Origin of the sequence: Pantoea sp. AS-PWVM4, from assembly GCF_000468095.1 — a bacterium.
Lineage (GTDB): Bacteria > Pseudomonadota > Gammaproteobacteria > Enterobacterales > Enterobacteriaceae > Pantoea > Pantoea phytobeneficialis.
The window spans coordinates 115,344-173,014 of sequence record NZ_ASZC01000014.1 but is presented as its reverse complement, the minus strand read 5'-3'; the positions used below and the strand labels follow the sequence as shown (position 1 = coordinate 173,014).

Here is a 57,671-nt window from a genome sequence, read left to right as displayed (position 1 = left end):
CAGGCGAGCCGGAAGTCGGTGCCATCATGCTGTTCAGCGGCATGGGCGGCAGCGAAATGCCGGGGGTGATCCGTGAAGTCTCCGGTGATTCCATCACCGTAGACTTCAATCACCCGCTGGCGGGTCAGCGTATTCAGTTTGAGATTGAAGTGCTGGAGATTGATCCGGTCCTGGAGGCAAGCGATGCAAATCCTGTTAGCTAACCCGCGTGGTTTCTGTGCGGGCGTGGATCGCGCCATTAGCATCGTTGAGCGCGCGCTGGAGATGTACGGCGCGCCAATCTATGTACGTCATGAAGTGGTGCATAACCGCTATGTGGTAAGCAGCCTGCGCGAACGCGGTGCCATCTTTATCGAAGAGATCAGCGAAGTGCCGGATGACGCTATCCTGATCTTCTCCGCGCATGGGGTATCTCAGGCGGTACGTGCTGAGGCGAAGGCGCGTAATCTGACCATGCTGTTTGATGCCACCTGTCCGTTGGTGACCAAAGTGCATATGGAAGTGGCGCGCGCCAGCCGTAAAGGCGTCGAAGCCATTCTGATTGGACATGCAGGCCATCCGGAAGTGGAAGGCACGATGGGGCAATACAGCAACCCCAACGGCGGCATGTATCTGGTGGAATCGCCGGAAGACGTGTTCAAATTGCAGGTCAAAGATGAAAGCAACCTGTGCTTTATGACCCAGACGACGTTGTCCGTTGATGATACGTCGGACGTGATTGACGCGCTGCGTCAGCGCTTCCCGGCGATCATCGGGCCACGCAAAGATGATATCTGCTATGCCACCACCAACCGCCAGGAAGCGGTGCGTGTGCTGGCGCGTGATGCTGAAGTGGTGCTGGTGGTCGGTTCGAAAAACTCCTCCAACTCCAATCGTCTGGCGGAACTGGCACAACGCGCCGGTAAGCTGGCGAAGCTGATCGACTCTGCCGATGATATTCAGGAAGAGTGGGTAAAGGGCGTGACCACCATAGGTGTGACCGCAGGGGCTTCCGCGCCGGATGTTCTGGTGCAGCAGGTGATTCAGCGCCTGCGCGATCTGGGGGGTGAAGCAGCGATTGAGCTGATTGGCCGCGAAGAAAACATCGTGTTTGAAGTACCGAAAGAATTGCGTGTAGAAGTGCGCAACGTGCAGTAACCCCTTCCCCGTAGCGGCGCGATTTATCGCGCTTTTTTCGATCAGGCAAAAAGACGCGCGATAAATCGCGCCGCTACACCAACCCGCGCAAGCCGATTTCCACCTGGTGAGATTGCTTTTACTGATAATCTGACGCGGCTGGCATAAAATTCTTATTATCCCTTTTTTATTGTGGCGTGACTGTTATCTGACCGTTAACCTGTTTGCGCTTTGCATGCATAGATTTGTATCAGGAATGAATAAATATGAGTGAAATCCGCATTGCTATTGTTGGTGCGCCGGGTCGCATGGGACGCAATTTGATTCAGGCCGCGCAGCAGGCGGAAGGCGTCGTGCTAGGTGCTGCGCTGGCGCGTGCCGGTTCGTCATTGATCGGCAGTGACGCCGGTGAGTTGGCAGGTATTGGCAAGACCGGGGTGATCATCACTGCGGATTTGCAGCAGGTGGTCAACGACTTCGACGTGTTGATCGACTTCACTCGCCCGGAAGGTACGCTGGAATACCTGGCTTTTTGCCGCCAGCACCAAAAAGCGATGGTGATTGGTACCACCGGTTTTGATGAGGCAGGTAAAGCGGCGATTCGTGCTGCGGCAGAAGAGATTGGCATCGTGTTTGCGGCCAACTTCAGCGTTGGTGTGAACCTGGTGCTGGAACTGCTGAAACAAGCCGCAAAAGTGATGGGCGATTATGCCGATATTGAAATCGTAGAAGCGCATCACCGTCATAAAGTTGATGCACCATCAGGCACAGCGCTGGCGATGGGTGAAGCCATTGCTGAAGCAATGGACTGGAAACTGGACGAGCACGCCGTCTACGCGCGTGAAGGCCATACCGGTGAGCGCAAAGCGCAAACCATCGGTTTTGCTACCGTTCGCGCCGGTGATATCGTCGGTGAACATACCGCGATGTTTGCAGATATCGGGGAACGCGTTGAGATTACCCACAAGGCTTCCAGCCGCATGACCTTTGCAAATGGAGCCGTAAAAGCCGCTTATTGGCTTAAAGACAAGAAATCTGGCCTTTATGACATGCGTGATGTGCTGGATTTATCGATGTTGTGAGTGTTGTGAACCATCGTGATGTGGTTATTTCAATCGGTAAGACATTGATTGAATAGGGCAATAATATTATTGCCCTTTATTTTGTCTGTAAAAAATGGTCTTCGTTATTTTTTAATGCTCAGACCCATGTTTTTCGTTGTTTGCGATCGTTTTTTATCCTTAAAAACGTCATTTTTGACCATTTGGTCAAAATTATCATCCCGGTAGCACGACTTTCAGATTATTTCCGCCTCGCAACCGTTTATTTTTCCAGGTTGTCTCGCTCTTTTGTCGGTTTCTGTTGCTTTTAACATTCAGTTGCCCGAAAAAAACAAAAAAATAACGTCTCAGGGTAGACAAGGTGCGGGGCGATCATTAGAATGCGCGCAATTTGCCAAAAATCGACCGGTCAGGCGGTTTTTGCATTGATTCAGGACAGTATTTTGAATTAATATGCAAATATTGTGACTGTTTATTCCCTGGAGGATGTTTTGATTAAGTCAGCGCTCTTGGTTCTGGAAGACGGAACCCAATTCCACGGTCGGGCCATCGGGGCAACGGGATCGGCAGTGGGGGAGGTCGTTTTCAATACGTCAATGACCGGTTATCAAGAAATCCTCACTGATCCCTCCTATTCCCGCCAGATCGTCACCCTCACTTATCCCCATATCGGCAATGTTGGCGCTAATGCCGCCGACGCAGAGTCCAGTCAAATTCATGCTCAAGGCCTTGTTATCCGCGACCTGCCGCTGATTACCAGCAACTTCCGTAGTGAAGAGAGCTTGTCAGCCTATTTGCAGCGCAACAACATCGTCGCCATTGCCGATATCGATACCCGTAAGCTGACGCGTCTGCTGCGTGAAAAAGGGGCACAAAACGGCTGCATCATCGCCGGTGACAATCCGGACGCCGCTCTGGCGTTGCAGAAGGCACAAGCCTTTCCGGGCCTGAAAGGCATGGACCTGGCAAAAGAAGTGACGACGGCGGAAACCTATCCGTGGCAGCAAGGTAGCTGGACGCTGAAAGACGATCTGCCGGAGCAGAAGTCAGCGGCAGAGCTGCCATTCCATGTGGTTGCCTACGATTTTGGTGCCAAGCGCAATATCCTGCGCATGCTGGTAGACCGTGGCTGTCGCCTGACGGTGGTGCCGGCGCAGACGTCTGCTGAAGACGTTCTGAAGCTGAACCCGGATGGTATTTTCCTCTCCAACGGCCCTGGCGACCCGGAGCCGTGCGATTACGCCATCAGCGCGATTCAGTCTTTCCTTAATACCGATATCCCGGTATTCGGTATCTGCCTGGGTCATCAGTTGCTGGCGCTGGCAAGCGGTGCGAAAACCATCAAAATGAAGCTGGGCCATCATGGCGGCAACCATCCGGTAAAAGATCTCGACAACAACACCGTGATGATCACCGCACAGAACCACGGTTTCGCCGTTGATGACAGCAACTTACCGGCAAATTTACGCGTGACCCATGTGTCGCTGTTCGACCAGACCGTGCAGGGCATTCACCGTACCGATAAACCGGCTTTCAGCTTCCAGGGACATCCGGAAGCCAGCCCAGGCCCGCACGATGCGGCGCCGCTGTTCGATCACTTTATCGAACTGATTGAAGCCTACCGTTCTAACGCGAAGTAATCAGGAGCTAACGATGCCAAAACGTACAGACATAAAATCCATCCTGATCCTTGGCGCAGGTCCGATCGTTATCGGCCAGGCATGTGAATTTGACTACTCGGGTGCGCAGGCGTGTAAAGCGCTGCGTGAAGAGGGCTACCGCGTCATTCTGGTGAACTCCAACCCGGCCACCATCATGACTGACCCGGAGATGGCTGATGCAACCTACATCGAGCCGATCCACTGGGAAGTGGTGCGTAAAATCATCGAAAAAGAGCGCCCGGATGCCGTGCTGCCTACGATGGGCGGCCAGACGGCGCTGAACTGCGCACTGGAGCTGGAGCGTCAGGGCGTGCTGGAAGAATTCGGCGTGACCATGATTGGTGCGACTGCCGACGCGATCGATAAAGCTGAAGACCGTCGCCGTTTTGACGTGGCGATGAAAAGCATCGGTCTGGACACCGCACGTTCCGGTATCGCGCATACCATGGAAGAGGCGCTGGCGGTGGCTGAAGATGTTGGCTTCCCGTGCATCATCCGTCCTTCCTTTACCATGGGCGGCACCGGTGGCGGCATCGCCTATAACCGCGAAGAGTTTGAAGAGATTTGTGAACGCGGTCTGGACCTGTCGCCGACCAATGAGCTGCTGATTGACGAGTCGCTGATTGGCTGGAAAGAGTACGAGATGGAAGTGGTGCGTGATAAAAACGACAACTGCATCATCGTCTGCTCGATCGAAAACTTCGATGCGATGGGTATCCACACCGGTGACTCCATCACCGTGGCCCCGGCGCAAACCCTGACCGATAAAGAGTATCAAATCATGCGTAACGCCTCACTGGCGGTACTGCGTGAAATCGGGGTTGAGACGGGCGGTTCCAACGTGCAGTTCTCAGTGAACCCGAAAGATGGTCGTCTGATCGTTATCGAGATGAACCCGCGTGTATCACGTTCTTCGGCGCTGGCCTCTAAAGCCACCGGTTTCCCGATTGCTAAAGTGGCGGCGAAACTGGCGGTGGGCTTCACCCTCGACGAACTGATGAACGATATCACGGGTGGTCGTACCCCGGCATCGTTCGAGCCGTCCATCGACTACGTTGTGACCAAGATTCCACGTTTCAACTTCGAGAAATTTGCCGGTGCTAACGATCGCCTGACCACGCAGATGAAATCTGTCGGTGAAGTGATGGCGATTGGCCGTACTTTCCAGGAATCGATGCAGAAAGCACTGCGCGGCCTGGAAGTGGGTGCCAATGGTTTTGACCCGAAAGTGAATCTGGACGACGCCGAAGCGCTGACCCGCATTCGCCGCGAACTGAAAGATGCTGGCTCTGACCGTATCTGGTACATCGCCGATGCTTTCCGTGCTGGCATGTCAGTTGATGGCGTGTTCAATCTGACCAACATCGACCGCTGGTTCCTGGTACAGATTGAAGAACTGGTGCGCCTGGAAGAACAAGTGGCGCGTGAAGGCGTGAAGGCGCTGGACTTTGCCTTCCTGCGTAACCTGAAGCGTAAAGGTTTTGCTGATGCGCGTCTGGCAACGCTGGCTGGCGTGGCTGAAGGTGAAATCCGCAAACTGCGTCAGCAGTTCAACCTGCATCCGGTCTACAAACGCGTTGATACCTGTGCGGCAGAGTTCGCGACCGACACCGCGTATATGTACTCAACCTATGAAGAAGAGTGCGAAGCTAATCCCAACCAGGACCGCGATAAGATCATGGTACTGGGCGGCGGTCCAAACCGTATCGGACAGGGTATCGAGTTTGACTACTGCTGCGTTCACGCCGCATTGGCGCTGCGCGAAGATGGTTTCGAGACCATCATGGTTAACTGTAACCCGGAAACCGTCTCTACCGACTACGACACCTCCGACCGTCTTTACTTCGAGCCGGTTACGCTGGAAGACGTGCTGGAAATCGTGCGTATTGAACAGCCAAAAGGCGTCATCGTGCAGTACGGCGGCCAGACTCCGCTGAAACTGGCGCGCGCGTTGGAAGCCGCCGGTGTACCGGTTATCGGTACCAGCCCGGATGCGATTGACCGTGCCGAAGACCGTGAGCGTTTCCAGCAGGCGGTTGAACGTCTGAACCTGAAACAACCGGCTAACGCCACCGTGACCACGCTGGAGCAGGCGGTGGAGAAAGCGGTAGGTATCGGTTATCCGCTGGTGGTGCGCCCGTCTTACGTATTGGGTGGTCGTGCGATGGAAATCGTTTACGACGAAATCGACCTGAAGCGCTACTTCCAGACGGCGGTATCCGTTTCCAACGATGCGCCTGTGCTGCTGGACCGTTTCCTGGATGACGCGGTTGAAGTGGACGTGGATGCGATTTGCGACGGCGAGCGCGTGCTGATTGGCGGCATCATGGAACATATCGAGCAGGCGGGCGTTCACTCCGGCGACTCCGCGTGTTCTCTGCCAGCCTACACTCTGAATGCAGAGATTCAGGATGTGATGCGTCAGCAGGTAGAAAAACTGGCATTCGAACTGAATGTCCGTGGTCTGATGAACGTGCAGTTTGCGGTGAAAGACAATGAAGTCTACCTGATTGAAGTGAACCCGCGTGCGGCACGTACCGTGCCATTCGTTTCCAAGGCGACCGGTGTACCGTTGGCGAAAGTGGCGGCGCGCGTGATGGCAGGCAAAACGCTGGCTGAGCAAGGCGTCACCAAAGAGGTGATTCCGCCGTACTACTCGGTGAAAGAAGTGGTGCTGCCGTTCAACAAGTTCCAGGGTGTTGACCCGATTCTCGGACCAGAAATGCGCTCTACCGGTGAGGTGATGGGCGTGGGTCGTACCTTCGCGGAAGCCTTCGCGAAAGCGATGTTGGGTGCGCAGAGCAACATGAAGAAATCAGGTCGTGCGTTGTTGTCAGTACGTGAAGGCGATAAGAAACGTATCGTTGACCTGGCGGCGAAGTTGCAGAAGTTTGGCTTTGAGCTGGATGCTACCCACGGCACCGCCGTGGTGTTGGGTGAAGCCGGTATCAATCCGCGTCTGGTGAACAAAGTGCATGAAGGTCGCCCGCACATTCAGGACCGCCTGAAGAACGGCGAATACACCTACATCGTCAACACCACCGCAGGACGTCAGGCGATTGAGGACTCCAAGCTGATTCGCCGCAGTGCGCTGCAATATAAAGTGCATTACGACACCACGCTGAACGGTGGTTTCGCTACGGCGATGGCACTGAATGCGGACCCAACCGAAAAAGTGATTTCTGTGCAGGAAATGCATCAGCAAATTACCGGTTAAATCTTCTGCTTAAATAATAAACAACGGCTCCTCATGGGGCCGTTTTTTTATTTATCTGTCTGGTTAATAAGTTAACTTATATGAAACATATTGATTTGACTTAGTTTTTAGCGCTTAGTGCGGATTTAATTTTTCACATCATTATTAGCACAATTTTATAAATATAAAGCGATGCTGCTCCCCTTAGTATGTTAATCGCTCATTTTTTCGAGCATAACTGGGATATTTATAAAAAATGAAAATGCGTGCTTTCACTCTCACCGCCATTGCTGCGTTGGTCGCAGCGGCACCCCTTGCCAGCCAGGCTGAAGTTACTCTTCTTAAAGCAGACCCACAGGCTAACGATCCGCTGAGCCGTCTCGACTTTAAAGTTGGCGGTAGTATCCGCCCGCAGTTCATGCATCAGAACGGCGTGAACGACAAGTCTTATAAGCGTAATGGCTATGACGGCGGTTCACGTTTCCGCTTCACCGCCAATTATTACCTGTTTGATGACGTAAGCTGGGTAGGTTACTACGAGCTGGGCGTTAACTTCCCGGCGTGGTGGGGTTGGGATAACCACTATGCCGATGGCGCGAACAACACCACGCGTCGTCAACTGTACACCGGCTTCAAAAGTGCGACCCTCGGTGAACTCTACTTCGGTCAGCAAAACAGCGTTTACTATGATGTGGTCGGTGCGAAGACCGATATCTGGGACTACGACATGCTGGCCCAGGCACCGGGTAACGGTATCAACGGCGACTACGATGGTTCCTACCGTTCACGTAAGCAGTTGAAATACAAAAACACCTTCGGTGACGTTGATGTCTATGCATCTTACCTGTTTGAAGATAACGACTATCTGCCAGGTAAAGGGATGCGTTACAAACGTAAAGGCGGCGGCTCTCTGGGTGTGAACTATCACATCACCAAAGATCTGGCGTGGGGTACCGCGTGGAACTACACCCGTGCTGATATCCACCAGCCGTCAACTGGCGATAGCAAAACCTATGACCAGAATATCTACGGTACAGCGCTGAGCTGGACGCCGGGTCACTGGACGCTCTCTGCCGGTGGTGGTTACTACCAGAATTTCCTGTCTACCAAAACATCTCAGGTACACAACTACTTTGCTGATGATGCCTGGGGCCTGGAATACTTTGCTGGCTACAAATTCCCGATTGGTCAATATGCGGTTAAATCCATCCAACCGTACTTTATGGGTGACCGTCTGGAATACCTGAATGGTCGTAACTACAAACGTATCGACAACGGCCTGGGTGTGAGCTTCCAGCTCGACTACGGTTTCCGTGTTGATTACGAATACGTGATTACTTCCAGCACCGACAAATCACTGGGTAACGTTAACCTGGTGCGTCTGCGCTACGATTTCTAATCGCTATCCACGGCTCCTGCGGGAGCCGTTTTCATTTGTGTCAGTCAGTGCGCATTTCTTTACACGGCTGTACAGGCGACATCCCCTTTTCACGCTGCCTTGTGCCGTTTCCACGCGAAAATATGGCGCCTCTCTCGGATATTGCTGAGAAAGGCGGTGTAAAACTCTGTCCAATAACAAAAATGCGGTGGCAAAGGAGCTTTACGTAAATAGCGAGTCCCTCCTATCGACGAAAGTTTCGCCTTTACGTATGATGGCGCCAATTTTTTTCCTGTAGGTCATTAAACATGATTAGTCTGATCGCAGCTCTGGCAGCGGATCGCATCATCGGTATGGAAAACGCCATGCCCTGGAACCTGCCTGCCGACCTGGCATGGTTCAAACGTAATACCCTGAACAAGCCCGTGATTATGGGGCGTCTGACCTTTGAATCGATTGGCCGTCCGTTACCGGGCCGTCTGAATATTGTGGTCAGCAGCAAACCGGGTGACCATGATGGCGTGACCTGGGTGACATCGCTGGAAGATGCGGTGAATGCAGCGGGTGATGCGGAAGAAGTGATGGTGATTGGTGGTGGTCGTATTTACGAACAGATGCTGCCGCGTGCCGATCGTCTCTATCTGACCCATATCGATGCGGAAGTTGAGGGTGACACCCAATTCCCGGACTACGAGCCGGATGAGTGGCAATCCACCTTCAGTGAGTTCCACGACGCCGATGCGCAGAATTCGCACAGCTACTGTTTCGAAATCCTCGAACGCCGCCGTTAATTGAGTTGTCCCGTAGCGGCGCGATTTATCGCGCGCTTTTAAAACCTGCGCGATAAATCGCGCCGCTACGCGAACTACATCATTCCTGATGGCTGAGCGGTGGATGTGGGTGGGGTGCACTCTGCGCCATCGCCTGCTCACGGTTGGAGTGCTGGACATAATATTGTTGTGTTTCCCAATGCAGCATCGTCAGTGTGCCACCCCAGCAGCAACCCGTATCCAGCCCGATGATGCCCTCCGGTGTTCCTTTCCCTTCCAGTGATGCCCAATGCCCGAAGATTAACGTGTAATCATGCGCTACCGGACTCGGGATCATAAACCAGGGTTTCAGCGGTGGTGGAGCGGATTCCGGGGTTTCTTTACAGATCATATCCAACTGACCATTCGGGAAACAGAACCGCATCCGCGTTAGCGCGTTAGTACTGAAGCGCAAACGCGCCAGACCGCTGAGTTCCGGCGTCCAGTTATTCGGCATATCGCCATACATCGCGTCGAGAAAGAGCGGATAGCTGTCACTGGACAGCACGGCTTCGACTTCACGCGCACAAAGTTTTGCCGTGTCGAGATCCCATTGCGGTGTGATGCCAGCATGAGCCATGACCAGTTTTTTTTCTTCATCCACCTGTAATAACGGCTGACGACGCAGCCAGTTAATCAGCTCATCCGCATCGGCAGCTTCCAGTAGCGGCGTCAGGCGATCTTTGGGTTTGTTGCGGCTGATACCGGCATATACCGCCAGCAAATGAAGATCGTGATTGCCCAACACCAATCGTACGCAGTCTCCCAGTGACTTCACGTAGCGCAACACGTCAAGCGAGCCGGGACCACGGGCCACCAGGTCGCCGGTCAGCCACAGGACATCCTGCTGCGGATCGAAGTTAACCTGTGCCAGGAGGGCACGCAGTTCATCATAACAGCCGTGAACATCGCCAATCAGATATGTACTCATTACATCAGTCCGGTTAAAACGCATCGCCCGGACAGGCCGGGCGAGGAAGGATTAGTGGATGTGGGTTTGCACCGCGAGTCGGAACACGGGAATGTCGACAAAAAACTCTTCTCCCTCTTCGTCGATCATCACGTAGTGGCCCTGCATGGTGCCCATCGGCGTTTCGAGGATCGCGCCGCTGGTGTATTGGAATTCGCTGCCGGGTGCGATATGGGGTTGTTCACCGACCACACCTTCGCCCTGAACTTCGGTTTCGCGACCGTTACCGTTGGTGATCAACCAGTAACGGCCGCGCAGCTGGACGCTGCTGCGCCCCAAATTGCGGATGGTGATGGTGTAGGCAAACACGTAGCGCTCCTCGTCGGGCGACGATTGCGACTCCACATACAGGCTTTGTACCTGGATACAGACGCGGGCCATTTCACTCATGCACTCAGTTCTCCGGATTCTCTGCCTGATGGTTGCCAAGCCAGTTGGCCAGCTGACAATACTGAGCTACCGTGACGTTCTCTGCACGCAGGGTGGCATCAATATTCAGTTCATCCAGCGCGCCGGCAGCAAACAGATGACCGAGGCTATTGCGCAGCGTTTTACGGCGCTGGCCGAATGCCTCGGTTGTGATGCGGCTTAACAGACGCACATCGCTGACCGGATGTTGCGGCTGGGCATAAGGCACCAGGCGTACCACCGCGGAGTCCACTTTAGGCGGTGGCGTGAATGATTGTGGCGGCACTTCCAGCACCGGAATCACCTGACAATAATATTGCGCCATCACGCTGAGTCGACCGTAGGCTTTACTGCCCGGTCCGGCCACCAAACGGTTGACCACCTCTTTTTGCAGCATGAAGTGCATGTCTTTAATCGAACCAGTATAGCTGAAAAGGTGGAACATCAGCGGGGTGGAGATATTGTACGGCAAGTTACCAAACACACGCAGCGGCTGGCCTTTCTCACGCGCCAACGCGGAGAAATCAAAGGTCATCGCATCCTGCTGGAAGATGGTCAGCTTGGGGCCAAGAAACGGGTGAGTTTGTAAACGCGCGGCAAGGTCGCGGTCCAGTTCTACCACGGTCAGCGCATCCAGACGCTCGCCCACTGGCTCCGTCAATGCGCCGAGGCCGGGACCGATCTCCACCACGGCTTCACCCTTCTGCGGATGAATAGCGGAGACGATGCTGTCGATAATATACTGATCGTTCAGGAAGTTCTGCCCGAAACGTTTACGGGCGTAATGCCCCTGATGGACGCGATTATTCATTACTGCTCTTGATCATAGTGATGGCGAGGTTAAGCGCCGTAATAAAGCTGCCCGGCTCCGCCTGACCCAGACCGGCCAGTTCCAGCGCGGTGCCGTGGTCAACCGAGGTACGGATAAAGGGCAGGCCCAGCGTGATATTCACCGCCCGGCCAAACCCCTGAAATTTTAGTACAGGTAAGCCCTGGTCGTGATACATCGCTAGCACCGCATCTGCATGTTGCAGGTATTTGGGCTGGAACAGGGTATCAGCGGGCAGGGGACCGGTCAGTTGAATGCCCTGCTGACGCAATTCGTCCAGGGCCGGAATGATAGTATCGATCTCTTCACGGCCCATATGGCCGCTTTCGCCAGCGTGCGGATTCAGGCCGCAGACGAAAATATGGGGGTTCGGCAGGCCGAACTTTTTCTGCATATCACGATGCAAAATGGTGATCACTTCATGCAGGCTGTCACGGGTGATTGCCGCCGACACATCTTTAAGTGGCAGATGGGTCGTAGCCAATGCTACCCGTAGCTCTTCGGTAGCCAGCATCATGACCACGCGGTCGCCGCCAGCGCGATCGGCGAAAAACTCAGTATGCCCGGTAAAGGGGATACCGGCATCGTTGATCACGCCTTTGTGAACCGGACCGGTAATCAGTGCGGCAAATTCACCGTTAAGGCAGCCATCACAGGCGCGTGCCAGCGTTTCCAGCACGTAGTGGCTGTTAGCCACCGCCAGTTCACCCGGTATGACCGCTTGCGCGGTATCAACCTGGAGCAGCGTCAGCGAGCCAGCCTGTTGCGGTTGCGCCGCGACGCCGGGCTGGTAATTACGCAGCGTCAGCGGTAAACCAAGCTGAGCTGCGCGATGACGCAGCAGCTCACCATCAGCGCACACCACCAGCTCAACCGGCCAGTCACGCTGAGCCAGTTGAACGGTTAAGTCAGGACCAATCCCGGCGGGTTCGCCGGGAGTGATAACTACACGATAATTACTGACCATTGTTGTCCAGAATTTTCACGTAAGCACTGGCGCGTTGTTCCTGCATCCAGGTCTGTGCTTCTTCCGCGAATTTACGGTTAAACAGCAAGCGATAGGCGCGTTCTTTCTGCGCCGCATCCGTCTTATCAACCTGACGGGTATCCAGCAACTGAATCAGATGCCAGCCGAAAGAGGAGTGAACCGGCTGGCTGGTCTGGCCTTTCTGCAAGCGCATCAGCGCATCACGGAAGGCAGGATCGAACACCTCCGGCGAGGTCCAACCCAGATCGCCGCCCTGGTTCGCAGACCCCGGATCGTCTGAATACTGTTTAGCGGCGGCGGCAAAGGTAATCTTCCCGCTGCGAATATCCGCAGCAATCTCTTCCAGCTTAGCGCGTGCCTGATCGTCAGTGAGGATCGGCGACGGTTTCAGCAGGATATGACGTGCGTGCACTTCGGTGACGGAGATATTTTTGCTCTCACCACGCAGATCGTTCACTTTCAGGATATGGAAGCCCACGCCTGAACGGATCGGACCGACGACATCGCCTTTCTGTGCGGTGGCCAGCGCCTGGGAGAACAGGGTCGGCAGCTCTTCAATTTTGCTCCAACCCATGTTGCCGCCTTTCAGCGCCTGCGGATCAGCAGAATAGGTCACAGCCAGCTTGCCAAAATCGGCCCCTTTTTTCAGTTCACCCACTAACTGACGGGCCAGCGCTTCCTGATCGTCAACTTGCTGCTGGGTCGGGTTTTCCGGCAGTGGCAGCAGGATCTGACTGACGTTCAGCTCAGTACCCTGGGTGTTCTGTGAACCAATCTGCTTCGCCAGGGTATCCACTTCCTGCGGCAGAATAGTCACGCGGCGGCGCACTTCATTGTTACGCACTTCAGAGATCATCATCTCTTTGCGGATCTGCGCACGGTATTCGTTGTAGTTAATACCGTCGTAGGCAATGCGGCTGCGCAGTTGATCAAGGGTCATATGGTTCTGACCGGCGATATTCTGGATAGCTTCATCCAGCTGTTGATCGCTTATCTGCAAACCTGCTTTTTCACCCATCTGTAAAACAATGCTATCCATGATCTGGCGCTCAAGGATCTGATGACGCAGGGTATTGTCATCAGGCAGTTGCTGATGGGCCTGCTGTGCCTGTGCTTTCACCGTGCGCAGCATGCTATCAACGTCACTTTCCAGCACCACGCCGTTATTCACGACGGCGGCAACTTTATCTACCATTTGCGGGGCTGCGAACGCAGTGTTAGCGGCAATCGCCACACCAAGAATCAGCATTCTCCAGTTCTTCATACTTTATCCATTGTTGTTTCCGCACTGCGGGATAGCCTGTCAAACATCACAACATCAGAAAGCCTGCTGGTAAGGGATGATGCCCTGACGCAGCATGTCATGGGTGCCTAAGCCATAGTTGGAGCTCAGGCCACGCAGCTCAATGTTGAATGAGATTTGGTTGTCATACTTACTATTGTTGTTTTCCCAACCGTTGATTTTGCGCTCGTAACCGACACGGATTGCATAGCAGCAGGAGCTGTATTGCAGACCCACCAACTGGTCAGCCGGTTTGCTGTTACGGGTGTCGTAGTAATACGCACCGACCAGCGACCAGGCGTCAGCAATCGGCCAACTGGCGGTTGCTCCGACCTGAGAGATCCCGTTTTTGTAGATCGGGTTAGTCAGCAGGCTGGAGTTATTCAGTGCTTGCGCGACGTATTCCGGGCTGCTGTAGCGATAACTCAGCTGCACCATACGATCGGCATCCTGACGATACTCGAGTACCGCATTGCCCTGAGCGATGTTATCGAGACGGGTATCATATTGCAGCCCGCCACGCATGGCCCAGCGATCGCTCACTTTCCAGTAAGTGTCACCGGCCCAGATCAGGCTACCGGTGTCATCTTCATCGTCGATCTGCTCAACGCCAGTCCGCGATGGGGTAAACGAGTAGATTTGACCAACAGAAACGTTAAAACGTTCAACCAGATCGTTATCATAAATTCGCGTGGTAACACCGGTTGCGACCTGATTGGCTGAGGCGATGCGATCGAGGCCGCTGTAGGTGCGGTCACGGAACAAGCCGGTATAGTCAGTTTGCAGCAATGTTGAATCGTACGGATAAATAGCGCTCTGGTCACGGTACGGGATGTAGAGATACTGGACACGCGGTTCCAGCGTCTGGGTATAGCCCTCAGCCCAATCCATATCGCGGTCAAATACCAGACGACCATCGACCTTAAATTGCGGCAGCGTACGGTTAACGGAGTCTTTCAGCAGGCCGCTGGAGGTACGGGTGTAGCTTGAGCTGTTGTAATAATCGAGGCTATCCTGCTGATAATGGGTAGCAAGGAACTTGGCTTCGGTATCCAGGCTGGCCCAGCCGTTTGACAGTGGCAGATCCAGCGTCGGTTCAATATGCAGACGCGTTGCTTCCGGCATCCGGCTATTTACGTTGGTAAACTTCACCGCCTGCGCGAAAACACGACCATCAAACGGCCCGATATCGTTCTGATAATAATTCAGATCGAGCTGCGGCATCGCGCGATAGACGTTGCTGTTGCTGGTGGTGCCAAACACCTGGAAATCTTTGGTTGAGAGTGTGGCATCCCAGTTGGTATCTGCATAGCCAACGCTGAATTTCTGCGTGGCGTAACCATCAGTCGAACTGTAATACTTTGACGTTAAGTCGTTGAAGTAATAAGGATCGCTGACTTTGGTGTAATCGGCATTGAACCGCCAGTGCTGATCGTACACCCCAGCGTGACGCCAGTAGAACAACCAGCGATCGGAGCTGGCATCCTGAGCAATACCACGCACCGCTTTGTCTTTATCGTACTGATTATCGGATGGCAGATAATCCAGCTCCATCAAACCCGCACCAAACTGGGTCAGGTAACGGAATTCATTCTGCAATTGCAGGCCACGATTGCTCATATAGTGCGGCGTAATGGTGGCATCGGCCTGCGGTGCGATGTTCCAGTAGTACGGCAGCATGAACTCGAAACCATTCGTGCTGCTGTATTTTGCATTCGGGATCAGGAAGCCAGAGCGGCGACGATCGCCAATCGGCAGTTGCAGGTAGGGGCTATAGAAAACCGGCACATTGCCAAGTTTAAAGCGCGCATTCCAGATCTCCGCCACTTCTTCCTGGCGGTCCTGAATGATTTCTGTGCCCACCACACTCCAGCTGTTGCTCCCGGGCAAACAGGAGGTAAAGCTGCCGTTTTCGAGGATGGTATAACGATTGTTGCCACGCAGTTTCATCTGATCGGCATCACCACGTCCCTGACGGCCTACCATCAGATAGTTACCGTTCCAGACGTTGGTATCTTTGGTATTCAGATTCGACCAGGCTTTCGGACCTTTCAGGATGACCTGATTGTCGTCATAGTGCACATTACCCAGCGCATCGACGGTACGAACCGGCGCGGTTTGCCCTTCCTGCTGACGCTGATGCAACTGCACTTCATCGGCAGTCAGGCGGCTGTTTCCCTGTTGCACATCGACGTTACCGGTGAATACCGCGTCGTTGGGATAGGTGCCTTTGGACGAGTCAGAATGAATCGTCACGGGCAGCGAATTCGTGTCGCCATTAACCAGCGGACGGTTAAAGCTCGGCACGCCCAGCATACACTGCGACATTAAGTCGTCGGCGAGGGAATGCTGACTGTATATCGCTGCACCAATCATGGTAGCCAGCAGGGTAGGTATACGTTTTTTCATACGCGGTTTCGATAATTCCATGAAAACTGGCATCATGCCGACAATCCGGTCAGAGACTAACTTACTGCCCGGCGATGCGCCAGTGTTAATCCTTTTCTGTCCGCGTTGCCGTTAGGCGCTGAGATAAATGACAGGTATGATAATGCAATTTTCAGCCGCAAGCATGGCGAATTGAGGAGTTTATGCGCTACTGGGGAAAAGTAATTGGTCTGGCTCTGGGCTTACTTTCCGGACTGGGCTTTTGGGGCATTGTACTGGGTCTGATCATTGGTCACATGTTTGATAAGGTGCGCAGCGTTCAGGGACAAGGCTATTTCGCTAACAACCAAACCCGCCAGACACTGTTTTTTAGTACCACTTTTCAGGTAATGGGCCATTTGACCAAGTCAAAAGGGCGCGTGACCGAGGCGGATATCCAGATTGCATCTTTACTGATGGATCGTATGCAGCTGCATGGCGATGCGCGCACTGCGGCACAGCGAGCCTTCCGTGAAGGTAAGCAGGGCGACTATCCGTTACGCAATAAACTGCGTGAGCTGCGCAGCGCCTGCTTTGGTCGCTTTGATCTGATTCGGATGTTTCTGGAAATTCAGATCCAGGCCGCCTTCGCTGATGGTTCGCTGCATCCCAACGAACGTCAGGTGTTGTATGTGATCGCCGAGGAGCTGGGCATCTCAAAAATGCAGTTTGACCAGTTCCTGCGCATGATGGAAGGCGGCCAGCAATTTGGTGGTGGCGGTTCATCGTATAGTGGCGGCGCGTATCAGCAGGCTAAACGTGGCCCGACGCTGGAAGATGCCTGTAGCGTGCTGGGGGTGAAAAGCAGCGATGACAGCACCACGATCAAGCGCGCCTACCGTAAGCTGATGGCGGAACATCATCCTGACAAACTGGTGGCGAAAGGGCTACCGCCGCAAATGATGGAGATGGCGAAGCAGAAAGCGCAGGAAATTCAGGCGGCTTACGATCTGATTCGTAAGGAAAAAGGATTTAAATAAATCCTTGCTCCGTAGCGGCGCGATTTATCGCGCGGCCGTTTCCCAATGGCGGCACAAACCCACGCGATAAATCGCGCCGCTACGGTTGTCAGAAATCTGCTGGCTGGCGAAACGTCATACTGTTGCCAAACGCCGGGTGGGTTATGGTCAGCGATTCCGCATGTAACAACAGGCGCGATGCCATCGCCAGCGCTTCTGGCGAAGCGTAAAAGCGGTCACCAAGAATCGGATGCCCCAGCGCCAACAAATGCACACGTAACTGATGCGAACGTCCGGTAATTGGCTTCAGCTGCACCCTGGCGCTGTTGTCGTCATCATATGCCAGCACCTGATACTCGGTTTGCGCCGGTTTGCCGGTTTCAAAACACACCTTCTGCTTTGGCCGGTTCGGCCAGTCGCAAATCAGCGGCAAATCAATTAAGCCTTTTTCTTCAGCCGGATGGCCCCAGACGCGCGCCACGTATTGTTTGGCTGGCTCACGTTCACGAAATTGCCGCTTCAGCTCACGCTCGGCCGCTTTATTCAGCGCCACCACAATAACGCCGCTGGTGGCCATATCCAGACGATGCACTGATTCAGCCTGCGGGTAATCACGCTGGATCCGTGTCATCACACTGTCTTTGTGCTCATCAAGGCGACCCGGCACCGACAGCAAACCGCTCGGCTTATTGACCACCATGATGTGATCGTCCTGATAAAGGATATGCAGCCAGGGTTCAAGCGGCGGGTTATAAGGTTCCATCAGCCATTCCGTAAGGGGGCCTTGCGGCCCCGGTCAATTATTGATGCGTCACCACGATCAGGCGCAGCGCATCCAGACGCCAGCCCGCGTCACCGAGGTTTGCCAGCACCTGGCTACGGTTGCTTTCCAGCGCCTCAACCTCGTCATCACGGATGTTGGGGTTGACGGCGCGCAGTGCCTCAAGACGGGATAGCTCAGCACTCAGCTTCTCATCGGCTTCGGCTTTTGCCGCCGCGATAATTGCTTGCGCTTCCGGCACCACTGCGCTCTCCGCCAGCGTCAGAATCTGATGCACATCCTGTTGAACGGCATTTACCAGCTTGCTGCCGGTATGGCGATTCACGGCGTTTAACTGACGGTTAAAGCTCTCAAATTCCACTTTTCCGGCCAGATTGTTGCCGGTGCGATCCATCAGCAAACGAACCGGTGTCGGCGGCAGGAAGCGGGTCAGTTGCAGATGCTTCGGTGCCTGGGCTTCCACCACATAGATCATCTCTACCAGCAGCGTGCCAACCGGTAACGCTTTGTTTTTCAACAGCGACAGCGCACAGCTGCCGGTATCGCCGGAGAGGATCAGGTCCAGACCGTTGCGGATCAGCGGGTGTTCCCAGGTAATGAACTGGGTATCTTCGCGTGACAGTGCCTGGTTGCGGTTAAAGGTCACGGTGCAGCCATCTTCCGGCAGACCGGGGAAATCCGGCACCAGCATATGATCGGACGGCGTCAGCACGATCAGGCTATCGCTACGATCTTCCTGGTTGATACCCACGATATCAAACAGGTTGAGGGCGAAATTCACCAGGCCGGTGTCGTTATCCTGCTCGGCAATCGCTTCTGCCAACGCCTGGGCTGCTTCACCGCCATTTGAGTTCTGCTCCAGCAGACGGTCGCGGCCCTGTTCCAGTTGGGCTTTCAACTGGTCATGCTGCTTGCGGCACTCAACGATGAATTCATCCAGCCCCTGCGGATTTTCCGGCGCGGCAAGGTATTCAATCAACTGGCTGTAGACGCTGTCGTAAATGGTGCGTCCGGTTGGGCAGGTGTGCTCAAACGCGTCCAGACCTTCGTTATACCAACGTAACAGCACTGCCTGCGCGGTTTTTTCCAGCCACGGCACCAGGATCTGAATATCGTGCATCTGGCCGATACGATCGAGACGACCAATTCGTTGCTCCAGCAAGTCCGGGTTGAACGGCAAATCAAACATCACCAGACGGCTGGCGAATTGGAAGTTGCGGCCTTCAGAACCGATTTCCGAACACAGCAGCACCTGCGCGCCATCTTCTTCGGAGGCGAACCAGGCGGCAGCGCGGTCACGTTCGATGATTGACAGACCTTCGTGGAACACGGCGGCGCGGATACCTTCGCGCTCACGCAGCACCTGTTCCAGTTGCAGGGCGGTGGCGGCTTTGGCGCAAATCACCAGCACTTTTTCTTTACGGTTGCTGGTGAGATAACCCATCAGCCACTCAACGCGCGGATCGAAGTTCCACCAGGTGCCGCTGTCACCTTCAAACTCCTGATAAATCTGCTCCGGGTACAGCATGTCACGGGCGCGTTCTTCCGCGCTTTTACGTGCGCCCATAATGCCGGAGACTTTAATTGCCGTCTGGTACTGCGCCGGGAGCGGCAGACGGATCTGATGCAGTTCGCGTTTCGGGAAACCTTTCACGCCGTTACGGGTGTTGCGGAACAGCACGCGGCTGGTGCCGTGGCGGTCCATCAACATAGAAATCAGTTCTTTGCGTGCATCTTCTTTGCCTTCGCGATCGCTGTTTGCCACCTGCAACAGCGGTTCGATGTCCTGCTCACCGACCAGATCGTTGATCAGGTTCATTTCATCTTTGGAGATCGCTTTGTCGGCCAGCAGGGTGCTTACCGCATCGGCTACCGGGCGATAGTGCTGCTGTTCAGCGACAAACTGGCTGAAATCGTGGAAGCGATTAGGATCGAGCAGGCGCAGACGGGCGAAATGGCTCTCCAAACCGAGCTGCTCCGGTGTCGCGGTCAGCAGCAGTACGCCAGGCGTCTGTTCCGCCAACTGCTCAATGACCTGATATTCACGGCTCGGTGCGTCTTCGCTCCATGCCAGATGGTGTGCTTCATCAACCACCAGCAGATCCCACGCAGCATCGGCCAGCAGTTCCAGACGCTGCTTATTACGACGGACAAAATCGAGCGAGCAGATGATCAGCTGCTCGGTATCAAATGGGTTATCGCTGTCGTGCTGCGCTTCGGTGTAGCGGTCATCATCAAACAGCGCAAAGCGCAGATTGAAGCGGCGCAGCATCTCCACCAGCCACTGATGTTGCAGGGTTTCCGGTACCACAATCAGCACGCGCTCCGCACGTCCAGCCAGCAACTGTTGCTGGATGATCATCCCGGCTTCGATGGTTTTACCCAGACCCACTTCGTCAGCCAGCAACACTCGCGGAGCATGGCGACGGCCAACATCGTGCGCAATGTGCAGCTGATGTGGGATCAGGTTGGTGCGCATACCACGTAAACCGCTGGTCGGCAGGTTGTACTGCTCGCTCTGATATTTACGGGCGCGGAAGCGCAACGCAAACCGGTCCATGCGATCCAACTGTCCGGCGAACAGGCGATCCTGCGGTTTGCTGAACACCAGTTTGCTGTCGAGCATCACTTCGCGCATCAGCACGTTGGATTCTTCGGTGTCGAGACGTGTGCCGATGTAGGTAATTAACTCGTTTTCGTTACGGACGTCATCGACGCGCATCTGCCAGCCTTCATGGCTGGTGACGGTATCACCCGGATTGAAGATCACGCGGGTAACAGGAGAATCATTACGGGCATAGAGGCGGTTTTCGCCGGTTGCCGGGAACATCAGTGTGACCATGCGCGTATCCAGCGCAACTACCGTGCCCAGTCCCAGTTCACTTTCCGTATCACTAATCCAGCGTTGACCCAGTGTAAAAACCATATAATTCCTGTTCGATTCTCTGTCATGTCATGAAGATGTGCACCTGCTCTCAGGCAAAACCGTACCGCCAAACGAAAGGGTTTGGGCAGCGTGTGGATGCGGTGAGATTCAGGAAGGGCGCTATGGTACTGGATGGCAGGGCATTCGTCACCTGTCAAAAAAGCCCCAACTGCCCGGTAATCAGTGTAGCAAAATCATCGCCGACGAAGGGTAAAATGCCTTCCGCCACGGGCTGCAACTGCTTCGTCACATAGTGATCATAGTCGAGCGGCGTATGGCGCGCTTCCAGAGGCTCCGGGCCTGCGGTGGCGATGACATAGCGAATGGTGCCGCCGTTCTGATACTGCAACGGCCGCCCCAGTTTGCGGTTGACCTCATCCGCCAGGCGCGCGGCGCGAACATGCGGCGGCACGTTGCGTTCATAATCTTTGAGCGGGCGGCGCAGGCGCTTTTTATAGACCAGCTGATCATCAAGTTCGCCTGCCAGCAATTGCGCCACGGTATCCCGGATATAATCCTGCCAGGGTTCACCGCGAAAGATGCGGCCATACAAGGTTTGCTGGAACTGTTGCGCCAGGGGTGTCCAGTCGGTGCGTACCGATTCCAGCCCTTTGAACACCAGCCGTTCGCTGCCGTCGGTGCGAATCAGACCAGCATAGCGCTTTTTACTGCCCTGTTCCGCACCGCGAATGGTAGGCATTAAGAAACGACTGAAATGGTTTTCGTACTCCAGCTCCAGCGCACTGCTCAGGCCATAGGTTTGCTGCAAATGTGCCTGCCACCAGCCATTGACGTGTTCGGCCAACTGACGACCAATTACCGCCGCCTGTTCTTCGCTGTGCGCCCCCTTCAACCAGACAAACGTTGAATCGGTGTCGCCGTAAATCACGTCATAGCCTTGGGCTTCAATCAGTTCACGCGTTTGCTGCATGATAGCGTGCCCGCGTAGGGTGATGGAGGACGCAAGGCGGGGATCGAAAAAGCGACAGGCGCTGGTGCCCAGCACGCCGTAAAAAGCGTTCATGATAATTTTCAGCGCCTGCGACAGCGGTTTGTTGTGGTCGAGTTTTGCCCGCTCACGTCCCTGCCAGATCTGCTCAACGATCGCGGGCAGGCAGTGGGTGGCACGGGAAAAACGTGCGCCGCGAAAACCGGGTACCGAGTCGGCATCAGCAGGATGCGCCAGCCCTTCCACCAGTCCCACCGGATCAATCAGGAAAGTACGGATAATTGATGGATAGAGGCTTTTGTAATCCAGCACCAGCACCGAATCGTACAGGCCAGGACGCGAATCCATCACGTAACCACCGGGGCTGGCTTCCGGCGTTACTTCGCCGAGATTAGGCGCAACAAACCCGGCGCGATGCATACGTGGAATGTAGAGATGGCCAAATGCCGCCACTGAACCGCCGTGGCGATCGACCGCCAGCCCATTCACCGTAGCGCGTTCCAGCAGGAACGGCATGATGGCGGTATGATGGAAAATGCGCGTCACCAGTTCACAATCTTTCAGGTTATAGCGCGCCAGCGCCGGTTTATCGTTGGTGAAGCGCCAGTTGATCTCTTCCATGCGTTGCCACGGATTATCGATGGCTTTGCCTTCACCCAGTAACGCCTGCGAAACAGCCTCCAGACTGAAGGAGGGGAAATCCCAGAAGGCGGATTTTAACGCCTCGATGCCGTCAATAATCAGGCGGCCGGTGGCCTGCGCAAAAAAGACGCCGGGTTTAAAACCATGCTCGCGCCACTCCAGCGGCTGTTGTTGGCGTCCCAAACGTAGCGGAATGCCATAACGATCGGCGTGTTTTTGCAACACGCGCAGGTCGAATTGCACCAGGTTCCAGCCGATAATGACATCAGGTTCATGGCGGGCGAACCAGGCATTAAGTTGCTCCAGCAGTTGCGGGCGGCTATCAACGTAAATCAGTTCGAAATCAAGCGGGCTGGCATCGCCGTTGGGCGGGCCGAGCATATACACCTGACGCTGGCCACAACCTTCCAGCCCGATGCAGTAGAGCTCGCCATGTTCGGTGGTTTCGATGTCCAGCGACACCCATTTAAGTTCTGGGCGATAGTCGGGATGGGGTTTAAGGCGCGCATTAACTACGCTGTCACCGCGCGTGTCGCCACTGAACCACACCGGCGCGGTGATAAAGCGTTCCATCAGATAGCGCTCCGGCGGGCGGATATCCGCTTCATACACCGGGATGCCATTGTCCCGCAGGCGTTTTTCCAGATTTTGCAGTTGGCGATAGCTGCGACAATAGAGACCGAACACCGGACGGCGACGGAAATCTCTTAATTTCAGGGACTGAATGCGCGTGTGGCGCTCGTCGCGGATTAGCGTTTCGACCTGCGATTGAAATTCGGTGGGAATAAACGCCACCGACTCCTGAGCGGGCAACACTAAGCGCTGCGCGCCGCTGTCGGTAGCCAGCCACAGCACCACTTCGCTGCCAGTGGGGGTGTCTCGCCAGTGTCGGGTAAGCAGAAAACCTGCGCGTGGATCGGTCACGGGAACTCCGGGTGTGATAACCCGTTTAGTGTATCATGGATGTTTATACAGTGTCTTTGGTTTGCTTAAATTGTCAGCGCTTTGTCAACATTGGTGTACAAATCTTGCCTTGACGCTGCGCGGTTGGCTCTGGACAATCCAGCCTTCATATTCCGCAGAGGATATTTATGGAAGCCTGGGTACAACATCTTTTTACGCAATCTCTGGAATGGGCATTGTTTGCTGTCGCGCTGGTGACGTTTCTTGAGTCGCTGGCCTTCGTAGGATTGCTGCTGCCGGGCACGGTGTTGATGGCAAGTCTGGGCGCGCTGGTCGGCAGCGGCCAGATTGGTCTCTATCCGGCCTGGGCTGCCGGGCTGGTCGGTTGCCTGATTGGCGACTGGGTTTCCTATGGCATTGGCTGGAGATTCCAGGGGCCGCTGCATCGCTGGAAATATTTACAGAAGTATCGTGGTTTGCTGGATAAGACCGAGCATGCGCTGCATCAGCACAGCATGTTTACCATTCTGGTTGGGCGCTTTGTCGGCCCGACGCGTCCATTGATTCCGCTGGCGGCTGGGATGCTGGAGTTACCGGTGCGCAAATTCCTGCCACCGAACATTATTGGCTGCATCCTCTGGCCACCGCTGTATCTGATGCCCGGTATCCTCGCCGGGGTGGCGATTGATGTGCCGCAGGCCGCACAAGGCAGCCACTTTACCTGGCTGCTGGCGCTGGTGGCGTTGCTGGTATGGCTGGGGTTCTGGCTGTGCTGGCGTTGGTGGCGCAGTGGCAAAAATATCGACTGGGCAACGGCGTATCTACCGGCGGCGCGTTTACGCTGGCTGGCACCGTTGGCCGCAGTGGTCGGCGTGGCAGCGTTTATTGCTATCCAGTTCCACCCAATGATGCCGGTGTTCCGTCATCTGCTGTGGAAGGTGTTCTTCGCTTAACGTTGTGCCACGCCGAGGATGGCGGCGGCGGGGGTTCTGCCATTGAGCAGGTCTTCCGTGCTGCCATCCCAGTAAATCCGCCCATCAACCACCACCAGACTGCGCGACGCGATTTGCCGCGCATCTTCCAGACTATGCGACACCATCAGCAGCGTGATGTTACGCGCGACGCAGACGCTATGCACCAGTTGCAGCATCTCCTGACGCAACGCCGGATCGAGTGCAGAAAAAGGTTCATCCAACAATAGAATCGGCTGATTGCGTAGCAGACAGCGCGCCAGCGCCACGCGTTGGCGTTGCCCGCCGGAGAGCTGTCCCGGCAGGCGCTGTAGCATCTCCTGAAGCCCGGTCTGCCCGGCGATCTCAAGCACCTGCTGTTTCTGGTCAGCGGTAAGTTTTAAGCCCGGATGCAGCCCCAGTCCCAGATTCTGCTGCACCGTCAGGTGCGGAAACAGGTTGTTCTCCTGGAATAACATCGACACCGGGCGCGCGGCGGGGACGCTGGCGGTATGATCTTCGCTGTTCAACCATAAACTGCCGCTGCTGACCGGCAAAAAGCCGCCAATCAGGCTAAGCAGGGTACTTTTCCCGGCTCCGCTCGGACCCATGATCGCCAGCCGTTCGCCGGCTTGTGCACTAAACTGGAAGCGCATCGGCAGATGCTGGTACATCCAGGTGAGGTTATTCAGTGTCAGCATGACGACCTGGCAATTTTTCCATCAGGGTAAACAGGAGCAGGCACATCAGCAGCAACAGCAACGCGGTGACCGCGCCGTCCTCGCCGCGATAGGCGCCAATTTGCTGGAACAGATAGAATGGCAACGTGCGGAAATCCGCGCTGCCAAACAACGCCACCACGCCAAAATCGCCAATCGACAACACGCAGGCAAAGGCCAGCGCCTGGGCAATCGGACGTTTCAGTGCGCGCAGTTCAAGCAGGCGCAGGCGGTTCAACCCCTGCATACCCAGCGAGGCGCATAACAGATTGTAACGCGCGCTGAGATCGCGCATCGGGTTCTCCAGCACTTTCATGGCATAGGGGATGGCGATCAGTGCGTTCGTGAAGATCACCAGCCCGTCGGGGGATTGCGGCAGGCCAACGGTGGCGTTGAACAGCAGGAAAAAACCGCTCGCCAATACGATGCCTGGCATTGCCAGAATCAACATGCCGCTCAGTTCCATTGCTTGCGCCGGGATAGCGTGATGACGCAGGCGCAGTTCACGGCTGCTCCATAACAGCATCAGGGTAAGAATGACGCACAACACGCCTGCTCCGATGGCAATGCGTAATGAGGTAAAGGTGGCCTGCCACAAGGCCGGTTGTTGAATCGCCCCGGCGACGCCGCCACGCAGGCCATCAGTCACTACCGCCAGCAAAGGCGGGAGCAACAACAACAAGGCTAAACCGATCAATAAGCCATCGCTGAGGCGCGCGCGCCAGCTATCCTGGGGATCGCGCCAGCCGCGTATCTGCTGACTTCCGCTCGGAATAGCTTGGCTGAAGCGCTGGCTCAGCAACACCAGCAGCAGGCAGCAGCCCAGTTGCAGTAGCGCCAGCAGGGCCGCGCGCCCGGGATCGTAGTCAAAACTCAGCGCCTGATAAATCGCCAGTTCCAGCGTGGTGGCCTGCGGGCCGCCGCCCAGCGCCAGCACGGTGGCAAAACTGGCAAAGCACAGCATAAAAATCAGCGCGGCGGTCGGCAAAATCTGCCGCCGCAGCCACGGCCATTCGAGTAAGCGGAACAGGTTCCAACTGCGCAGGCCGAGCTGCGCCGCCAGCTGACGTTGCTCGCCCGGGATGCTTTCCAGCGACTGCAACAGCATGCGCGTGGCCAGCGGCAGATTGAAGAACACATGTGCCAGCAGAATGCCCTGCAACCCATAGGGTGAGAAGTGATAATCGATACCTACCAGGCTGCACAGCTGGGCCAGCCAGCCGCTGCGACCATAGACGCTCAGCAGGCCGAATATTGCCACCAGCACCGGTAGCACCAGCGTCATGGCGCACAGGCGTAACAGCAGGTTACGTCCGGGAAAACGTCGACGGTACAGGGCGCGCGCCAGCGGGATCGCGGGGATGACTGAGAACAGCGCCGACAGTAACGCCTGCCAGAAGGAGAAAGCCAGTACGTGATGCAGATAGTCATCGGTGAGCAGGGCGCGCCAGTCACCGATGGGGGCTGACATCAACAGCGCGCCAAACGCCAGCAGCGCCACCGCGCATAACAATAGCGCGGTGAAACTGCCGGGCAGCAGCCAGCCGGGAATTAACGGCTGACGGCGCGTTGCCATGCACTTATCCAGTCTTTGCTATGGTCGGCAACCTCAGTCGGGCTATATTGCAGCGCCGTTTGCGGTACGTTTAGCGTCTGATAACCGGCAGGCAACTCGCTTTTAATCACCGGATACATCCAGTTGCCGGTCGGGATGGTCTGCTGGAAGGCCGGGGATACCATAAACTGCATAAATTGCTGCGCCAGTTTTGGTTGTTTGCTGCTGGCGAGCTGCGCTGCCACTTCAACCTGCATGTAGTGGCCTTCGCTGAACGGCGCTGCCGCGTAGTTTTCTTTCTTCTCTTCAATGATGTGATAAGCCGGGGAGGTGGTGTAACTCAGCACCAGGTCGCCTTCGCCTTTCAGGAACAGGCCATAGGCTTCGCTCCAGCCTTTGGTGACGGTGACGGTTTTTTGCGCCAGTTTTTGCCAGGCATCTGGGGCCTTGTCGCCATACACCTTTTGCATCCACAGCAGCAGACCGAGGCCCGGTGTGCTGGTACGTGGATCTTCATAGATCACGCGCCATTTTTCAGGACTTTCTACCAACTCTTTCAGGCTTTTGGGCGGGTTCTTCAGTTTGTTTTTGTCATAGACAAAGGCGAAGTAGCCATAGTCGAACGGGATAAAGGTGTCGTTGTGCCAGCCATCTGGCAGTTGGAGTGCGCCGGTATCCACCTGGCTTTTGGCAAACAGGCCGGTTTTTTCTGCCGCCTGCACCAGATTGTTATCGAGGCCCAGCACGATATCCGCTTTGCTGTTTTTGCCTTCCATACGGACACGATTGAGCAGCGACACGCCATCTTCCAGCGCGACATATTTCAGCTCACAGCCGCACTGGGCTTCAAAGGCTTTTTTTACTGCCGGACCGGGTCCCCAATCGGCAGAGAATGAATCGTAGGTGTAGACGGTCAGTACCGGTTTGGCAGCCAGCGCCGGGGCAGAAATCAGCAGCAGCACGGGCAGAACTTTTTTAAACACTTTGCGCTCCTTGAGGAGAAGATAAGGTTGAGTCGCAAAGGATCTGAGCAGCGAGGCATCTCAAATCCCTACGCCGGTATTAACCGGATCAGGTTCGACGGGTCTCTCTCAGCCCCTGTAATGCAGGGCACCCCGTTGAGAACGGCTCATTCTAGTCATTTCCGGCTCAGGGCGAAAGGTTCACAGCTCCGGCGGGGCAAACCAGGCGGATTTAAAGTCAAACCAGCCAAGAGTATTCATGCGCACACCACGCATACTGCGCTGGCCTTCCAGCAGCAACCAGTGATGAAACAGCGGATGCAGGTAGTCACTGTCCACCAGTTGCTTGCTCCATTCCGCCAGCGGTAGCGTTTTTTCGCGCCAGCGTTCAGCCGCGCTTTGCCAGTCTATCGGGATGCATTGCTGCATCAGCGGCAGCTCATACAATTGGGCGAACAGCGAGTAATCCAGCGGCAGGGTGAAGTTGACACTGCCGAGCCAGATATCGCTTTCGCCTTCACCGTTAAACCATGCTTCGTAACTCAGTTCACGGGTGATTAACTCTACGCCCTGCTGCGCCAGCAGTGGCCGCAGCGAATTGGCGATCCCTTCATGCTCAACATGATGGCTGTACCAGCTGATGGTCAGTTGGGTGAGATGCTGTGGTTTGTTGACTGGGGTTAAGTCGCGGCGGTGGTGCCAGCGAGGAATCAAGCCATAGGCCGGGAACCAGTAGCGTTGATAACCTACCCCGGCGTTGTTCAGCAGGGCGATAGGGTTAAACAGATAGCTGACCCAGCGGCGGAAATGGGCATCGCGTCCCTGCTCTGAACGTTGGTCATACAGTAGAAAATAGCAACCCTCTTCCAGGCGGCTCTCCTCCGATTTTTCATCCGCGGTTTCGCCCTGCAACTTCACTCCGGCATACACCAGTTCGTCGCTGATTTCCGGCAATACCCAGATTGAGACATCATCAATCAACGCGCGGTAGCCGAAGTAGTCATCAAAAGCGGCAATTTTAAGTTGGCTTTGCTGGTTGCGCACCACGCTGTAGGGGCCTGTGCCAATCGGCTGACGGGCGAAATCGCGTACCGTTTGCCACTCGCGCGGCAAGATCATCGCGCTGACGCTGCCAAGCAACCACGGTAGCCAGTTATCGGGTTGAGTCAGTTGAATATCCAGCGTCCAGGGGGCAGGGGAGTGAAGTTTGGTGATATGGGAGAACAGCGGTTGGGTACGCAGACGATCCAACGAGCTGATGACATCCTCCATCTCCAGTTCACGACCGTGATGAAAACGAATCGCGGGTCGCAGGAAAAAGCGCCAGTGCAGCAGCGATGTTTGTTGCCAGTGATGGGCAATATCGGGTTCAATTTCCCCCTTTTCCTCATTTATCCGTGTCAGACCACTGAAGATTTGCCGCGCTAAATGGGTTTCGGAGCGACGCAACGGGGAACCGGGTAGCAGGTTGGGAAGCGGGCGATAATACAGGACGCGCAGAATATGCTTACCCTGGCGGAAGCTACGGCCGAGGTGAGAAGCAATCATTTGGCGTACCTGATTTTTGTCGCCTACCAATTGCACCAGTTGTTCGATGCGATCCTGCTCCAGCAAATCTTCGGCGCGCTGCTGCTGCAATGCCAGCCCGGTATAACAAAAACTCAGCGTTGAACGTTTACCCCGTCCGGCTTCCGCCTGCCAGATTAACCAACCCGCATCCTGCATGGCATTCAACAGGTTGCGCATATGACGTCGCGAGCAGTGCAGCAATTCCGCCAGTTCGCTCAGGGTGGTTTCCTGATCCTGGCCCTGGCAGCTTTGCCACAGGCGGATAAATTGCTGTTGTAGACGTGAAGAGGACATAAAAGGGGAACTCCGCCGCGTAATCGCTCAGTTTTTCTTGCCCTATATTAGAGGCATAGTAGACCCCAATGGAAGAGCGGGAGGCATTCAGTCATGAATGGCGCTCTGCCAGCGGTTCTGCCGACGTAGAACCTTTTCTGAGTAGGGTGCAATTTCACCGCCAGCAGTGTGTTCTCTGCTGGCTTTTTTCGTCTTGCTGTGGAATCTTCTACCCTCATTTTTTTCCCCGATTGAATCCGCAAAGGGATTTCTGCATGAAATCGCTGTTAACGCGTAAGCCGTTCCTCAACCCGGTTTATCTGGCTTTTATGGCCGTCTCCTTTATGGTTGGCGTGGCCGGTGCTTTGCAGGCACCGACGCTGAGCCTGTTCCTGACGCGTGAAGTGCAGGTCAGGCCGTTCTGGGTTGGGTTGTTCTTTACCGTCAACGCGATTGCCGGGATTGTCATCAGCCTGCTGGTGGCGAAACGTTCCGACAACCACGGCGATCGCCGCCACCTGATTATGTTTTGTTGCCTGATGGCGGTGTGTAATTCGCTGTTGTTTGCCTTTACCCGTCATTATCTGACGTTGATTACGTTGGGCGTGCTGCTGTCGGCATTGGCCAGCGTGGCAGTGCCGCAAATTTTTGCGTTGGCGCGTGAGTATGCTGACCGTTCCGCCCGCGAAGTGGTGATGTTCAGTTCGGTCATGCGTGCGCAGTTGTCGCTGGCGTGGGTGATCGGCCCGCCGTTATCGTTCGCGCTGGCATTGAACTATGGCTTTGTGACGCTGTTTTGCGTGGCGGCGGTGATCTTTTTGTTAAGCCTGCTGCTGATCTGGCGCACCCTGCCGTCGGTGCCGCGTGTGATCGTGTCTCCCGAGCAGGTGTTGACACAACTGAGTCCGTGGAAAGACAGCCAGGTGCGTCTGCTGTTTATCGCCTCGGTGATAATGTGGACCTGCAACGTGATGTATATCATTGATATGCCGCTCTATATCAGCTCCACGCTCGGTTTGCCGGAAAAGCTGGCTGGCCTGTTGATGGGAACGGCGGCCGGGCTGGAGATCCCGATTATGTTGCTGGCCGGGCATTATGCGCGTCGCTTCGGTAAACGTCGGCTGGTGCAGGTGGCGCTGGTGGCCGCAATGGTGTTTTATCTCGGGCTGGGTCTGTTCCAGTCACGTACCGCGCTGATGGTGTTGCAGCTGTTCAATGCTGCGTTTATCGGGATTGTTGCCGGAATCGGTATGTTGTGGTTCCAGGACCTGATGCCGGGACGTGCTGGCGCGGCTACCACTATGTTTACCACCTCGATCTCTACCGGAATGATTGTGGCGGGTTTGATTCAGGGGGCGCTGAGTGAACAGTTCGGCCATGAGTCGGTGTACTGGCTGGCGCTAGGGTTAGCAGTGCTGGCGTTGGGGCTGACTTCACGGGTGCGGGATGTGTAACTGCGCGCAATAAATCGTGCCGCTACGGCTGTAGCGGCACGATTAATCGCGCTATTTTAACGTAAAAACGCGGGCTGATTCGTCTCGTAGTCGGCGATGGACGCTTCGTGTTGCAGCGTCAGGCCAATGCTGTCGAGCCCGTTAATCATGCAGTGGCGACGGAAGCTGTCGATCTCGAAGCTATAGGTTTTGTCGCCAGCAGTCACGGTCTGGGCTTCCAGATCCACGATAAAGCTGATGCCTGGATGGCTTGCGACCAGCTTAAACATCTCATCAACTTCTTCATCGCTTAACTTCACCGGCAGCAACTGGTTGTTGAAGCTGTTACCGTAGAAGATATCCGCAAAGCTGGGTGCAATCACCACCTGGAAACCGAAATCGGTCAGTGCCCAGGGTGCGTGCTCACGCGAGGAGCCACAGCCAAAGTTTTCACGCGCCAGCAAAATGCTGGTGCCTTTGTATTCCGGCTTGTTCAGCACGAAGCTGGCGGTCGGTACGGTGCCTGCATCATCATCAAAACGCCAGTCGTGGAACAGGTGCGCACCAAAGCCGGTGCGAGTTACCTTTTGCAGGAACTGCTTAGGAATGATGGCATCGGTATCAACATTCGCGGCATCCAGCGGGGCTACGATTCCGCTGTGCTGAGTAAATTTCTTCGCCATGGCTTAAGCTCCCTGAGTCAGTTCACGAATATCGGCAAAACGGCCCGTCACCGCCGCCGCAGCGGCCATCGCCGGGCTGACCAGGTGGGTACGTCCACCACGGCCCTGACGACCTTCAAAGTTACGGTTACTGGTGGAAGCACAGCGCTCACCCGGATTCAGACGGTCATTGTTCATCGCCAGACACATGGAGCAACCAGGCAGACGCCATTCAAAACCGGCTTCGAGGAAAATCTTGTCCAGACCTTCCGCTTCCGCTTGTGCTTTTACCGGACCAGAACCCGGTACCACCATCGCAACCACACCAGGCGCTACATGGCGGCCTTTGGCGATCGCGGCGGCAGCACGCAGGTCTTCGATACGTGAGTTGGTGCAGGAACCGATAAACACTTTATCGATCGCCACGTCGGTCAGTTTGATACCCGGTTGCAGATCCATGTAGGCCAGCGCTTTTTCGGCAGAGGCGCGCTCAACCGGATCGGCGAATGAGGCCGGGTTCGGGATTGCCTGGTCAACTGCCATCACCTGGCCTGGGTTGGTGCCCCAGGTCACCTGCGGGGCGATATCGGCGGCGTTCAGCGTCACCACAGTATCGAATTTCGCATCGCTGTCGGATTTCAGGGTGCGCCAGTAGGCAACAGCCTGTTCCCACTGCTCGCCCTTCGGTGCGAATTGTTTGTCTTTCAGATAATTAAAGGTGGTGTCATCCGGCGCGACCAGGCCCGCTTTGGCACCCATTTCAATTGCCATGTTGCACAACGTCATACGGCCTTCCATGGTCAGCGCTTCAATCGCCGGGCCACAGAACTCCACCACATGACCGGTACCGCCGGCGCTGCCGGTTTTACCGATGATCGCCAGCACGATATCTTTCGCGGTGATGCCCGGTGCGGCTTCACCCAGCACTTCAATCTTCATGGTCTTGGCACGGCCCTGTTTCAGGGTCTGGGTGGCAAACACATGCTCCACTTCAGAGGTGCCGATACCGAACGCCAGTGAACCAAAAGCACCGTGAGTAGCGGTGTGGGAATCACCACAGACGATGGTCATACCCGGCAGGGTCATACCCTGTTCCGGGCCGATGACGTGGACGATGCCCTGGAATGGGTGGTTCAGGTCATACAACTGGATACCGAATTCAGCGCAGTTCTTGATCAGTTCCTGCATCTGAATACGTGCCATCTCGCCCGACGCATTGATGTCTTTGGTCTGGGTGGAGACGTTATGGTCCATGGTAGCGAAGGTCTTCGACGGCTGACGGACTTTGCGACCGTGAGCGCGCAGGCCATCAAAGGCCTGCGGTGACGTGACTTCATGGATCAAATGACGATCGATGTACAGTAACGGGGTTTCGTTCGGTGCTTCGTGGACGACATGTGCATCAAATAACTTCTGGTATAAGCTTTTCATTTTTTTATTTTTCCTCGGTGATGAAGCGGGCAATGATGCTGCCCATTTCATCGGTGCTCACGGACTGACCGTCTCCGGCCAAATCACGGGTGCGATGACCCGCTTCCAGCGCACGGTTGATCGCGCGCTCAATGCTGTCGGCAGCCTCAGTGGCGTTCAGGCTATAGCGCAGCAGCAGGGACAACGAGAGGATCTGAGCTACCGGGTTGGCAATATTCTGACCCGCGATATCTGGGGCTGAACCACCCGCTGGCTCGTACAGGCCGAAACCTTCTTCGTTCAGGCTGGCTGACGGCAGCATGCCCATTGAACCGGTAATCATCGCGCATTCATCAGAGAGAATGTCGCCAAACAGGTTTGAACACAGCAGTACGTCGAACTGTGATGGATCTTTAATCAGCTGCATGGTGGCGTTGTCGATGTACATATGGCTCAGTTGCACATCCGGGTAATCTTTCGCCACTTCGTTGACGATCTCACGCCACATCACAGAAGTCTGCAACACGTTGGCTTTATCGATTGAGGTCACTTTGTTGCGGCGTTTGCGCGCAGATTCAAACGCAATGCGGGCAATACGTTCGATCTCAAAACGGTGATACACCTCGGTGTCGAATGCGCGTTCGTGTGGGCCGCTGCCTTCACGGCCTTTCGGTTGACCAAAGTAGATACCGCCAGTCAGCTCGCGTACGCACAGGATATCGAATCCACGCGCGGCGATGTCGCTGCGCAACGGGCAGAAGGCTTCCAGACCTTTATACAGCGCTGCCGGACGCAGGTTGCTGAACAGTTTGAAGTGTTTACGCAGTGGCAGCAGTGCGCCACGCTCCGGTTGCTGTGCGGGCGGCAGGTGTTCCCACTTCGGGCCACCTACGGAACCAAACAGAATGGCATCGGCCTGCTCGGCACCGGCAACAGAGGCAGGTGGCAGCGGTTCGCCGTGACGATCGATGGCGATACCGCCAACATCATATTCGCTGGTGGTGATACGCATGTCGAAACGCGCACGAATCGCGTCCAGAACTTTCATGGCCTGCGCCATCACTTCCGGGCCGATTCCGTCGCCCGGCATTACCGCGATATGAAAAGACTTAGTCATAGTTACACCGTTTCCTTTTGCTCTTTAAATTTGCGCTGCAATTCTTTTTCCACCTGTTTGGCACGCCAGATATTGTTCAGGGCGTTGACCATCGCTTTGGCGGAGGATTCGACGATATCGGTCGCCAGGCCCACGCCGTGGAATTTGCGACCGTTGTAGTTGACCACGATATCAACCTGACCCAGGGCGTTCTCGCCGTGGCCTTTGGCGGTCAGTTTGTAGTTCACCAGCTCCGCTTCAAAGCCGGTGATACGGTTAATCGCCTGATAGACGGCGTCAACCGGACCGTTACCGGTGGCGGCGTCAGATTTGATCTCTTCACCACAGCCCAGTTGGACAGATGCAGTGGCGGTCACGCTGGAGCCGGTCTGCACGTTGAATTCTTTCAGCTGGAAATGTTCCGGTTCTTCATTCTGTTTGTTGATGAAGGCCAGCGCTTCCAGATCGTAATCGAACACCTGACCTTTCTTATCCGCCAACTTCAGGAAGGCGTCGTACAGGGTATCCAGGTTGTAGTCGGTCTCTTTGTAGCCCATCTCTTCCATACGGTGTTTCACCGCGGCACGGCCTGAACGTGAGGTCAGGTTGAGCTGGATTTTATGCAGACCGATCGATTCCGGCGTCAGGATTTCGTAGTTTTCGCGGTTTTTCAGTACGCCATCCTGGTGGATGCCGGACGAGTGGGCGAAGGCATTCGAGCCGACCACCGCTTTGTTGGCCGGGATCGGCATGTTGCAGATCTGGCTGACGGTCTGGCTGGTGCGGTAGATTTCCTGATGTTTGATATTGGTGTGCACGTTCATGATCTGCTGGCGGGTTTTGATCGCCATGATCACCTCTTCCAGTGCACAGTTACCGGCACGTTCGCCCAAGCCGTTCAGCGTTCCCTCAACCTGACGTGCACCGGCCATCACCGCTGCAATTGCGTTGCCGGTGGCCATGCCCAGGTCATCGTGGGTATGCACAGACAGAATCGCTTTATCAATATTCGGCACGCGATTGATCAGCTGGCTGATGATGTTGGCGTATTCGTGCGGCAGGGTGTAACCCACGGTGTCCGGGATGTTAATGGTGGTGGCGCCAGCATTAATCGCGGCTTCCACCATGCGGCACAGGTCATCAATCGGTGTACGGCCACCGTCTTCGCAGGAGAATTCCACGTCGTTGGTGTAGTTACGCGCACGCTTGATCATATGCACCGCACGCTCAATCACCTCAGGCAGCGTACTGCGCAACTTAGTGGCGATATGCATCGGCGAGGTGGCGATAAAGGTATGGATACGGAACGCTTCTGCAACTCGCAGAGATTCGTAAGCGGCGTCGATATCTTTCTCAACGCAACGTGCCAGGCCACAGACGCGGCTGTTCTTAATGGTGCGCGCAATGGTCTGTACAGATTCAAAGTCGCCCGGAGAAGAGACCGGGAAACCGACTTCCATTACGTCTACGCCCATACGTTCCAGCGCCAGGGCAATCTGCAATTTTTCTTTAACACTCAGGCTGGCCTGTAACGCCTGCTCGCCATCGCGCAGAGTGGTATCGAAAATAATAACTTGCTGGCTCATCGTAATCTTCCTTATGCATTAACTTCGCCGGTGCTACGAGCATAAAAAAACCCGCGCATTGGCGCGGGTTTTCTTAAACTTTCTGCAGGTTCGAATCAGTTGTTGATTCCGCCCACGAGTCTACCGCGCAATGGGGATGCGATTAGTAGTAGACCAAGTAGACGGAAAGAACGGGACATGGATCAAACCTCGTAAATTGAGTGCTGCACATATTGATACTGAGAAAGGCCGCTGATGTCAACCATAAGTGAAAGGTTATTTTTCAAGGTACTCAAGGTGGATCTGCTGGGATTATTCGCTTGTTCAGAGGAAAAACAAATATTAACGCGTCGCTGGCGATTTTGATCACTTGCAAAAATGTTTTAAAAATGAATATTTATTTTAACTTGTTGATTTTAATTTGTTTTATCGGGTTTATTTGCCTGGTGGTAAAACAATGGCGCAGCGGTTGTTTAGACGAATCTCACGTCAGATAAGGATTTTAAAGATAATCACGCCAGGAATTAATTGCCGGGTAAGATTGTGGGCTGGAATGTTGCAAAATATGCATCGTGTATTTCTTATAACTCGCTGTAAATAATTACCGAACCAGCATTATCATCTGCTGTTCTGTGCTGGGATTAGTTTAATCCTCGCGGGCAATTATCACGCCTTAGTGCCTTTGAGGTGGAAAGAAGCGGGGCTGAGAGGGATGGGCGTTTGCCTGCCGGGTTTTCTGCGGTTATGGTAATCGACCTACTCTCAAAAGAATGAACTCAAGTAGATTCCCTGTACCTGGAAGGCGGAAATGAATTCCGTCTTCTGAGCATAAACATAAGGTTTTGATCTTAATTGGCGAATCCGGGGCAGGATGTCACTGACGCGGCTGGAAAGCGAACGTCCGTGGATTCCGTCCCTCAAGCCTGGAGGCAGAAAATGGAGATGTTGTCAGGAGCCGAAATGGTCGTCCGTTCGTTAATCGATCAGGGCGTTAAGCAGGTATTCGGTTATCCGGGCGGAGCGGTGCTCGATATTTACGACGCTCTGCAAACGGTCGGCGGTATCGACCACGTATTAGTTCGCCACGAACAAGGCGCGGTGCACATGGCTGACGGCCTGGCGCGTGCTACCGGCGAAGTGGGTGTCGTGCTGGTGACTTCCGGTCCTGGCGCCACCAATGCCATTACCGGCATCGCCACTGCCTATATGGACTCGATCCCGATGGTGGTTCTGTCGGGTCAGGTGCCGTCGTCACTGATCGGCTATGACGCCTTCCAGGAGTGCGACATGGTGGGGATTTCCCGCCCGGTGGTGAAGCACAGCTTCCTGGTCAAAAGCACCGAAGAGATCCCAACCGTTATCAAAAAAGCGTTCTGGCTGGCAAAAAGTGGCCGCCCGGGCCCGGTGGTGATTGACCTGCCGAAAGATATCCTGAACCCGGCGAATAAGCTGCCTTATGTCTGGCCAGAGTCGGTCAGCATGCGTTCTTATAACCCAACTATTCAGGGTCATAAGGGGCAGATTAAGCGCGCGCTGCAAACCCTGCTGGCGGCCCATAAGCCAGTGATGTATGTCGGTGGCGGTGCTATTACCTCGGGTTGCGAAGCCGAATTGCTGCAACTGGCGGAAAAGCTCAACATCCCGGTGACGACCTCACTGATGGGGCTGGGTGCTTTCCCTGGAACGCATCGTCAGTGCGTGGGTATGCTGGGTATGCACGGTACTTATGAAGCCAACATGACCATGCATAACGCTGACCTGATTTTCGGTATCGGCGTGCGTTTTGATGACCGTACCACCAACAATCTGGCGAAGTATTGCCCGAATGCCACGGTGATGCATATCGACGTTGACCCAACCTCGATTTCCAAGACCGTTGCCGCAGACATTCCGATCGTCGGTGATGCGAAACAGACGCTGACCCAGATGCTGGAACTGCTGGCGCAGACCGAGGTGAAGCAGGAGCTCGACAGCCTGCGCGACTGGTGGCAGACCATTGATGGCTGGCGTGGTCGCAAATGCCTCGAATTTGATCGCACCAGCGATAAAATCAAACCGCAGGCAGTGATCGAAACCATCTGGCGTTTGACCAAAGGCGATGCTTACGTCACCTCGGACGTGGGCCAGCACCAGATGTTCGCAGCGCTGTATTATCAGTTCGACAAACCCCGTCGCTGGATCAACTCCGGTGGTTTGGGCACCATGGGCTTTGGCCTGCCTGCGGCGTTGGGTGTGAAGATGGCGCTGCCGGAAGAAACCGTAATCTGTGTCACCGGTGACGGCAGTATCCAGATGAACATTCAGGAACTGTCGACCGCGCTGCAATATGATTTGCCGGTGCTGGTACTGAACCTCAACAACCGCTTCCTCGGCATGGTGAAGCAGTGGCAGGACATGATCTACTCTGGCCGCCATTCACAATCTTACATGGAGTCCCTGCCGGACTTCGTACGCCTGGCGGAAGCCTATGGTCACGTTGGAATCGCGATTCAGCATCCGGCCGAGTTGGAAGAGAAGCTGACCCAGGCATTGGAAACCCTGGCGAAAGGGCGACTGGTGTTTGTAGATGTGACGGTTGATGGCAGCGAGCACGTTTACCCGATGCAGATTCGTGGTGGCGGTATGGACGAGATGTGGTTGAGCAAAACGGAGAGGACATAATTATGCGTCGTATTTTATCGGTACTGCTGGAGAACGAATCCGGCGCATTGTCCCGCGTGGTTGGCCTGTTTTCGCAACGCGGCTACAACATTGAAAGCCTGACGGTAGCGCCAACTGATGATCCCACCCTGTCACGTATGACGATTCAAACCGTCGGCGATGAAAAGGTGCTGGAGCAGATCGAGAAACAACTGCACAAGTTAGTTGACGTGTTACGTGTCAGCGAGCTGGGGCAGGGTGCCTACGTTGAACGTGAAATCATGCTGGTGAAAATCCAGGCGACCGGCTATGGCCGCGAAGAAGTGAAACGCAGCGCGGAAATTTTCCGTGGGCAGATCATCGACGTGACGCCAACGCTGTACACGGTTCAGCTGGCAGGCACCAGCGACAAGCTGGATGCGTTTCTTAACACTGTCCGTGACGTAGCGGAAATTGTTGAAGTGGCACGTTCCGGTATCGTTGGTGTATCGCGCGGCGATCGCATCATGCGTTAATCACCGTCAGTAACAGACAGTCACGATGCTAACCCGGCGTAATGCCGGGTTTTTTTATTTTATGCGCTTGAACAAGCTGACGGATAAAAGCGGTTGCTCAGCGTAGTTTTCTGCGGTTAGATGTTACAAATGTTTTACCCTTAGCTACTCTGCGGGCATTTCCGCCACAGGGCTTATCAGGAATTAAGGTGTCATCGTGAAACTGGATGAAATCGCGCGCCTGGCTGGCGTGTCGCGCACTACGGCCAGCTATGTGATCAATGGCAAAGCGCGGCAATATCGTGTCAGCGACAAAACCGTCGAGAAAGTGATGGCGGTGGTGCGTGAGTACAATTATCACCCGAATGCCGTGGCGGCGGGCCTGCGCGCCGGGCGTACCCGTTCCATTGGGCTGGTGATCCCCGATCTGGAAAACACCAGCTATACGCGCATTGCCAATTACCTTGAACGCCAGGCGCGGCAGCGTGGATATCAACTGCTGATCGCCTGTTCTGAAGATCAGCCTGATAACGAGATGCGCTGCATTGAACATCTTTTGCAGCGTCAGGTTGATGCGATCATTGTTTCTACTTCACTACCGCCGGAACACCCGTTTTATCAGCGCTGGATCAACGATCCGCTGCCGATCATTGCGCTGGACCGTGCGCTGGATCGTGAACATTTTACCAGCGTGGTCGGTGCCGATCAGGATGATGCCCAGCAACTGGCCGCTGAATTGCGTCAGCTGCCGGTGAAAAACGTCCTGTTCCTTGGCGCGCTGCCGGAACTGTCGGTGAGCTTCCTGCGCGAAATGGGTTTCCGTGAGGCGTGGAAAGGCGACGAGCGCCCAATCGATTATATCTACTGCAATAGCTTTGAACGCACGGCTGCCGCGGCGCTGTTCGAGAAATATCTGGAAGATCATCCTATGCCAGAGGCATTGTTCACCACCTCATTTGGTCTGTTACAGGGGGTGATGGATGTAACGCTGAAACGTGACGGGCGTCTGCCAACCGACCTGGCGATTGCCACCTTTGGCGACCACGAATTGCTGGATTTCCTTGAGTGTCCGGTACTGGCCGTAGGGCAGCGTCATCGTGATGTTGCGGAACGCGTGCTTGAACTTGTTTTAGCGTCACTGGATGAACCCCGAAAACCGAAGCCGGGTTTAACCCGAATTCGGCGTAATTTATTTCGCCGTGGTCAATTAAGCCGTCGGACAAAATGAATCGGTGGGGTGGCGTGCTGCCCCACTTTATTAACCAGCCGGTTAATTTTCCCTGCCATCATTCAGGTAAAAAAGCGTAAATTTTCACCTGATTTGCTAACAAATTAAACTGCCTGGCTTTTCTTATTTGTTTACATCTTCGGCAGCAGCGGGTAGCAGAGCTGTCGCGATGGTGCTGGGCTTCTTTTCGGAAATCCCCTAAAATGCAGCCGCTGTCGCATAACGCGGGATATTTATCTTAACGGGGCAACGCGCTTTATTTTTCGCCATTTTTCATGACGCGAAAATTTTTATTCCATTATTCATCAGGTTAATTTTTATTTTGCCATTCATCGTCTTCTTCCACCCTTCTTTGAATAATTTCACCCGCTGTAAAGAGTGATATTCACTCGCCGTTGCGGCTTGACAAGGATTTCATCGGCTCCGTAAACTCTTTTCGTGGTAAAATGTGGGATAAAGTGGTGAAAAAGGGTATCTGAGGGGTGAGGCTGGCATGTTCCGTGGGGCAACGTTAGTCAATCTCGACAGCAAAGGGCGACTGGCCGTACCAACACGCTATCGTGAATTGCTGATCGCAGAGTCTCAGGGTCAAATGGTTTGCACCATCGACCTCCATCAGCCCTGCCTGCTGCTTTATACCCTGCCCGAATGGGAAATCATTGAGAAAAAGCTGTCTCGCTTATCCAGCATGAACCCCGCCGAGCGTCGCGTGCAGCGTCTGCTGTTGGGGCATGCCAGTGAGTGTCAGATGGATAATGCAGGTCGCTTGTTGTTGGCAAATACCCTTCGCCAACATGCGAGCCTGACGAAAGAAGTGATGCTGGTCGGCCAGTTCAACAAGTTTGAACTGTGGGATGAACAGACCTGGTATCAACAAGTTAAGGATGATATTGACGCAGAACAGTCAGCTCAGGAACCTTTATCTGAGCGGTTGCAGGACTTGTCGCTATAGCTATGCAGGAAAATTTCAAACACACCACAGTGCTGCTGGATGAGGCGGTAAACGCTCTCAATATCAGGGAAGACGGCATATACATTGACGGCACTTTTGGTCGCGGTGGTCACTCCAGATTGATCCTTTCGCAACTTGGCGCGAACGGGCAGCTACTGGCGATTGATCGCGATCCGCAAGCCATAGCCGCAGCCGCTGAGATAAAAGATCCGCGCTTCTCGATCGTGCATGGGCCGTTTTCGGCACTGGCGGAATACGTAACCGAGCGCGGGCTGACCGGCAAGATCGACGGCGTTTTACTCGATTTAGGCGTGTCATCGCCGCAGTTGGATGACGCAGAACGTGGTTTCTCTTTCATGCGTGATGGGCCGTTGGACATGCGCATGGACCCGACGCGTGGCCAGTCAGCGTCGGAATGGTTACTCAGCGCTGAAGAAGCCGATATCGCTTTTGTGCTGAAGACCTACGGTGAGGAACGTTTTGCCAAGCGCATTGCCCGGGCGATTGTCGAGCGCAACCGCGAGCAGCCGATGACGCGCACCAAAGAGTTGGCTGAAGTGATTGCTGCGGCAACACCGGTAAAAGATAAATTCAAGCATCCGGCGACCCGCAGTTTTCAGGCGATTCGTATCTGGATCAACAGTGAACTGGAAGAGATCGACACCGCGCTGAAAGGGGCGTTGTCAGTACTGGCACCTGGCGGCAGATTGTCCGTGATCAGCTTCCACTCACTGGAGGATCGCCTGGTGAAACGCTTTATGCGCGATCAGAGCCGTGGTCCGCAAGTACCGGCAGGTATCCCAATGACCGAAACGCAGTTGAAGGCGTTGGGTGGTCGGGAACTGAAAACGCTTGGCAAGCTGGTGCCGGGCGAAGCCGAAGTCGCTGATAACCCACGCGCACGCAGTTCGGTGCTGCGTATTGCTGAAAGGACAGCGTCATGATCGGAAACGAGCGTCATAGCCTGCCCGGTGTCATTGGTGGCGATCTGCTGCGTTTTGGCAAGATTCCGGTGCTGTTGCTGGTGGCGGTCCTGATTTCCGCGATGCTGGTGGTCACGACCACGCATAAGACGCGTCGTCTGACGGCAGAACGTGAACAGTTGGTGCTGGAGCGTGATGCCCTGGATATTGAGTGGCGCAACCTGATTCTGGAAGAGAACGCACTCGGCGATCACAGCCGGGTAGAACGAATCGCAACCGAGAAATTGCAAATGCAGCATGTCGATCCTTCACAGGAAAACATTGTGGTGCAGCAATAAGGAATCTCAGAACCTGATGAGCGGCGCAAGCAAAACGCTGAAGTTAAAAAAACCGGAAGATAAGGCCAGCTTTGTAAGCTGGCGTTTTGCGTTGCTGTGCGGCTGTATTTTACTGGCGCTGGGTGGCCTGTTATCGCGTGTTGCCTGGTTGCAGGTGATTAATCCTGACAAACTGGTGAAAGAAGGGGATTTGCGTTCACTGCGTGTGCAGGCAGTCCCTACCGCGCGTGGCATGATCAGCGATCGCGCCGGGCGTCCGTTGGCGGTCAGCGTGCCGGTGAACGCCATCTGGGCCGATCCGAAAGAACTGAATGAACACGGCGGTGTCTCCGTCGATAGCCGCTGGAAAGCGCTGTCGGATGCGCTGTCGATCCCGCTCGACCAACTCGCCTCACGCATCAACGCCAACCCGAAAGGGCGTTTTGTTTATCTGGCCCGTCAGGTGAACCCGGCGATCGGCGAATATGTCAAAAAACTCAAGCTTCCAGGTATCTATCTGCGTGAAGAGTCTCGCCGCTACTATCCGGCTGGTCAGGTTACTGCCCACCTGATTGGCTTTACCAATATCGACGGTCAGGGCATTGAAGGCACAGAAAAAAGCTTCGACAAATGGCTGACAGGTGAACCTGGCGAACGTACGGTGCGTAAAGATCGTTACGGTCGCGTGATTGAAGATATCTCCTCGGTGGATAGCCGCGCCGCCCATAACCTGACGCTGAGCATTGATGAACGTTTGCAGGCGCTGGTGTATCGCGAACTGAATAACGCGGTGGCCTTTAACAAAGCCGAATCGGGTTCTGCGGTGTTGGTGGACGTTAACACCGGTGAAGTGCTGGCGATGGCTAACAGCCCGGCCTATAACCCGAACAACCTTGCCAACACGCCAAAAGATGTGATGCGTAACCGCGCTATTACCGACATCTTCGAGCCGGGCTCCACCGTTAAGCCGATGGTGGTGATGACTGCCCTGCAACGCGGCGTGGTGAAAGAAAACAGCGTACTGAATACCGTGCCTTATCGTATCAATGGTCATGAGATCAAAGATGTGGCGCGCTACAACGAATTGACCCTGACCGGGGTCCTACAGAAGTCGAGTAACGTCGGGGTTTCACGTCTGGCGTTAGCGATGCCGTCCTCAGCACTCGTAGACACTTACGCGCGCTTTGGGCTGGGTAAGGCGACCAATTTGGGGTTGGTCGGAGAAAGCAGTGGCTTATATCCTCAAAAACAACGGTGGTCTGACATAGAGAGGGCCACCTTCTCTTTCGGCTACGGGCTAATGGTAACGCCGTTACAGTTAGCGCGAGTCTACGCAACCATTGGCAGCTATGGCGTCTATCGTCCGCTGTCGATTACCAAGGTTGATCCACCGGTTGCCGGTGAACGTGTTTTCCCGGAAGACCTGGTGAAAACCGTGGTGCATATGATGGAAAGCGTTGCTCTGCCGGGTGGCGGTGGCGTTAAGGCCGCCATCAAGGGCTATCGCATTGCGATCAAAACCGGTACCGCGAAGAAAGTCGGTCCCGATGGACGTTACGTCAACAAATACATTGCTTACACCGCAGGCGTAGCGCCTGCCAGTCATCCTCGTTTTGCTTTGGTGGTGGTGATCAACGATCCCCAGGCCGGTAAATATTATGGTGGTGCGGTCTCCGCGCCGGTGTTTGGTGCCATCATGGGCGGCGTACTGCGTACCATGAACATCGAACCCGATGCGCTACCGGTAAATGATAAGAACGATTTGGTGAAGAACCAGAGTGAGGAATCAAGTGACAGATCGTAACCTGCGCGACTTACTGGCCCCTTGGGTGCCGGGCGCGCCGGCGCGTCCACTCCGTGACATGACACTGGATAGCCGCTCTGCGGCTTCTGGCGATCTGTTTATCGCCGTGGCGGGCCATCATGCTGATGGACGTCGATTTATTCCGCAGGCTATTGCCCAAGGCGTGGCGGCAGTGATTGCCGAAGCCGAAGGTGAAGCCAGCGATGGAGATATCCGCGAGATACATGGTGTCCCGGTTATCTATCTGGCGCAGTTGCCGCAGCGTCTCTCGGCACTGGCTGGACGCTTTTATCAGCAACCTGCTGAAAAACTGAAATTAATTGGTGTCACCGGCACCAACGGCAAAACCACCACCACCCAATTGATCGCGCAGTGGGCCAATCTGCTGGGCGAGACGGGCGCGGTGATGGGGACGGTGGGTAATGGTCTGTATGGCCAACTGGCACCGACGGAAAATACCACCGGTTCCGCCGTGGATGTTCAGCATGTCCTGCACGACCTGGTAGGCCAGGGCGCAACGCTGGCGGCGATGGAAGTGTCGTCGCATGGCCTGGTACAGCATCGTGTTGCTGCTCTGCCGTTTGCTGCTGCGGTGTTTACCAATCTGAGTCGCGATCACCTCGATTATCACGGTGATATGCAAAGCTACGAAGCGGCCAAATGGTTGTTGTTCTCTGAACACCATGTTGGTGCGGCGATTATCAACGCGGATGACGAGGTTGGACGTCGCTGGCTGGCAAACCTGCCGGATGCCGTTGCCGTCACCATGGCGGATAACCTGCAACCCGGTTGTCATGGCCGCTGGCTGAAAGCCACCGCCGTAAACTATCACGATGGCGGGGCGCATATCCGCTTCAGCTCCAGTTGGGGTGATGGCGAGTTTGACAGCCGCCTGATGGGGGCTTTTAACGTTAGCAACCTGTTGCTGGCTTTGGCAACGCTGCTGTCGCTGGAATACCCACTGGATGCCCTGGTCAGCAGCGCATCGCAGTTACTGCCGGTCACAGGTCGTATGGAAGTGTTTAGTGCGCCGGAAAAACCTACGGTAGTGGTTGATTACGCCCATACGCCAGATGCGCTGGAGAAAGCGCTGGAAGCAGCGCGCCTGCACTGTAAAGGTCAGTTATGGTGCCTGTTTGGTTGTGGTGGCGATCGCGATAAAGGCAAGCGCCCGCTGATGGGGGCGATTGCTGAACAGTTTGCTGACGTGGTGGTGATCACCGATGACAACCCACGTAGTGAAGATCCGCAGGCAATCGTGAATGACATCTTGACCGGATTGCTCGACCCTGGCCGCGCGCGCGTGGTAGCGGGGCGGGCGCAGGCGGTCACCAACGCCATTATGCAAGCCAAAGCCGAGGATATCGTGCTGGTGGCAGGTAAAGGGCACGAAGATTATCAGATCGTCGGCAATCGCCGCCTGGACTATTCCGACCGCGACACGGTCGCCCGTTTACTGGGGGTAATGGCATGATCCCGATTTCCCTCGACACACTGGCTAACGTCAGTGGCGGTACGTTGTACGGAAGCGATGCAACCGTCAACGACGTGGTCACCGATACCCGAAAAGTGACAGCAGGGTGCCTGTTTGTCGCCCTGGTAGGTGAGCGCTTTGATGCACACGACTTTGTCGGCGATGCGATCGCCAGTGGCGCGCAGGCGTTGCTGGTAAGTAAGCACTTGCCTGTGGCTGTACCGCAGGTCGTGGTGGCCGATACCCGTATCGCTTTTGGTCAACTGGCTGCCTGGGTGCGCCAGCAGGCAAAAGCCCGTGTGGTCGCGTTGACCGGCTCGTCCGGCAAAACCTCGGTTAAAGAGATGACCGCGGCGATTCTGCGCGAGTGTGGTGAGACGCTGTATACCGCCGGTAACCTGAATAATGACTTCGGCGTGCCAATGACGCTGCTGCGTTTGACCAAAGACCATGACTACGCGGTAATTGAGCTGGGTGCGAACCACCAGGGCGAGATTGCCTACACCACCGATTTAACACGCCCGGAGACGGCGCTGGTGAATAACCTTGCCGCAGCGCATCTGGAAGGTTTCGGTTCGCTTGCCGGTGTCGCCAAAGCCAAAGGTGAGATTTTTGGTGGCTTACCAGAGCATGGCACGGCCATTATCAACGCCGACAGCAATGATCTGGCGAACTGGCAACCGTTGCTGGCGGGTAAAACCTTGTGGCGTTTTTCACCACAACCGCAGGCTGAGGTGGAGTTTGGTGCCAGCGATATCCAACTGCGCGCCGATGCCACCGCATTCACGCTGCACACCCCGCACGGTGATATCGCGGTGACGCTACCGCTGCCGGGCCGCCACAATATTGCCAACGCCCTGGCCGCAGCCGCGTTGGCACTGTCGGTAGATGCACCTCTCAGCGCAATTCAGGCAGGTCTGACGAAATTACAGCCGGTTCCAGGCCGCCTCTTCCCGGTTCGTCTGGCTGAGCATCAACTGCTGATTGATGATAGCTACAACGCCAATGTGGGATCGATGACTGCTGCCGCGCAGGTGCTGGGCGATATGCCGGGCTATCGCGTCATGGTGGTCGGCGATATGGCGGAACTTGGTGATGAGACGGAGTCCTGTCACCGTCAGGTCGGCGAGGCGGCGAAAGCCGCTGGAATTGATTGTGTACTGAGCACCGGACGCTTTAGTCAGTTGATCAGTGAAAATAGTGGCAATGGCGAACATTTCGCCAGCAAAGCCGCGCTGATTGAACGTTTACGGACGTTATTGTCCGAACATCAGGAGTTAACGATTTTGATTAAAGGTTCGCGTAGTGCCGCCATGGAGCAGGTAGTACAGAGCTTACAGGAGAAAGGAACATGTTAGTTTGGCTGGCCGAGCATCTGGTCGCACTTTATTCCGGCTTTAACGTCTTTTCCTATTTGACGTTTCGCGCCATTGTCAGCCTGCTGACCGCTCTGTTCCTCTCTCTGTGGATGGGCCCACGCCTGATTGCCTGGCTGCAAAAGCTGCAAATTGGTCAGGTAGTACGTAACGATGGCCCTGAGTCGCACTTCAGTAAGCGCGGCACCCCGACAATGGGCGGCCTGATGATTCTCACTTCCATCACTGTATCGGTGTTGATGTGGGCATATCCGTCCAACCCGTATGTCTGGTGCGTATTGGTGGTACTGGTTGGATTCGGTGTGATTGGCTTTGTCGATGATTACCGCAAAGTGGTACGCAAAGACACCAAAGGGTTAATCGCCCGCTGGAAATACTTCTGGATGTCGGTGATTTCGCTCGGTGTGGCGTTCGCGCTCTACCTGGCGGGTAAAGACACCCCGGCGACAGAGCTGGTGGTGCCGTTCTTCAAAGACATCATGCCGCAGCTGGGGCTGTTTTACATTCTGCTGGCTTACTTTGTGATTGTAGGGACGGGGAACGCCGTCAACCTGACCGACGGTCTGGATGGTCTGGCAATCATGCCGACCGTGTTCGTCGCTGCCGGCTTTGCGTTGGTTGCCTGGGCGACCGGTAACGTGAAGTTTGCTGAGTATCTGCATATCCCTTATCTGCGTCATGCGGGGGAACTGGTGATCGTGTGTACCGCGATTGTCGGTGCAGGCCTCGGTTTCCTGTGGTTCAACACCTATCCGGCGCAAGTTTTTATGGGTGATGTCGGTTCGCTGGCGCTGGGTGGCGCGCTCGGTACCATCGCGGTGTTGCTGCGTCAGGAATTTTTGCTGGTGATCATGGGTGGCGTGTTCGTGGTGGAGACGCTGTCAGTGATCCTCCAGGTGGGGTCGTTCAAGCTGCGCGGACAACGCATTTTCCGCATGGCACCGATTCACCATCACTATGAATTGAAAGGCTGGCCGGAGCCGCGCGTGATCGTGCGCTTCTGGATTATTTCGCTGATGCTGGTGCTGATTGGCCTGGCAACGCTGAAGGTACGTTAATCATGGCTGACTATCGGGGCAGAAAAGTCGTCATCATCGGGTTGGGGCTGACCGGCCTCTCCTGTGTTGATTTCTTTTTAGCGCAGGGCGTAACGCCCCGCGTGATGGACACCCGTGTGTCACCGCCGGGTCTGGATAAGCTGCCAGAACAGGTGGAGCGCTATGTCGGTGGACTGAACAACGACTGGTTGCTGGCGGCCGATTTAATTATCGCCAGCCCAGGTATTGCCCTTGCGCACCCGGCCTTGAGCGAAGCGGCAGATGCCGGTATCGAAATCGTGGGTGATATCGAGCTGTTCTGTCGTGAAGCGCAGGCACCGATTGTGGCGATTACCGGCTCTAACGGTAAAAGCACCGTGACCACCCTGGTGGGGGAAATGGCGCGTGCCGCAGGCTGGCAGGTGGGTGTGGGTGGCAATATCGGTTTACCGGCGTTGTCACTGCTGAAATCCCCGGCTCAGCTGTACGTGCTGGAACTCTCCAGCTTCCAGCTGGAAACCACCTACAGCCTGAAAGCCGCTGCGGCGACCATCCTCAACGTGACGGAAGATCATATGGATCGCTATCCGTTGGGCATGCAGCAGTACCGCGCTGCCAAACTGCGCATCTACGAAAACGCCCGGATATGTGTGGTTAACGCCGATGACGGCATGACCATGCCGGTACGCGGTGCCGATACCCGCTGCGTCAGCTTTGGTATCGATATCGGTGATTATCATCTCAACCGGCAGCAGGGCAGTACCTGGTTGCGTGTGAAAGGTGAGAAGGTGCTGAACACCGACGAAATGAAGCTGGTGGGGCAACACAACTACACCAATGCGTTAGCGGCGCTGGCGCTGGCTGATGCGGTAAATATCCCGCGAGCCTCCAGCCTGAAAGCGCTGACCACCTTTACCGGCTTGCCGCATCGCTTCCAACTGGCGCATGAAGCGCACGGTATTCGTTGGATTAACGACTCCAAAGCCACCAATGTTGGCAGCACTGAAGCCGCGTTGAATGGTTTGCAGGTCAAAGGCACGCTGTGGCTACTGCTGGGCGGCGATGGTAAATCCGCTGATTTCAGCCCGTTGGCGCGTTATCTGCAAGGTGACAACGTGCGACTGTTCTGCTTTGGCCGTGACGGCGATGCACTGGCGGCCTTACGGCCGGACGTTGCTACCCGCACTGAAACCATGCAGCAGGCAATGGAACAGATCGCGCAGCAGGCAAAAGCGGGCGATATGGTGCTGCTGTCACCAGCCTGCGCCAGCCTCGATCAGTTCCGTAATTTTGAACAGCGTGGCGATCAGTTCGCGCAACTGGCGAAGGAGTTAGGCTGATGCGCATTCCCGGTGCCGGAGTAGCCAGCTTCCTTTCCCTGCGCCTGAAAGATTGGGTGATGGGCGCGCGGGAAAACGAAGATGCGCCGGTGGTGCTGTACGACCGCACGCTGCTGTGGCTGACGTTTGGTCTGGCCCTGGTAGGCTTCATTATGGTGACCTCGGCCTCAATGCCGGTGGGGCAGCGCTTGAATGAAGACCCGTTCTATTTTGCCAAGCGTGATGCTTTTTATATCGCACTGGCGTTCGGTATGGCGCTGGTCACTTTGCGCGTGCCGATGGATTTCTGGCAACGCTACAGCAATGCCATGCTGGTGGTGTCCGTAGTGATGCTGCTGGTGGTGCTGGTGGTGGGTAGCTCGGTCAACGGTGCATCGCGCTGGATTGCATTGGGACCGCTGCGTATTCAGCCTGCGGAGCTATCGAAGCTGTCGCTGTTCTGCTATCTCGCCAGCTATCTGGTGCGCAAAGTGGAAGAGGTGCGTAACAACTTCTGGGGCTTCTGTAAACCGATGGGCGTGATGGTGGTGCTGGCGGTGTTACTGCTGGCGCAGCCCGACCTCGGAACGGTGGTGGTGCTGTTTGTCACCACGCTGGCGATGCTGTTTCTGGCAGGCGCGAAGTTGTGGCAGTTCCTCGCAATCATCGGTTCCGGTATTTTCGCCGTGGTGCTGCTGATTATCGCGGAACCCTATCGTATGCGTCGTGTGACGTCGTTCTGGAACCCGTGGGAAGATCCGTTTGGTAGCGGCTACCAGTTAACCCAGTCATTGATGGCGTTTGGCCGTGGTGAGTTCTGGGGGCAGGGGCTGGGCAACTCGGTGCAGAAACTGGAATATCTGCCGGAAGCGCATACCGACTTTATCTTCTCCATCATCGGTGAAGAATTGGGTTATGCCGGTGTGGTTTTGGCGCTGTTGATGGTATTCTTCGTCGCTTTTCGCGCGATGTCGATTGGCCGTCGCGCGCTGGAGATCGACCAACGTTTTTCCGGCTTTCTGGCCTGTTCCATCGGCGTATGGTTCAGCTTCCAGGCATTGGTTAACGTCGGGGCGGCTGCCGGTATGCTGCCGACCAAAGGTCTGACGTTACCGCTAATTAGTTACGGTGGTTCCAGTTTGATCATTATGTCGACGGCCATCGTGTTTTTGTTGCGCATAGATTATGAAACGCGTCTGGCGAAAGCCCAGGCGTTTACCCGAGGTGGTCGATGAGTGGGAAGCGACTGATGGTGATGGCAGGTGGAACCGGTGGACATGTGTTCCCTGGTCTGGCTGTCGCCCATCATCTGATGGAACAGGGCTGGCAGGTACGCTGGCTGGGGACCGCCGATCGCATGGAAGCCGATCTGGTGCCAAAACATGGTATCGAGATTGATTTTATCCGCATCAGCGGATTACGTGGCAAAGGGGTGAAAGCCCAACTGCTGGCACCGCTGCGCATCTTTAATGCCTGGCGTCAGGCGCGCCGCATCATGAAGGACTGGCAGCCAGATGTGGTATTGGGTATGGGCGGTTATGTGTCTGGCCCTGGTGGTCTGGCGGCATGGAGCTGCGGTATCCCGGTGGTGCTGCATGAACAGAACGGTATCGCCGGGCTGACCAACAAATGGCTGGCAAAGATCGCCAGCAAAGTGATGCAGGCTTTTCCCGGCGCATTCCCCAATGCGGATGTGGTCGGAAACCCGGTACGTACCGATGTGTTGGCGCTGCCGTTACCTGCTGAACGCCTGACTGGGCGTAGCGGTCCGGTGCGTGTGCTGGTCGTAGGGGGCAGCCAGGGGGCGCGCATCCTCAATCAGACGCTGCCGCAGGTTGCCGCTGAACTCGGTGATGTCATCACGTTATGGCATCAGACCGGCAAAGGTGCGCTGGAGACGGTGCAACAGGCGTATCGCGATGCGGGTCAGCCGCAGCATAAAGTCACCGAGTTCATCGATGACATGGCTGCTGCTTATGCCTGGGCTGATGTGGTGGTGTGCCGTTCCGGTGCGCTGACCGTCAGTGAAGTGGCCGCCGCAGGCTTACCGGCGATTTTCGTGCCTTTCATGCATAAGGATCGTCAGCAGTACTGGAATGCGTTGCCGCTGGAGCAGGCGGGCGCAGCCAAAATTTTTGAGCAGCCGCAGTTCACCGCGGCTGTGGTCGCGGAGACGCTGCGCCACTGGGATCGCGCTACCTTGCTGGAGATGGCAGAAAAAGCCCGCCAGGTGGCGATTCCCGATGCAACTGAACGGGTTGCTCAGGAAGTTGCGCGCGCCGCGAAGTAAGTTAATCGGTCAGTCAGATTGACCCGTACCTGGTTCAGGTACAAATGGAAAACACAGGTAACAGAGACAGATGAATACACAACAATTGGCAAAACTGCGTTCCATTGTGCCCGAGATGCGTCGCGTCCGGCACATCCACTTTGTCGGCATTGGCGGTGCTGGCATGGGCGGTATTGCCGAAGTGTTGGCGAACGAAGGTTATCATATTAGCGGTTCCGATTTGGCACCCAACCCGGTGACGCAGCATCTGGCATTGCTGGGCGCAACGATCTATTTCAACCATCGCCCGGAAAACGTGACCGATGCGAGTGTGGTGGTGGTCTCCACTGCCGTGGCGCAGGACAACCCGGAACTGGTGGCGGCGCGTGAGCAGCGTATCCCGGTGATTCGTCGCGCAGAGATGCTGGCGGAGCTGATGCGCTTCCGCCACGGCATCGCGATTGCCGGTACGCACGGCAAAACCACCACTACCGCGATGGTAGCCAGTATTTATGCCGAAGGTGGCCTGGATCCGACCTTCGTCAACGGTGGCCTGGTGAAAGCCGCAGGTACCCATGCACGGCTGGGCAGCAGTCGTTATCTGATTGCTGAAGCGGATGAAAGCGATGCGTCGTTCCTGCATTTGCAACCGATGGTGGCGATTGTCACCAATATCGAAGCCGATCATATGGATACCTATCAGGGCGATTTCGAGAACCTGAAACAGACGTTTATCAATTTCCTGCATAACCTGCCGTTCTACGGCCGTGCGGTGATGTGTGTCGATGATGTGGTGATCCGCGATCTGATCCCGCGCGTCGGCCGTCAACTCACCACCTATGGTTTTAGCGAAGATGCTGATGTGCGCATCGAAAATTATGAGCAGCGTGGTGCTCAGGGGCACTTCACCCTGATTCGTCACGACAAGCCAGTGCTGCATGTGACGCTGAATGCGCCGGGTCGCCATAACGCGCTCAACGCAGCGGCTGCGGTGGCGGTAGCGACTGAAGAAGGCATCGACGACAACGCGATTCTGGCTGCGCTCGAAAGCTTCCAGGGCACGGGCCGACGTTTTGATGTGCTGGGTGAGTTTGATACCGCCCCGGTTAACGGTACGCCGGGTAGCGCGATGCTGGTCGACGATTATGGTCATCACCCCACCGAGGTGGATGTGACGATCAAAGCTGCGCGCGCTGGCTGGCCAGAGAAAAAACTGGTGATGGTATTTCAGCCGCATCGCTACACGCGCACCCGCGATCTGTTTGACGACTTTGCCAACGTGTTGTCACAGGTGGATGTGTTGCTGATGCTGGATGTGTATCCGGCGGGCGAAGCCGCGATTCCGGGAGCGGATAGCCGTTCGCTGTGCCGCGCGATTCGTGGTCGCGGCAAAGTTGACCCGATTCTGGTGTCTGAACACGATGCGCTGCCAGAGACGCTGGCACCCCTGTTGAGTGGCAACGACCTGGTGATTGTTCAGGGCGCAGGTAATATTGGCAAAATCGCGCGCAAGCTGGCGGAAATCCGTTTACAGCCCGCAGTGAAGGCGGAGGTGCGCAATGGCTGAGAAGGTTGCGGTTTTGTTTGGCGGCACCTCGGCGGAGCGTGAAGTTTCGTTGATGTCCGGTAGCGCGGTGCTGGCTGGATTGCGCGAGATGGGTATTAACGCGCATCCGGTGGATACGCGCGATGTTTCAGTTCTCACCCTGAAACAACAAGGATTTGATAAAGCTTTCATTGCCCTGCATGGTCGTGGCGGTGAAGACGGTACTTTGCAGGCGGTGCTGGAATTCCAGCAGATCCCCTACACCGGCAGCGGTGTTATGGCCTCGGCGATCACTATGGATAAACTGCGCAGCAAATTGCTGTGGCAGGGCAGGGGATTGCCGGCTGGAAAATTTGTCTGGCTGACGCGTCAGCAGCAGGAAAATGGGCTGGATGCGCAGACGTTGGCCGATATTGATGCACTGGGCTTACCGGTGTTCGTCAAACCAAGCTGCGAAGGTTCAAGCGTGGGGATCAGCCGGGTTAATACGCGCGATGCGTTACCGGCGGCGCTGGCAGAAGCGTTTCGTCACGATGATGACGTGCTGGTGGAAGCGTTTTTGAGTGGTGCGGAATACACCGTCGGCATTTTAGGCGACCAGATTCTGCCATCCATCAAAATTCAAACCGCCAGTGAGTTCTATGACTATGAAGCAAAATACATTTCTGACGATACTCAATACTTCTGCCCGAGCGGCTTGAGTGCTGAGCGTGAAGCAGAATTGCAGGCGTTGGTACTGGCGGCCTGGCGGGCATTAGGTTGCAGCGGCTGGGGACGAGTGGATGTGATGGTCGACGGTGAGGATAATTTCCAGCTGCTGGAAGTGAATACTTCGCCGGGAATGACCAGCCATAGTCTGGTGCCGATGGCAGCGAAGCAGGCGGGACTCAGCTTCCCGCAGCTGGTTGCCCGTATTCTGGAGTTGGCCGACTGATATGTCACAGGCGGCGCTGAACGTACGCAACCGCGAACCCCAGGAGCGCACGCGCTCCGGGCGTAGCAACGGTGCCCGGCTTTTCGGCATCGTGTTCCTGCTGATTGTGTTAGGCATTATGGTGGCTGGCGGGCTGGTGGTGTTGAAGTGGATGAACGATGCATCTCGCCTGCCATTATCGAAACTGGTGGTGACCGGTGAAACGCATTACACCACGCACGATGACATTCGCCAGGCGATTTTGTCACTCGGCGCACCGGGTACCTTTATGTCGCAGGATGTCGACATTATCCAGCAGCAAATTGAACGTTTGCCGTGGATTAAACAGGTCAGCGTGCGTAAGCAGTGGCCTGATGAGCTGAAGATTAACCTGGTGGAGTATGTTCCAGTGGCACGCTGGAATGACCTGCACATGGTGGACGCTGATGGTGTCTCCTTCAGTATCCCGGCCAGTCACATTGGTAAAGAAACCATGCCAATGCTGTACGGGCCGGAAGGCAGTGAGAAAGAGGTGCTGGCCGGGTATCACACCATGAGTGATGTACTGAAGGCCAGCAAGTTTACCCTGAAGGTCGCGTCGATGACGGCGCGGCGCTCGTGGCAGCTGGTGACCAGCGATGATGTGCGCATCGAGTTGGGACGCAGCGATACCATGAAGCGTCTGAACCGTTTTATTGAGCTCTACCCGGAACTGCAACAGCAGGCCCAGAGCGGTAACAAGCGCATCAGCTATGTCGATTTGCGCTATGACTCGGGTGCTGCCGTAGGATGGACACCGGCACCGTTAGAGCCACAGGAAGTCAATCAGCAACAGAACCAGGCACAGGCTAAACAACAATGATCAAGGCAACGGACAGAAAACTGGTAGTAGGACTTGAAATCGGCACCGCGAAGGTCGCCGCCCTGGTTGGGGAAATTCTGCCCGATGGTATGGTCAACATTATTGGGGTGGGCAGCTGCCCGTCTCGCGGTATGGACAAAGGTGGCGTGAATGACCTTGAGTCGGTGGTGAAATGCGTGCAGCGCGCCATCGATCAGGCTGAACTGATGGCAGATTGCCAGATTTCTTCCGTCTACCTTGCTTTATCGGGCAAACATATCAGTTGTCAGAACGAAATCGGGATGGTTCCGATTTCCGAAGAGGAAGTCACTCAGGATGATGTAGAGAACGTGGTGCATACCGCTAAATCGGTTCGCGTTCGTGATGAACATCGTATCCTGCATGTGATTCCGCAGGAATATGCCATCGACTACCAGGAAGGCATTAAGAATCCGGTTGGGCTGTCCGGTGTGCGCATGCAGGCGAAAGTTCATTTGATCACCTGCCACAACGATATGGCGAAAAATATCGTGAAAGCGGTGGAACGATGCGGTCTGAAAGTGGACCAACTGATTTTTGCCGGTTTGGCTTCCAGCTTCTCGGTGTTGACGGAAGATGAGCGCGAATTGGGCGTGTGCGTGGTCGACATCGGTGGCGGTACTATGGATATCGCGGTGTATACCGGCGGCGCGCTGCGTCACACCAAAGTGATCCCGTATGCCGGGAATGTGGTGACCAGCGATATCGCTTACGCTTTTGGTACACCGCCGACGGACGCTGAAGCGATTAAAGTTCGTCATGGCTGCGCGCTGGGTTCCATCGTCGGTAAAGACGAGAATGTGGAAGTCCCGAGTGTGGGTGGACGCCCACCGCGTAGTTTGCAGCGTCAGACGCTGGCAGAAGTGATTGAGCCGCGTTACACCGAACTGCTGAATCTGGTGAATGACGAGATTCTGCAATTGCAGGAACAGCTGCGCCAGCAGGGCGTGAAGCACCATCTGGCAGCCGGTATTGTGCTGACCGGTGGCGCGGCGCAGATTGAAGGCCTGGCGGCCTGCGCCCAGCGTGTTTTTCACACGCAGGTGCGTATTGGTCAGCCACTGAACATCACCGGCCTGACGGATTATGCGCAGGAGCCGTACTATTCAACCGCAGTTGGTCTGCTGCATTACGGCAAAGAGTCACATATGAATGGTGATGCGGAAACGGAAAAACGTGCTTCAGTGGGTAACTGGTTCAAACGAATCAACAGCTGGCTGAAGAAAGAGTTTTAATTTTTGTAAAAGGGGATCATGCTGGCAGTTTTTATGATCTCCAGGCGACAGGCACATAACGGAGAGAAATCATGTTTGAACCTATGGAATTGACCAATGACGCGGTGATTAAAGTCATCGGCGTCGGCGGTGGCGGTGGCAACGCCGTAGAACACATGGTACGCGAGCGTATCGAAGGTGTGGAATTCTTCGCTGTGAACACCGACGCGCAGGCGTTACGTAAAACGGCGGTCGGCCAGACTATCCAGATCGGGACCAATATCACCAAGGGTCTGGGTGCGGGTGCAAACCCGGAAGTCGGTCGCACCTCAGCGGAAGAAGATCGCGAAGCACTGCGTTCTGCGCTGGATGGGGCAGACATGGTGTTTATTGCGGCGGGCATGGGCGGCGGCACCGGTACGGGTGCGGCACCGGTGGTTGCAGAAGTCGCGAAAGATTTGGGTATCCTGACCGTTGCGGTGGTGACTAAGCCCTTCAACTTCGAAGGTAAAAAGCGCATGGCTTTTGCCGAGCAGGGTATCGCTGAACTGTCGAAGCATGTCGATTCACTGATCACGATTCCGAACGACAAGCTGCTGAAAGTGCTGGGTCGTGGCATTTCTCTGCTGGATGCCTTCGGTGCAGCTAACGACGTACTGAAAGGTGCGGTGCAGGGTATCGCCGAGCTGATTACCCGTCCGGGTCTGATGAACGTTGACTTCGCCGACGTACGTACGGTGATGTCAGAGATGGGTTACGCCATGATGGGTTCTGGCGTGGCATGTGGTGAAGACCGTGCGGAAGAAGCGGCCGAAATGGCGATCTCCAGCCCGCTGCTGGAAGATATCGACCTGTCTGGCGCGCGTGGGGTGCTGGTTAACATCACCGCTGGCTTCGATCTGCGTCTCGACGAGTTCGAAACCGTGGGTAACACCATCCGTGCCTTCGCTTCAGACAACGCTACCGTGGTAATCGGTACTTCTCTGGATCCAGAGATGAACGATGAACTGCGTGTGACCGTGGTCGCGACCGGTATCGGTATGGACAAGCGTCCGGAAATCACCCTGGTGACCAACAAACCGGCCAGCCAGCCAGTGATGGACCATCGTTACCAGCAGCATGGCATGGCGCCGCTGCCGCAGGAGCAAAAACCTGCTGCGAAAGTGGTTAACGACCCGGCTGCTTCGTCAAGCAAAGAGCCTGACTATCTGGATATTCCGGCGTTTCTGCGTAAGCAGGCCGACTAAGAATATCCCGAGAATTGGGATTCTCCGCTCTTTGTGCTAAAGTGTTCGCCCGCCGGTAATTTATACTGGCGGTCGGATGGGTAATATTGCGAGATAATGCGATGATCAAACAAAGGACATTAAAACGTATTGTTCAGGCGACTGGCGTCGGTTTACATACCGGCAAAAAAGTCACGCTGACCTTACGCCCTGCGTCGGCTAATACCGGGGTCATCTATCGTCGCACAGACTTGAATCCACCGGTAGATTTCCCGGCTGATGCAAAATACGTGCGCGACACCATGCTGAGTACTTGCCTGGTGAATGATGAAGGCGTGCGTATTTCGACCGTAGAACACCTGAATGCCGCGCTGGCGGGTCTGGGTATCGACAACATCATTGTTGAAGTTGATGCGCCGGAAATCCCGATCATGGACGGCAGTGCTGCACCTTTTATCTATCTGCTGATGGATGCGGGCATCGAAGAGCTGAACAGCGCGAAGAAATTTGTGCGTGTTAAGCAAGCGGTGCGCGTTGAAGATGGCGACAAGTGGGCAGAGATTAAACCGTACAATGGTTT

At 55.4% G+C, this 57,671-nt stretch carries 46 protein-coding genes and 1 riboswitch (2 of these 47 cut by a window edge); of the genes, 29 read left to right on the top strand and 17 right to left on the bottom strand.

Annotated features, from left to right (window positions below; all coding sequences use genetic code 11):
- The 7 genes from fkpB to folA all read left to right on the top strand — a co-directional run.
- Positions 1 to 203, top strand: partial view of an FKBP-type peptidyl-prolyl cis-trans isomerase gene (fkpB, locus tag L579_RS13465; RefSeq protein ID WP_021184777.1) — the end only. It extends 268 nt beyond the left edge of the window; only the last 203 of its 471 coding nucleotides appear in the window; its start codon lies off the left edge, out of view; it ends in the stop codon at positions 201 to 203.
- The gene (gene ispH / locus L579_RS13460; RefSeq protein WP_013507818.1) at positions 184 to 1,137 is read left to right on the top strand and encodes a 4-hydroxy-3-methylbut-2-enyl diphosphate reductase; all 954 of its coding nucleotides are present in this window, start codon (positions 184 to 186) and stop codon (positions 1,135 to 1,137) included. Before fkpB ends, ispH begins: the two co-directional genes overlap by 20 nt.
- Before the next feature lie 245 nt (positions 1,138 to 1,382).
- Complete coding sequence (gene dapB / locus L579_RS13455) at positions 1,383 to 2,198, top strand: 4-hydroxy-tetrahydrodipicolinate reductase (RefSeq protein WP_021184776.1); 816 nt, start codon at positions 1,383 to 1,385, stop codon at positions 2,196 to 2,198.
- Between the two features lie 470 nt (positions 2,199 to 2,668).
- Complete coding sequence (gene carA / locus L579_RS13450) at positions 2,669 to 3,817, top strand: glutamine-hydrolyzing carbamoyl-phosphate synthase small subunit (RefSeq protein WP_036626638.1); 1,149 nt, start codon at positions 2,669 to 2,671, stop codon at positions 3,815 to 3,817.
- A gap of 13 nt (positions 3,818 to 3,830) precedes the next feature.
- A complete protein-coding gene (gene carB / locus L579_RS13445) occupies positions 3,831 to 7,055 on the top strand; it encodes a carbamoyl-phosphate synthase large subunit (protein ID WP_021184774.1) in 3,225 nt (1,074 codons plus the stop codon).
- 235 nt (positions 7,056 to 7,290) lie between these two features.
- A complete protein-coding gene (locus L579_RS13440; RefSeq protein ID WP_021184773.1) occupies positions 7,291 to 8,433 on the top strand; it encodes a porin in 1,143 nt (380 codons plus the stop codon).
- Between the two features lie 287 nt (positions 8,434 to 8,720).
- On the top strand, positions 8,721 to 9,203 hold the full coding sequence (folA, locus tag L579_RS13435; protein ID WP_021184772.1) for a type 3 dihydrofolate reductase: 483 nt from the start codon (positions 8,721 to 8,723) through the stop codon (positions 9,201 to 9,203).
- Positions 9,204 to 9,282: 79 nt separating this feature from the next.
- Here folA and apaH read toward each other — a convergent pair whose 3' ends face one another.
- From apaH to lptD, 6 genes are read right to left on the bottom strand one after another with little or no spacing between them, the layout of a single operon-like run.
- On the bottom strand, positions 9,283 to 10,152 hold the full coding sequence (gene apaH, locus L579_RS13430) for a bis(5'-nucleosyl)-tetraphosphatase (symmetrical) ApaH (protein ID WP_021184771.1): 870 nt from the start codon (positions 10,150 to 10,152) through the stop codon (positions 9,283 to 9,285).
- A gap of 51 nt (positions 10,153 to 10,203) precedes the next feature.
- Positions 10,204 to 10,581 (bottom strand): Co2+/Mg2+ efflux protein ApaG, encoded by a 378-nt coding sequence (gene apaG / locus L579_RS13425; RefSeq protein WP_021184770.1) that lies wholly within the window; start codon positions 10,579 to 10,581, stop codon positions 10,204 to 10,206.
- A 4-nt stretch (positions 10,582 to 10,585) separates the two neighbouring features.
- Positions 10,586 to 11,410 (bottom strand): 16S rRNA (adenine(1518)-N(6)/adenine(1519)-N(6))-dimethyltransferase RsmA, encoded by an 825-nt coding sequence (rsmA, locus tag L579_RS13420; protein ID WP_021184769.1) that lies wholly within the window; start codon positions 11,408 to 11,410, stop codon positions 10,586 to 10,588.
- Complete coding sequence (pdxA, locus tag L579_RS13415) at positions 11,403 to 12,395, bottom strand: 4-hydroxythreonine-4-phosphate dehydrogenase PdxA (RefSeq protein WP_021184768.1); 993 nt, start codon at positions 12,393 to 12,395, stop codon at positions 11,403 to 11,405. Before pdxA ends, rsmA begins: the two co-directional genes overlap by 8 nt.
- Complete coding sequence (gene surA, locus L579_RS13410) at positions 12,385 to 13,680, bottom strand: peptidylprolyl isomerase SurA (RefSeq protein ID WP_021184767.1); 1,296 nt, start codon at positions 13,678 to 13,680, stop codon at positions 12,385 to 12,387. Before surA ends, pdxA begins: the two co-directional genes overlap by 11 nt.
- Before the next feature lie 54 nt (positions 13,681 to 13,734).
- Positions 13,735 to 16,107, bottom strand: coding sequence for an LPS assembly protein LptD (lptD, locus tag L579_RS13405; protein WP_051337976.1), 2,373 nt, complete (start codon positions 16,105 to 16,107; stop codon positions 13,735 to 13,737).
- A 182-nt stretch (positions 16,108 to 16,289) separates the two neighbouring features.
- Between lptD and djlA the strand changes: the two genes are divergently transcribed.
- Positions 16,290 to 17,105, top strand: coding sequence for a co-chaperone DjlA (djlA, locus tag L579_RS13400; protein WP_021184765.1), 816 nt, complete (start codon positions 16,290 to 16,292; stop codon positions 17,103 to 17,105).
- Positions 17,106 to 17,193: 88 nt separating this feature from the next.
- Here the strand turns inward: djlA and rluA are convergent, their stop codons facing one another.
- The 3 genes from rluA to polB all read right to left on the bottom strand — a co-directional run bounded on the left by rluA (position 17,194) and on the right by polB (position 23,306).
- Entirely contained in the window at positions 17,194 to 17,847 is a 654-nt protein-coding gene (gene rluA / locus L579_RS13395) for a bifunctional tRNA pseudouridine(32) synthase/23S rRNA pseudouridine(746) synthase RluA (protein WP_021184764.1), read from the bottom strand.
- Positions 17,848 to 17,884: 37 nt separating this feature from the next.
- The gene (gene rapA, locus L579_RS13390; protein WP_021184763.1) at positions 17,885 to 20,791 is read right to left on the bottom strand and encodes an RNA polymerase-associated protein RapA; all 2,907 of its coding nucleotides are present in this window, start codon (positions 20,789 to 20,791) and stop codon (positions 17,885 to 17,887) included.
- Between the two features lie 154 nt (positions 20,792 to 20,945).
- Positions 20,946 to 23,306: a DNA polymerase II gene (polB, locus tag L579_RS13385; RefSeq protein ID WP_021184762.1), complete on the bottom strand. Its 2,361-nt coding sequence runs from the start codon at positions 23,304 to 23,306 to the stop codon at positions 20,946 to 20,948.
- 167 nt (positions 23,307 to 23,473) lie between these two features.
- Between polB and L579_RS13380 the strand changes: the two genes are divergently transcribed.
- Entirely contained in the window at positions 23,474 to 24,238 is a 765-nt protein-coding gene (locus tag L579_RS13380; protein ID WP_021184761.1) for a DedA family protein, read from the top strand.
- Here L579_RS13380 and thiQ read toward each other — a convergent pair.
- The 4 genes from thiQ to sgrR form a co-directional block, all read right to left on the bottom strand.
- The gene (thiQ, locus tag L579_RS13375; RefSeq protein ID WP_021184760.1) at positions 24,235 to 24,936 is read right to left on the bottom strand and encodes a thiamine ABC transporter ATP-binding protein ThiQ; all 702 of its coding nucleotides are present in this window, start codon (positions 24,934 to 24,936) and stop codon (positions 24,235 to 24,237) included. The two genes, L579_RS13380 and thiQ, sit on opposite strands and share 4 nt — an antisense overlap.
- Positions 24,920 to 26,530 carry a thiamine/thiamine pyrophosphate ABC transporter permease ThiP gene (gene thiP, locus L579_RS13370; RefSeq protein ID WP_021184759.1) on the bottom strand — a complete coding sequence of 537 codons (1,611 nt, stop codon included), beginning with the start codon at positions 26,528 to 26,530 and terminating at the stop codon, positions 24,920 to 24,922. The genes thiQ and thiP overlap by 17 nt, the downstream gene beginning before the upstream one ends.
- Positions 26,506 to 27,492, bottom strand: coding sequence for a thiamine ABC transporter substrate binding subunit (gene thiB, locus L579_RS13365; RefSeq protein WP_021184758.1), 987 nt, complete (start codon positions 27,490 to 27,492; stop codon positions 26,506 to 26,508). Before thiB ends, thiP begins: the two co-directional genes overlap by 25 nt.
- A gap of 47 nt (positions 27,493 to 27,539) precedes the next feature.
- Positions 27,540 to 27,637: riboswitch (TPP riboswitch) on the bottom strand.
- A gap of 35 nt (positions 27,638 to 27,672) precedes the next feature.
- Positions 27,673 to 29,334, bottom strand: a complete 1,662-nt coding sequence (sgrR, locus tag L579_RS13360) for an HTH-type transcriptional regulator SgrR (protein WP_021184757.1) — start codon at positions 29,332 to 29,334, stop codon at positions 27,673 to 27,675.
- A 254-nt stretch (positions 29,335 to 29,588) separates the two neighbouring features.
- Here sgrR and L579_RS13355 point away from each other — a divergent pair, with 254 nt between their 5' ends.
- Positions 29,589 to 30,767, top strand: a complete 1,179-nt coding sequence (locus L579_RS13355; RefSeq protein ID WP_021184756.1) for an MFS transporter — start codon at positions 29,589 to 29,591, stop codon at positions 30,765 to 30,767.
- 56 nt (positions 30,768 to 30,823) lie between these two features.
- On the opposite strand, the gene leuD is transcribed toward L579_RS13355, so the two are convergent.
- Genes leuD through leuA form a run of 4 tightly spaced genes read right to left on the bottom strand, consistent with a single transcriptional unit; the run spans position 30,824 to position 35,500 of the window.
- A complete protein-coding gene (leuD, locus tag L579_RS13350) occupies positions 30,824 to 31,429 on the bottom strand; it encodes a 3-isopropylmalate dehydratase small subunit (RefSeq protein WP_021184755.1) in 606 nt (201 codons plus the stop codon).
- A gap of 3 nt (positions 31,430 to 31,432) precedes the next feature.
- Positions 31,433 to 32,839, bottom strand: a complete 1,407-nt coding sequence (leuC, locus tag L579_RS13345) for a 3-isopropylmalate dehydratase large subunit (RefSeq protein ID WP_021184754.1) — start codon at positions 32,837 to 32,839, stop codon at positions 31,433 to 31,435.
- A 4-nt stretch (positions 32,840 to 32,843) separates the two neighbouring features.
- Positions 32,844 to 33,935 carry a 3-isopropylmalate dehydrogenase gene (gene leuB, locus L579_RS13340; protein ID WP_021184753.1) on the bottom strand — a complete coding sequence of 364 codons (1,092 nt, stop codon included), beginning with the start codon at positions 33,933 to 33,935 and terminating at the stop codon, positions 32,844 to 32,846.
- 2 nt (positions 33,936 to 33,937) lie between these two features.
- Entirely contained in the window at positions 33,938 to 35,500 is a 1,563-nt protein-coding gene (gene leuA, locus L579_RS13335; protein ID WP_021184752.1) for a 2-isopropylmalate synthase, read from the bottom strand.
- Between the two features lie 915 nt (positions 35,501 to 36,415).
- Between leuA and ilvI the strand changes: the two genes are divergently transcribed.
- From ilvI to lpxC, 19 genes are all read left to right on the top strand, one after another.
- Positions 36,416 to 38,140: an acetolactate synthase 3 large subunit gene (gene ilvI, locus L579_RS13330; RefSeq protein WP_021184750.1), complete on the top strand. Its 1,725-nt coding sequence runs from the start codon at positions 36,416 to 36,418 to the stop codon at positions 38,138 to 38,140.
- 2 nt (positions 38,141 to 38,142) lie between these two features.
- The gene (gene ilvN, locus L579_RS13325) at positions 38,143 to 38,634 is read left to right on the top strand and encodes an acetolactate synthase small subunit (RefSeq protein ID WP_021184749.1); all 492 of its coding nucleotides are present in this window, start codon (positions 38,143 to 38,145) and stop codon (positions 38,632 to 38,634) included.
- Between the two features lie 196 nt (positions 38,635 to 38,830).
- Positions 38,831 to 39,841, top strand: coding sequence for a catabolite repressor/activator (gene cra / locus L579_RS13320; RefSeq protein WP_021184748.1), 1,011 nt, complete (start codon positions 38,831 to 38,833; stop codon positions 39,839 to 39,841).
- Between the two features lie 493 nt (positions 39,842 to 40,334).
- Positions 40,335 to 40,793 (top strand): division/cell wall cluster transcriptional repressor MraZ, encoded by a 459-nt coding sequence (mraZ, locus tag L579_RS13315; RefSeq protein WP_021184747.1) that lies wholly within the window; start codon positions 40,335 to 40,337, stop codon positions 40,791 to 40,793.
- Between the two features lie 2 nt (positions 40,794 to 40,795).
- Positions 40,796 to 41,737: a 16S rRNA (cytosine(1402)-N(4))-methyltransferase RsmH gene (gene rsmH, locus L579_RS13310; RefSeq protein WP_021184745.1), complete on the top strand. Its 942-nt coding sequence runs from the start codon at positions 40,796 to 40,798 to the stop codon at positions 41,735 to 41,737.
- Positions 41,734 to 42,054, top strand: coding sequence for a cell division protein FtsL (ftsL, locus tag L579_RS13305; RefSeq protein ID WP_021184744.1), 321 nt, complete (start codon positions 41,734 to 41,736; stop codon positions 42,052 to 42,054). The genes rsmH and ftsL overlap by 4 nt, the downstream gene beginning before the upstream one ends.
- A 16-nt stretch (positions 42,055 to 42,070) precedes the next feature.
- Complete coding sequence (locus L579_RS13300; RefSeq protein WP_021184743.1) at positions 42,071 to 43,837, top strand: peptidoglycan glycosyltransferase FtsI; 1,767 nt, start codon at positions 42,071 to 42,073, stop codon at positions 43,835 to 43,837.
- Entirely contained in the window at positions 43,824 to 45,311 is a 1,488-nt protein-coding gene (gene murE / locus L579_RS13295; RefSeq protein WP_021184742.1) for a UDP-N-acetylmuramoyl-L-alanyl-D-glutamate--2,6-diaminopimelate ligase, read from the top strand. The genes L579_RS13300 and murE overlap by 14 nt, the downstream gene beginning before the upstream one ends.
- Positions 45,308 to 46,669, top strand: a complete 1,362-nt coding sequence (murF, locus tag L579_RS13290; RefSeq protein ID WP_021184741.1) for a UDP-N-acetylmuramoyl-tripeptide--D-alanyl-D-alanine ligase — start codon at positions 45,308 to 45,310, stop codon at positions 46,667 to 46,669. Before murE ends, murF begins: the two co-directional genes overlap by 4 nt.
- Positions 46,663 to 47,745, top strand: coding sequence for a phospho-N-acetylmuramoyl-pentapeptide-transferase (gene mraY / locus L579_RS13285; protein WP_013507854.1), 1,083 nt, complete (start codon positions 46,663 to 46,665; stop codon positions 47,743 to 47,745). Before murF ends, mraY begins: the two co-directional genes overlap by 7 nt.
- Before the next feature lie 2 nt (positions 47,746 to 47,747).
- Entirely contained in the window at positions 47,748 to 49,064 is a 1,317-nt protein-coding gene (murD, locus tag L579_RS13280) for a UDP-N-acetylmuramoyl-L-alanine--D-glutamate ligase (RefSeq protein WP_021184740.1), read from the top strand.
- The gene (gene ftsW, locus L579_RS13275; RefSeq protein ID WP_021184739.1) at positions 49,064 to 50,278 is read left to right on the top strand and encodes a cell division protein FtsW; all 1,215 of its coding nucleotides are present in this window, start codon (positions 49,064 to 49,066) and stop codon (positions 50,276 to 50,278) included. Before murD ends, ftsW begins: the two co-directional genes overlap by 1 nt.
- Positions 50,275 to 51,333, top strand: coding sequence for an undecaprenyldiphospho-muramoylpentapeptide beta-N-acetylglucosaminyltransferase (murG, locus tag L579_RS13270; RefSeq protein WP_021184738.1), 1,059 nt, complete (start codon positions 50,275 to 50,277; stop codon positions 51,331 to 51,333). The genes ftsW and murG overlap by 4 nt, the downstream gene beginning before the upstream one ends.
- Positions 51,334 to 51,403: 70 nt before the next feature.
- A complete protein-coding gene (murC, locus tag L579_RS13265) occupies positions 51,404 to 52,879 on the top strand; it encodes a UDP-N-acetylmuramate--L-alanine ligase (RefSeq protein ID WP_021184737.1) in 1,476 nt (491 codons plus the stop codon).
- Positions 52,872 to 53,792, top strand: a complete 921-nt coding sequence (locus L579_RS13260) for a D-alanine--D-alanine ligase (protein ID WP_021184736.1) — start codon at positions 52,872 to 52,874, stop codon at positions 53,790 to 53,792. The genes murC and L579_RS13260 overlap by 8 nt, the downstream gene beginning before the upstream one ends.
- 1 nt (position 53,793) lies before the next feature.
- On the top strand, positions 53,794 to 54,633 hold the full coding sequence (gene ftsQ, locus L579_RS13255; protein WP_021184735.1) for a cell division protein FtsQ: 840 nt from the start codon (positions 53,794 to 53,796) through the stop codon (positions 54,631 to 54,633).
- On the top strand, positions 54,630 to 55,886 hold the full coding sequence (gene ftsA / locus L579_RS13250; protein ID WP_013507861.1) for a cell division protein FtsA: 1,257 nt from the start codon (positions 54,630 to 54,632) through the stop codon (positions 55,884 to 55,886). Before ftsQ ends, ftsA begins: the two co-directional genes overlap by 4 nt.
- A 71-nt stretch (positions 55,887 to 55,957) precedes the next feature.
- Positions 55,958 to 57,112: a cell division protein FtsZ gene (gene ftsZ / locus L579_RS13245; protein ID WP_021184734.1), complete on the top strand. Its 1,155-nt coding sequence runs from the start codon at positions 55,958 to 55,960 to the stop codon at positions 57,110 to 57,112.
- 101 nt (positions 57,113 to 57,213) lie between these two features.
- On the top strand, positions 57,214 to 57,671 hold the 5' end (the start) of the coding sequence (lpxC, locus tag L579_RS13240) for a UDP-3-O-acyl-N-acetylglucosamine deacetylase (RefSeq protein WP_021184733.1). 460 nt of this gene lie beyond the right edge of the window; the window shows 458 of its 918 coding nt (coding positions 1-458); it begins with the start codon at positions 57,214 to 57,216; its stop codon lies off the right edge, out of view.

Coding starts and splice junctions, on each gene's coding strand:
- folA (WP_021184772.1), top strand. CDS start 8,721: ATGATTAGTCTGATCGCAGCTCTGGCAGCGGATCGCATCATCGGTATG.
- ftsW (WP_021184739.1), top strand. CDS start 49,064: ATGCGCATTCCCGGTGCCGGAGTAGCCAGCTTCCTTTCCCTGCGCCTG.
- pdxA (WP_021184768.1), bottom strand. CDS start 12,395: ATGGTCAGTAATTATCGTGTAGTTATCACTCCCGGCGAACCCGCCGGG.
- ftsL (WP_021184744.1), top strand. CDS start 41,734: ATGATCGGAAACGAGCGTCATAGCCTGCCCGGTGTCATTGGTGGCGAT.
- sgrR (WP_021184757.1), bottom strand. CDS start 29,334: ATGTCCTCTTCACGTCTACAACAGCAATTTATCCGCCTGTGGCAAAGC.
- murC (WP_021184737.1), top strand. CDS start 51,404: ATGAATACACAACAATTGGCAAAACTGCGTTCCATTGTGCCCGAGATG.
- dapB (WP_021184776.1), top strand. CDS start 1,383: ATGAGTGAAATCCGCATTGCTATTGTTGGTGCGCCGGGTCGCATGGGA.
- leuC (WP_021184754.1), bottom strand. CDS start 32,839: ATGAAAAGCTTATACCAGAAGTTATTTGATGCACATGTCGTCCACGAA.
- rsmH (WP_021184745.1), top strand. CDS start 40,796: ATGCAGGAAAATTTCAAACACACCACAGTGCTGCTGGATGAGGCGGTA.
- ftsQ (WP_021184735.1), top strand. CDS start 53,794: ATGTCACAGGCGGCGCTGAACGTACGCAACCGCGAACCCCAGGAGCGC.
- ftsA (WP_013507861.1), top strand. CDS start 54,630: ATGATCAAGGCAACGGACAGAAAACTGGTAGTAGGACTTGAAATCGGC.
- leuA (WP_021184752.1), bottom strand. CDS start 35,500: ATGAGCCAGCAAGTTATTATTTTCGATACCACTCTGCGCGATGGCGAG.
- murD (WP_021184740.1), top strand. CDS start 47,748: ATGGCTGACTATCGGGGCAGAAAAGTCGTCATCATCGGGTTGGGGCTG.
- ftsZ (WP_021184734.1), top strand. CDS start 55,958: ATGTTTGAACCTATGGAATTGACCAATGACGCGGTGATTAAAGTCATC.
- ispH (WP_013507818.1), top strand. CDS start 184: ATGCAAATCCTGTTAGCTAACCCGCGTGGTTTCTGTGCGGGCGTGGAT.
- leuB (WP_021184753.1), bottom strand. CDS start 33,935: ATGACTAAGTCTTTTCATATCGCGGTAATGCCGGGCGACGGAATCGGC.
- mraY (WP_013507854.1), top strand. CDS start 46,663: ATGTTAGTTTGGCTGGCCGAGCATCTGGTCGCACTTTATTCCGGCTTT.
- L579_RS13260 (WP_021184736.1), top strand. CDS start 52,872: ATGGCTGAGAAGGTTGCGGTTTTGTTTGGCGGCACCTCGGCGGAGCGT.
- L579_RS13380 (WP_021184761.1), top strand. CDS start 23,474: ATGGAAGCCTGGGTACAACATCTTTTTACGCAATCTCTGGAATGGGCA.
- apaH (WP_021184771.1), bottom strand. CDS start 10,152: ATGAGTACATATCTGATTGGCGATGTTCACGGCTGTTATGATGAACTG.
- rapA (WP_021184763.1), bottom strand. CDS start 20,791: ATGGTTTTTACACTGGGTCAACGCTGGATTAGTGATACGGAAAGTGAA.
- djlA (WP_021184765.1), top strand. CDS start 16,290: ATGCGCTACTGGGGAAAAGTAATTGGTCTGGCTCTGGGCTTACTTTCC.
- leuD (WP_021184755.1), bottom strand. CDS start 31,429: ATGGCGAAGAAATTTACTCAGCACAGCGGAATCGTAGCCCCGCTGGAT.
- ilvI (WP_021184750.1), top strand. CDS start 36,416: ATGGAGATGTTGTCAGGAGCCGAAATGGTCGTCCGTTCGTTAATCGAT.
- surA (WP_021184767.1), bottom strand. CDS start 13,680: ATGAAGAACTGGAGAATGCTGATTCTTGGTGTGGCGATTGCCGCTAAC.
- carB (WP_021184774.1), top strand. CDS start 3,831: ATGCCAAAACGTACAGACATAAAATCCATCCTGATCCTTGGCGCAGGT.
- rsmA (WP_021184769.1), bottom strand. CDS start 11,410: ATGAATAATCGCGTCCATCAGGGGCATTACGCCCGTAAACGTTTCGGG.
- lptD (WP_051337976.1), bottom strand. CDS start 16,107: ATGAAAAAACGTATACCTACCCTGCTGGCTACCATGATTGGTGCAGCG.
- ilvN (WP_021184749.1), top strand. CDS start 38,143: ATGCGTCGTATTTTATCGGTACTGCTGGAGAACGAATCCGGCGCATTG.
- L579_RS13440 (WP_021184773.1), top strand. CDS start 7,291: ATGAAAATGCGTGCTTTCACTCTCACCGCCATTGCTGCGTTGGTCGCA.
- L579_RS13355 (WP_021184756.1), top strand. CDS start 29,589: ATGAAATCGCTGTTAACGCGTAAGCCGTTCCTCAACCCGGTTTATCTG.
- thiQ (WP_021184760.1), bottom strand. CDS start 24,936: ATGCTGACACTGAATAACCTCACCTGGATGTACCAGCATCTGCCGATG.
- thiP (WP_021184759.1), bottom strand. CDS start 26,530: ATGGCAACGCGCCGTCAGCCGTTAATTCCCGGCTGGCTGCTGCCCGGC.
- murF (WP_021184741.1), top strand. CDS start 45,308: ATGATCCCGATTTCCCTCGACACACTGGCTAACGTCAGTGGCGGTACG.
- rluA (WP_021184764.1), bottom strand. CDS start 17,847: ATGGAACCTTATAACCCGCCGCTTGAACCCTGGCTGCATATCCTTTAT.
- murG (WP_021184738.1), top strand. CDS start 50,275: ATGAGTGGGAAGCGACTGATGGTGATGGCAGGTGGAACCGGTGGACAT.
- L579_RS13300 (WP_021184743.1), top strand. CDS start 42,071: ATGAGCGGCGCAAGCAAAACGCTGAAGTTAAAAAAACCGGAAGATAAG.
- apaG (WP_021184770.1), bottom strand. CDS start 10,581: ATGAGTGAAATGGCCCGCGTCTGTATCCAGGTACAAAGCCTGTATGTG.
- mraZ (WP_021184747.1), top strand. CDS start 40,335: ATGTTCCGTGGGGCAACGTTAGTCAATCTCGACAGCAAAGGGCGACTG.